This window comes from Yinghuangia soli (assembly GCF_021502675.1).
Lineage (GTDB): Bacteria > Actinomycetota > Actinomycetes > Streptomycetales > Streptomycetaceae > Yinghuangia > Yinghuangia soli.
In genome coordinates this window covers 1-54,312 of sequence record NZ_JAKFHA010000049.1, presented here as the reverse complement: position 1 = coordinate 54,312, position 54,312 = coordinate 1, and the positions used below count along the sequence as shown (strand labels likewise).

Genomic DNA, 54,312 nt, shown 5'->3' with positions numbered 1-54,312 from the left:
GGACACCGAGGACGGTGTGCTGCTCCGGCGGCTGGGCCCCGAACTCCCCGAGCAGGTCAAGCGCGGCCGGCACCGCTCCGCCGCCCTGCTGCGGCCGCGCGCGACGGTCTACCACTTCCCCGGTGAACAGCCCACGGCCCGCACCTGGCGGCTGACCGGCGAACATGTCGCCTGCCTGGTGGAAGGCGCCGGGCCGGCGGTGCGCGTCCTGGGCCTGCTGCGCCGCCTCGCGCCGCGGCACGCGTGGGCCTATTCGGACGGCATGCGCGGCCTTGCCGCCGCACTGCGCGACCGGCTCGGCGCCGACCCCGCCGCCTGGCGTCGACTGCAGCGCGAACTCCCTGGTTGGGCAGGCCTCTTGCCCGAACTCGTCGAACATGCCGCAGGCGCCCGCGGTGAGCCCGCCGGCACATCCGCCATACCGCGTCCGCCGCGCGCCGTCCGGCTGGAGATGCGCCAACTGCTGATGCTGCTGGACCCCGGCATGCTCGCCGCGCTGGCCCCGCATCTGCACCGCGGCACGTTGCTCGACCTGGCCCGGTTCGGCGCACCGCTATCCCCGGAAACCGTCGCGTGGCTGGTCGAGTTGGCCACTCCGGAGGAACGCCTCACCCTGGCCAAGGCCCGCTGGAGCCGCCCCGATGTGGCGGGTGCGCTGGCCGCATTGGACGACACGGCCATCAATGCGGCGCTGTACCTCAACCCGCATACCTCGGTCGCGGTCCGGGTGCGGATCATGGCAGCCGCCGACCGCGTACCGCTGGACCGCTCCGTGGTCGACCGCGTGCGCGGCGATGCCGGACGCTCGCAACGGCTGCCCGCCCTGTACTCGGGGGACCCCGCGTTGGTGCGTGCGGCATTGCTGCGGCGCACCTACACCGCGAGTTCGGTGCAGGAATGCCTGCGGGCCTGGGAGAAGGACGGGTACGTCGGCGTCGCCGCCCTGTACGAGCAGCCGATGGCCGCCTCCGAATACGCGCCGCCTCCGTTCCGGCTGCCCCGCTACCGCTCGCTGCTGCTGGCCGCGGTCGAGGGCATCTGGCGGCGGCACGGCACCGGCGAGGCGGCCCGGCTGGTGGCCGAATTGCCGACCATGGCGCAGCGCGACCGCGAGCACTTCGCCGACTTGTTCGCGGCTCCCGACGGCCGGGAGCGGCTGCGCGCCGAGATCGCCGCCAAGACCACCACGCGTGCCCTGCTCGGGCGGCTGCGCGGCCAAACCGTGTCGAAGCTCTGGCCGCTGCTCGAAGTGCCGTACGCGGACTGGGCGGCGGTGGCCCGCGCCGAGCGCACCGCGCCCCTCTCCCTGCCGGCCTGGGGCCTGCTCGCCCGGATTCCGGGATGCCCGCCGCGCGAGGCGCCCGAAGTCGTCGACGACCGCGGCCTGTCGGCCGGGCCCGGGTACTGGCCGGCCGGGCCGGAGATGCACGTACCGCGGGAGTGGACGCCGCAGGGCTACCAGGTGGCGGCCCCGGCGCGGCGCGGCTGCGCGATGCCGCCCGAGCACCTGCTGACCGGCATCGCCCCGGCTGCGCACGCCTTCAACACGTACGGCTGCCTGCTCGAACTGACGGGTGCCGACCGGACCATGCTGCGCTGCCACCGCCACCTCCAGGACCTGGTCGACCGGCACCTGGGCAGCTCGGCCGAGGCGCGGGTGGTGGCGATGCGGCTGCTGGCCGATTTCCCCGGGACCGCCGAGGAGTTGCTCGAGACCGCGGGGGCGATGGCGGCCGCGTCCGGCTGACGCCCCGGCGGTGCGCGTACGCCGCCGAGACTCTTGTATTGGTCAAGTATCTCGCCCTAGGGTGACGAGCCGTCAGCCCAGCAGCACCGCACCCGAGGGGACCGGCCCATGTCCGAGCGCGCGAAGGTCGTCGCGACCGTCGAAAACTACCTGGCCCAGCTCTCCGCCCAGGACCTCGAAGGCATCATGGCGGCCTACGGCCCCGAGCCCACGGTCAACGACCCGATCGGCAGCGAGCCGAAGGTCGGCCGCGAGGCCGTGCAGGCGTTCTACGCCTCGATCCTGCCGCTCAAGCCGCGCGGCACGCTGCTCGGCCCGGTGACCGTGGTCGGCAACGTCGCGGCGTTCCAGTTCAAGCTCGAACTGACCATCGGGGACAAGGAAGTCGCGGTCTGCGCAACCGAATGGTTCGTCCTCGACGGCGACTTGCTGATCGAGACGATGACCGCGGTGCCCGACATGGAGGCGACGGTCTGAGCGGACCGCCGCCGGCGGCCCGAAAGTGCGGGCGGCGACCGATGCGGTCGCCGCCGAGCGCCGTTTTGCCCTATTTGCCGAGGCATGCCGGGTAACAATTACGCCCGGGGCGTGAAGTCGTACAAACGAATCAATAACATCCGCGTGCATGAGCACTTCCCCTGACGCAGCTTCATCTCTGCCCACGCGCAACCAGCAGGGCCTGCCCACCCGCGTGCCCGCTGCCCGGGCGGGCGGACGCCACCGCAGACCGGAAGCCCCCGAGATCCCCCAAGGCGCCCCGCCGCTCGTCCTCGCGGTGCCGGGACCGGCGAACGACGCTCTGGACGCCCTGGTCCGCGAGGTCGCTCTCCTCGCCCGAGCCGACCGCCCCGGCCTGGACATCCGCCCCGCCCTGCTCGGCGACGGGGCGAGCGACCTGACGCCGGTGCTCGGCCCGGTCGGCGGCGCCGCGGCCGCCGCCGGCGAGGACGTGCCGGAGGACGGCGGGGAAGGCGCCGAGGACGCCGAGCCCGAGGCCGCACCGGCCGCGGAAGCGGTGCCCGAGGCCGTCCCCGAAGGCCCGACCCCGGTCGTCGTCCCGCTGCTCATCGGTCCGCACCCGGGCGTCGAGGCCCGCGTCCGGGCCACCGTCGAGGCGGCCGGCCGGCCGCTGCTGGTCACCGAGCCCCTGGGCCCGCACCCGCTGCTCGCCGAGGCGCTGCACGAACGCCTGTCCGAGGCCGGCCTGGCCCGCGCCGACCGGGCCCGGCTGTTCACCGTGGTCACCGCCGCGGACGGCATAGTGCTGGCCACCACGGGCGGCCCCGAGGCGCTGGCCGCCGCGGACATGACCGGCGTGCTGCTGGCCGCGCGCCTGGCCCTCCCGGTGGTCACCGCGGACCTCGACGTCCCCGGCAGCGTCACCCAGGCCGCGGACGCGCTGCGCCGGATGGGCGCCGAGCGCCTCGCGCTGGCCCCGTACGTGCTCGGCCCGGACCTCGACCCGGACCTGATCGCGACGGCCGCCGCGGCCGCCGACTGCACCGCCGCGGAGCCGCTGGGCGCGCACGGTGCGATCGCCCAACTGGTCCTCAGCGCCTACCTGGACGCGGCCGGCATCCGGGACTGAAGCGGTCCGCCCGGACCGGCCGCCCGCGCGGCAAGCGGATGTGGGGGAGGGGGGGGGGGGCCCCCCCCCCCCCCCCCCCCCCCGCCCCCCACACCCCCCCCCCCCCCCCCCCGGGCCGCCCCCCCCCCCCCCCGGGGCCCCCCGGGGGGCGGCCGCCCCGTGTGTGCGCGCCCCCCCCCCACGACACGCGACCGGTCCGGTCACGACAGCTCAGTGACCGAGCCCGCCGGGGCGGAAAATCCGGGCGCAGAGGTGCACACAGTCGGTCGCCAGGGCCGTCTCGACCTCGGTACGCAGCAGCGGGGCGCCGACCTGGCCCGGATCGCCGACCACGCGCATCGGCACAGTGCCGTCGCACTGCCCGGCCCCCATCTCGATGTCCGAGCCCAGGTGCAGCGGCTGTTCCGGAGGGCGACGCGCGTCAGGCGGTCGCCTGCGGCGTAGCGGCTTGGTCCCGGTCGGGGTACTGCGGGCCGAGGAAGACCACGATGCCCTTGCCGTCGGCGGACGGGGCGGTGGCCTGGATCCAGCCGGCCTTGCGGTAGAAGTCGACCGCGTGCGGCGCCTGCTGCGAGGTGAGCAGCCAGCACCGGCCGTCGGTGCGGTGCGCGGTGACCGCCGCCAGGAGCCTGGCAGCGAGACCGGAGCCCTGGGCCTGGGGGCGTACCGCCAGCTCGTCGATCTCGAAGGACCCGCACAGCAGCGCTTGCGTCCGGTCGGGACCGAGGCCCGCCGCGACCTGCGGGTAGCTGCGTTCGGTGGGGAAGGGGGTGGGGGTGGTCCACCCGGTCACGAAGCCGAGCACCTCGCCGGTGTCCTCGTGCAGCGCGACGGCCGCGGTGAAGCCCGGCAGTTTCACCTGGAACGTGAGGCTGTCGCTTACGTATGCGTCGGCGTGGTCAGGGGGCTCGTTCCACGGCGGCGCGCAGAACGCCTCCAGGTAGGCGGCCCGGATGCCGTCGGTGTGTTCGAGTACGGCCGTGTCGGCGTGGACGCGGATCGTCGCGCTCACGGTCACCTCCACAGGGTGGGTTCGAGGACGGAAGCGCACGTCGGTTGCGTGACCGCCGAACGCCTGCGCCGAGGTGCGCGGGTCTGCGCCTGGGCACCTCTTTCTAATTGATCGTGCGGCCGACGACGTGCAAAAACGTTCGTATCGGCAAGATGCGGTTCCGGACTGTCCAGTGCGCGCGGTGCGACGTGCAAGGATGCCGGGTATGTCGGGCCGCGCGCAGAGCTTCGGAGCCGTGGCGGAAGCCTATGAACGGTTCCGGCCGGGCTATCCCGCGGAGCTGTACGACCTGGTCGCGGCGTACGCAGACGGTCCGTTGCGAACCGCCCTCGAGATCGGCGCCGGGACCGGCAAGGCGACACGCCTGTTCGCGCAGCGCGGGATCACGGTCACCGCGACCGAACCCGACAGTGCCATGCTCGCCGAACTGCGCAAGCACGTACCGGCTGACGTCAGGACTGTGCAGGCCTCCTTCGAGGACCTGCGGACCGGCGAACGCTACGAACTTGTCTATGCAGCAGCGTCATTGCACTGGACGAAGCCGGAGGGCCGCTGGCCGCGCATGGCCGCGCTGCTCGAACCGGGCGGCGTGTTCGCCTCGTTCGGCGGACCGCTCCGCTTGGCCGACCGGGCGGTGCAGAAAGCCGTCGACGAGGCTCGCGCACCCTTCCTGGCGACCGACGACATCCCGTCGCCGGACGGGACGCCTCCGGACCGCGAGATGCAGTGGCCGGGGACGGAGCTGCAGGCGTCCGAGTGGTTCACCGACGTCCGGCAGGCGGTGATCGAGCGGCGCGTGACGATGAGCGCGCGCGACTACGTCGGTCACCTCTCCACGGTCTCGGCGTACCTCGTCCTGCCTCCCGCGGAGCGCGAGCGGGCATTCGAGAGCATCCTGCGGGTGCTGCCCGATGCGGTCGAGCTGGAGGCCGACCTCACCATCCACCTCGCACGCCGCCGCGCCGAGGCCTGACCGCGACGCTGGCGAACGCGTAACCTCTGGGTTACGCTTTTCATGTGGACGAGATAGCCGGAGCCATCGCCGACCCTGTACGCCGCGAGATCCTGGTGCTGCTGCGAGACGCGCGCCTGTCCGCGGGCGAGATCAGCGAGAGGTTCGCCATCAGCAGGCCGGCTGTGAGCCGCCACTTGCGCGTCCTGCGGGAAAGCGGCCTGGTACGCGACGAGCTCGTCGGCCGGCACCGCTACTACGTCCTGCAGCCGGAACGTTTCGCCGAGCTGAACACCTGGCTCGCGCAATTCGCCCAGGCGGAGATCTGGGAGCGCCGTTTCGACGCGCTGGAGACCGAGGTCCACCGCACCCGCCGCGACCGCCGCGCCGCGGCCGCCGACCAGGCAAACCGAGCGGCTCAACCACTCCAGCCGGACCTGGCAGACCAGCCGGACCGAGACGCGCACGAACCACACGGAGAGGCCCACAGCGCATGACCCGCACCCCTGCACCCACCCCCACCGGACGGCTCTTCGGCACCCCGGACGGCGTCGACCTCGTCCTCACCCGTACGTTCCGGGCCTCCGTCGAGGACGTCTGGGCGAGCGTTACCGAACCCGAGCGCACCGCCCGCTGGTACGGACGCTGGGAGGGCGAGGCCGGAGCCGGCCGTCTCATCAAGGTCCAGCTGGCCTTCGAGGAAGGCGCGCCGTGGGTCGACATGCACATCGACGCATGCGAGGCGCCGATCCGGCTCGCGCTCTCGGCGACCGACGCGTTCGGCAACTGGCACCTTGAGCTGCTGCTTGCCGTCAACGACGACGGCACCACCGAACTGGGCTTCGTGCACCACCTGGTGAACGCCGACGGAGTCGGCGACATCGGACCCGGCTGGGAGTACTACCTCGACAACCTCGTCGCCTCCCGCGACGGCACGCCCAAGCCGGAGTTCGACGACTACTACCCGGCGCAGAAGGCCTACTTCGAGGAGCAGGCCGCCGCGCTGTAGGGCGTACTTGAGCCACGGTCAGGGCTTGTGGATCAGCGGCTCGGGAGTCGCGTTCGGGAACGAGAAATGACCCGGACCTGCCGACAGCCGACGTGGCATGATGCCCGGTATGACAACGCGAAAGGGCGATGCCCCGTAGGCCGCCGAAGGTTGTTCGGGCCGGTCTGCGTCGGCGGCCCCGGCAACCACATGCTGCATTGTTCATCCAAGGTCTGTCCGGGCGTGCGTGCCGTGACATAGACCGCTTGGAACGCACCCGGGGCTACTTGTGGCCGGGGAGAACCGAACAGGCTCTGGGCATGTGGCAGCACTTTGTGTCCCTTCCGGACCGCCTTCTTTGGGTGGACTACGAGGGCGGCTGTGGCGTTTGGGAGTGCTGCGGCGAGCCGCGAGAGGCGCCCGACGTCTTGGAGGGCGTCATGCTGGCTCTGCCGAAACGCAGCTCGCGTGAACTCCGGCAGCTCGTCCGTAAGTCGGACGACCTCTACTGACTTCTGGGCCTTCGCCCACACGCCGCGGAAGCCGGCCTTGGCCTCCACCCCAGACTGGTGCGATCGACGCACGGTGTACCGGCCGGCGTCGCCCGAATCCGGTGGTGTGAAGACCGGCTGTCCGCGAGCATCCAGGCGTGCCCCAAGACGAGTCAGAGCGTCACCGAGCAGGCCGGACGGCGCCGCCGCGCGATGGCCGGAAGCACCGCCTTACGGGGGGCAGTTCTCCGAGGTCATCCCGCACCTGACCGTCGCCCACGGGCAGCCGCCCCACGTCTTCGACAAGGTGGAGGCAGAGCTGACCGGCCGGCTGCCGGTTACTGCGGCGGTCACGTCGGTGAGCCTGTTCGTGAGCGACGGTCGATCCTGGCGGCAGCACGCGGAGTTCCCGCTGCTCGGGGCCGGTCACTGAGGCGTACGTGCGGGGCCCGCGATGGCGCGGATGATGCCTGCGTCGTCGCCGAGGATCACGGTGTCCTGGAGGGGCAGCGCGGTGTTCAGGCCGAAGGCGTCGGGGCGGGACGACCACAGGGGTGTGTGGGTGGCGGCGTTCAGCGCGGTCAGGTTGTTGACGCCGCATGTATAGAGGACTCCGCGGTCGAGGGCGAGGCCATGTCCGGCGTCTTCGATGTCGGTGCGGGTGCGTATCGCGCCCGTGAGGGGGTCGACGACGAGGACGGCGCCGGATGCGTCGGTGGCGTGCAGCGTGTGGCCGTCGAGCAGGGGAGGGGCGCCGACGAAGCCGTCGGTCTTGGCATGCCAGAGGGTGCGGCCAGATGCAGTGTCTATTGCGCGGACGCCGAGGACTCCCACGGACTGGGACTTGGCCATGCCGATGAATGCCTGGGTGCCGGCGATCGTGGCCGCGGTGATCAGGCTGCCCTCCGTGTCCGCGGACCAGCGCCGGGCGCCGGTGGACGCGTCGAGGGCGTGCAGGCCGTCGGCGCAGCTGAGGTAGATGGTGCCGTCGGCGACGCGGGGTGGTTCGAGTAGGTGGCCGCCGAGCGGGGTGTGCCAGCGGTCTTCGCCGGTTGCTGCATCGACGGCGCGTACTTCGGTGGGACCCGAGCCTGCGACGACGAGTCCGTCGGCGTGACTTGCGTGGTGGAAGCCGCCGCCGGAGACGGCTGGCCGTCGCCAGCGCACCGCGCCGGTCTGCGCGTCGAGGGCCTGGAGGTCGCCGCCCGTGACGATGAGCGCGTCACCGACGATCACGGGCGTGCAGTCGGCGATGTCGTCCGTCTTGCGCTCCCACAGCACCCGTCCGTCGCCCGGATCGAGCGCGAAGACGGACGCGCCGCCGACGAAGAGCTTGCCGTGCGCGAACGCCGGGGTGACCGCGGCAGTTCCGTAACTCTCGAACGTCCAGCGGACCGTGCCTTGGGGCAGCGACTGCTGCGGACTCGGCTTCGCTCGTGCGGGTCCACCGTCGTTGCTGCAGCCGACCAGGACGGATCCTGCCGCGCCGAGTGCGCCGAGCAGTGCCTGCCGGCGACGTACGAGGGGAGAGGACATGGGCAGCGATCATGGCAGACGGGCTGAGCAGACGCGCTGAGCAGGTGTCAGGGGACGCGTGAAGCGGCCGGCTGGTGGCGACCTCGGTGGCGGAGGAGGACCGTCAGCGGTGGTGACGATGGGCGGTCGTGGCGGTGGAGGTGGCGTCTCGCGCCAAGGGGAGCGTGAGCACCACTACTGCCACCGCCACCGCCACCGCCACCGCCACCGCCACCGCCACCGCCACCGCCACCGCCACGGCCACGGCGGCGACCGCTTGCGCCCTCCCGCGCGTTGCGCGTGCGGGTCAGCGGATCCGGTCGTAGATCATCGCGATCTCGCCCAGTTCGCCGGTCTCCTGGCGGGCGAGCGTCCACTGCGTGCCCGGCAGACCGTCGTCGAAGAGCCGGTCGCCGCCGCCGGCGATCTCGGGGCACACCAGCAGGTACAGGCGGTCGAGTAGGTCGGCGGCGAGCAGCGCCTTGATGACGGTCGGGCTGGTGTTGGCGAGGATGTCGCCGTCGCCGCCGGCGGCCCGGAGTTCGGCGACGACGTCGGCGACCGGGGCGTTCCGTACGCGGGTGCGTTCCCACGGCGCTTCGGTCAGCGTGGTCGACAGGACGACCTTGTCCGTGTCGACGAGCCACTTTGCGTAGCCGCGGTCGCGGGGGTCGGCGTTCTCGTCGGCGGCGACCGTCGGCCAGTAGCCGAGGAATCCCTCGGCGTTGACCCGGCCGAGCAGCGCCGTGGTGGCGTTCTCCCAGATGCGGGTCATGTGGTCGCGCGCGACGTCGGTGGTCGCGTAGCGGACGATCGGGCCTATGTCGGCGGGTCCGCCGGGGCCGTTGTACCGGCCGTCCAGGGTGATGGCGATGTTGGCCGTCACCTTGCGGGCGGACGGCGTGCTCTGGGCGGTGCGCTGGGGCATGTTCACGACTGCGAGTCCTTTGCGTCGGTGTGCTGCGGCTGTGCCGCGGAAGGGGAGGTGGCAGAGCCGGCGAAGGCTGCGAGGGCGGTCGCCAGGTTGTCGAGGCTCTGTCCGAAGCCGATGTCGATGCCTGCGATGAAGTCCGCGGACTCGACGGTGCTGTCGGTGATCCGCCAGCGGACGTCGAGCCCCGTCGCGGCCGGCGTCCCCGCGGTGCCGGCGGGGCCGGGGAAGAGGTCGAAGTCGAGGTGGGCGGTGAACGCGATGCGGCCGTCGGGCAGGAGCGGGGACAGCCGGTACGACAGGTGCTCGCCGGGGCGTACGGCGACGACGACGCCCTCGGCCCGCCCGGCGGCCGCGTCGGATCCGTCGGTGTCCTCCGCGTCGCGGTACTCCTGGACGATCCGGCCGCCCGGCCGCGCCTCGAAGACGAGTTCGGAACTGCGCAGCGCCTCGGGTGTCCACCAGTCGGCGAGGAGCGGGGCCTCGGTCAGGTGGCGCCACACCGGTCCCGGTGCGGCGGGCAGGTCGCGGTGGAACCGGAAGGTCCGGCCGTCGGCCCAGCCGGGGCGGTCCGCGGCGCTGCGCTCGGCGTCGAGGTGGAGCCCGTACCGGTCGAACGTCGCGCGCGGTCCGCCGGGGACACCGGCAACTGCCGTGGCTCCGCCGGTCTGTGCGGAGTCGGCGAGCCGGAGGAGTTCCTCGGCCAGGGCGCGCAGGGGAGCGGACTCGAGCGCGTAGATGCGGCGTTGGCCGGTGCGCTGCGAGGTGACGACTCCGGCTCGTCCGAGTGCCTGCAGGTGCTTGGTGGTCTGCGGTTGGCGTGCTTCGGCGAGTTGGGCGAGGACGCCGACCGAGCGGGGGCGTTCGGCGAGCAGGCCGACGAGTCGCCAGCGGGCCGGGTCCGCGAGAGCGGCAAGGAGTGCGTCCATGCCTTTATATTCTCTGATCCGAATATTCGTGTCAAGGAATATGCCCAGGGCAGTCGGCTGAACGACGGACTCGGGGCATGCCGAGACGACGGCGCCTCGTGGGCGAGCTGCGTTCGCCCGCCGCCGCGGCGCGGGGGGGCCGCGGGGGCGCGGGCCCCCCCCCCGGCGCCGTCGTCTGTCCTGTCCGGCTATTCGCCGATCGCCGGCCGGTTCGGTTCGCCGGACGGCCCCGGCTTACGGTCGGGCGGCGATGGCCTCGACCTCGAAGAGCACATCGGGGGCGGCCAGGCTCGCCACGCCGAGCAGGGTCTGAGTGGGCGGGTTCGTGCCCCAGTGCTCCTGCACGGCCCCGGCGATCGGTCCGAGCTTGGTGACGTCGTGGTCCACGACGTACGTCCGCAGCTGGACGACGTGGCTCAGGTCGAGCCCGTGGGCGGCCAGCGCGGTCTCGATGTTGCGGAACGTCTGCTTGACCTGGTCGGCGAACTCGTCCGAGACGACCGCGCCATCCGGGCCGGATCCGTACTGGCCTGCCACCAGCACCAGTTCCGTCCCCGCGGGGATGGCGGCGGTGTGGCTGTAGCCGAACGGGACGGGGTTGTGCAGACCGGCCGGGTTGACGATGCTGTGTGCCATGAGGGTCGCCTCTCGCTTGCGGTGGGGCCTTGTTTCTTGATCAAAGCCTCGCAGCGAATACACGACACCCATGGTCATGTATTACGAGCGACCTTCGAGAGCCTTCGCGATGTGCGAAGCCGCGTCAGGGGGCCGTACGGCGGTTCGGGGGCGGGGCGTCGGTCAGCAGCTCGCGGGTCTCGGTGTCGTGGGGCTCGGTCGTGCCGTCTTCCGGCCCCGATGCGCCCACGGCGCGGTCCAAGGCCGGGGAGCCGTCCTCGCCGGCGATCCGGGATTCGTCCCGGTGGGCGGCCTGGGATTCGGCTGCGTCGGCGGGTGGGTAACCCGTGCCGGCCACGTCGTCGCTGCCTTCGTGGTCCTCGGGGATGCCGGGCGCGACGTGGGGGCCTCGCATGCCGATGACACGGTTCCGCGGTCGGGTCATGGGTGCACGCTCCTTCGGTCGGCTTCCGCGGTGCGGAGGGGAAGCGGACGGCCTCGTCCGACCCGGCACGCCGCTACCCGTGCGTGGCGCTGCCATGCCCCGATGCCCCGGGTATGCGCGGAGCCTGCTGGACACGTGTCGCATGCGCCGGCAAGGGCGTCTGTATGATCGAGGCGATTTGCTTGCCATAGTCATGTAATTGGCGCGGCCGTCCGCGGGCGCGCGCACCACAGCAACAGGGGGCAGCGCGATGACCGGACCGGGTGACGAGGGAGCCGCGGTGTTCGCCGCGGCCATCGAGAGGCTGCTGGCGGACGGAATCCCCGAGGTCGCGGACGTCCCGGCTGCGTCGCTGGACTTGGTCGAGGGCATCCGGAACCTCGTCGAGGCCGCGGTACGGACCGATGTGGACGCCGAAGTGCGTGCCGAAGCCGCGCAGTTGGTGAGCCAGGCCACGAAACTGCTGCAGGCCGCCACCAACGACGCCGTCGTACGCTTCGCCCGCACGCCGGGCGGCCGCATCGACCAGCTGACGCAGGCCGGTTCGGGGATGCTCAACCCGCAGGCGCCGCGCCTGGTCTTCCGGGACTCGCCCGACATGGCGACGAAGGCCTTCGCGGCCGACGCCGAACCGAAGTCCGTGGAGGTCGTCGCGGACTGCACCCTGTCCGCAGCGCACAGCGGCCCGCCCGGACGCGCCCACGGCGGAGTCGTGGCCACCCTCCTCGACCATGTGCTCGGCCTGGCCGCATCGGCCGCGGGCGTGCCGGGCTTCACCGCGGGGCTGGACGTCCGCTACCGGGCCGCCACGCCGTACGACGTGCCGCTCGAGGTGCGGGCCCGCTGGACGCACTGCGAGGGCCGCAAGAGCTTTGCCACCGGCGAGATCCTGGCCGGCGGCCGAGTCACCGCCGAGGCGACCGCGGTGTTCATCGCCCCGCCCGCGATGCGGACGCTGTGGAGCCAGGGCGGCGAGTCCGCGTCGGAGGACGGCGAAGCCGGCGTGGACGGTGCCGACGCCGCCGACACCGTACGGACGTGATCGGCGCGGCTTTCCGCAGGTGATCCGCTGCGGGAGCCCATGTGTCCGGGGCTGAGGGCCGCGTACCCGGGAGCCATCGGTGCAAGAGACATGTGCACAGCGCCCGGCCGCTGCGGAGTGCGGCGGCCGGGCGGCTGCGTGGTGAATCCGGGCAGCGGAATGAGATGCCGTTGCCGGTAGGGGAGTTGCCGGTCAGTTGCAGCCGGCGTGGATGACCCAGGCGTCGTCGATGTCCCATGCGCTGCCGAGGTTGGCGGTCGAGCGGGCGGGGACGCAGGCGTAGCTGTTGGATCCCCAGTCGTCGATCTCGATGGTGACGGACTCGCCCGAGCAGTTGCTGAAGTAGCCGGTGTTGCCGTGCTCGTAGTAGCCGCATGCGGCAGGCGCCGCAGCGGTGTTCGCGTTGGCCGTGCCGACGCCGAGGACGAGCATGCCGGCGACCGAGGTGGTCAGGACCGCGGCGGACAGCAGGCCGGTCGAGCCGAAGCGGCGGGCGGTGCGGATGCGCTGCGTGTTCACGGGTGCTCCTTGAGTCCGGACGCTGGAGCGGGGGCCCAGTGCCACCGTCGCCGTCCGATGTCTCAAGATTGCCGCGGGAAATCGGGGTGATCGTCCTGCGGAGCGGCGATATGCGGCCTGAATCCAACTATGTAGGTGGGGAGGGCGTCTCGTCCGGCTCCCTGGCCGGGGGCTCGTCCGTGCGGATTAGGCCAAGTGGGGGTGTGGCTGTGAACAAGGCATGCTTCAAAGGGAGTTCGACGGTATGGCGAGAGCGCGGCGCAGAGCCTCGGCCACAGCGTGCGGGGTCGCGTCCGGCAGGATCGCGGCGATGTGGGCGTCGGGGCGGATCAGCCACGCCTCGCCGGGGCGCGGGGTGAAGGCGGCCGCCAGAGCGCCGTCGACGTCGATCCGGTCGAGGCGGAGCGTGGTGAGCGGGACGGCGGAGACCTGGCGGGCGGCCGTGAACAGGCGTTCGGCCCAAGCGTCGTCGTAGCGCGGGTCGGCGGGGTCGGCGGAGTCGGCGCGGTCGGTGAGGCCGGGGGAGCCGGGGGAGCCGAGGGAGTCCAGTGGGCCGAGTGAGCCGGCCGAGTCGGCTGCGCCGGCATCACCGGCCAGCAAGAGGGTGAAGCCGTCCCGCAAGACCTCGCGCAGGTGCCGGGCGTCCGGCCTGCCGGCGATGCGGACCGGGGCGTCGGGGACGATCACGCCGGGGGCGGCGGCGCACTCCGCACCCTTGTCCGGGCGTCCGCGGAACGGGCGGTCGGGGTTCGGCGTGGTCAGCGGGGACCCGGCGTACCAGAAGGGCTCGGCGAGGCGCCCGGAGTCGACGTGTCTGCGGGCGAACTCCAGGTCGGTGGAAGCCTCGTCGAGGATGCGGAGGCGTTCTGCGCGGGCCTCGTCGTCCGGAGGTACGAGGAAGCGCATGGTCGCGCCGGTCACCTCGAGGTTCTCGCGGGCGGCCGCGTGCCGCTCGTCGTGGTACGAGGCGAGCAGCTCCGGCGGCGCCCAGCCGTGCGCCACGCAGGCGATCTTCCAAGCCGCGTTCTCGGCGTCCGGCACACCGGAGTTGAGGCCGCGGGCGCCGAACGGCGCAACCAGGTGCGCGCCGTCGCCCGCCAGCAGCACCCGGCCCACCGCCATGCGGTCCGCGAGCCGCGCGTGGAACCGGTACACCGTGCGCCACACGATCTCGTACGGGCGGTCCCCGATGATCTGCCGGATCCGCCGGTCCAGCCCGCCCGCCGTCTCCTCGGACTCCAGGTCGAAGGAGGGTGGGACCTGCCAGTCGATGCGGAACACCGAGTCCGGGCACGGGTGGATCAGCACCTGGCGCTCCGGATTCCACGGCGGGTCGAAGTAGAACCGGCGTTCGTGCTCCCAACCGGGCAGGTCGGCGCGGATGTCGCAGATCAGGAACCGGTCCTCGAACGACTCGCCCGGGAAGGCGACACCGAGAGCGTCGCGGACCGCACTGCCGCGGGCGCCGCAGCAGGCGACGGCGTACGACCCGCGCACCCGGGTCCCGCCGGCGCAGACCGCGGTGACGCCCGCGCCGTCCTGCACCAGATCGGCGACGTCGTGCCCCCAGCGCACGTCGATGCGCGGCCGGGCGGCGAGCGCCTCGTCGAGGATCTCCTCGGTCCGGCTCTGCGAGATGTTCACGAACGGCGGCAGCGGGGACCGCCCGCGCTCGGTGAACGTCCAGGCGAACAACTCCCTGTCGCGGTGGTACGTCCGGGCCGTGGTCCAGGTCAGCCCCTCGTCCGCGACCGCCCGGGCGCCGAGCGACGCCCACACGTCCAGGACGTCGCGCTGCTGGCAGATCGCCTTGGACCCGACCAGGTCGCGCGCCGGACGCCGGTCCAGGACCACCACGTCCAGGCCCCACCGGGCGAGCAGCAGCGCGGCCGTCTGGCCGACGGGGCCGGCGCCGACGACCAGGACGGGGGCGGGCGGTGTACGGGTCTCCATCGGCATGATTCCTCGCGGCGGTTTCCGAGGGGATATGTCGGCGCCCGGGTCAGCCCTGCAACTGCGCCCAGACCTCTTGGTCGCGCTCGGCGGTCCAGATGACCGGGCGCTCGATGCCGGACAGTTCGTCCCACAGCCGCGAGACGTCGAACGGCAGGCAGTGCTCGAAGATCGGCCAGCGCCCGTACTGCGGCGCCAGTTCGGCGTGCACCGCCTCGAACGCATCCTTGAGGGTCCCACCGCCCTGCTGGATCCGGCCTACGGACTCGATCATCACCTGCAGGAAGCGCCGGGTCTGCGCGATGGCCGCGTCGACCTCGTCGCGCCCGCGGGCCACCGCACCGCGTCCGCCGACGAGCGCCTCCGCGCCGAGCGCCGCGACCGCGTCCAGCGTGCCGGACGCCCAGTCGCGGTGGAACGCGTCGCCCGTGTACAGCGCGGCCTGTGCCTCGACCAGGTCGCCCGCGAACAGCACCTTCTGGCGCGGCAGCCACGCCACGATGTCGCCCTCGGTGTGCCCGCGCCCGCAGTACCGCAGCTCCAGGTCGCCGCGGTCGCCGCCCAGGTCGATGGTGAAGCGGTCGGAGAACGTCGCGGTGGGCTGCGTGAGGCCCGGGATCGACTCCGGCTCCTTGAACAGCCGGGGCATGCGCCCGAACTCGGACTCCCAGTCCTGCAGGCCGCGTTCGGCGATCAGGTGGCGGGTGTTGTCGTGCGCGACGATGACGTCCGCGTCGAACGCGCTCGCCCCCAGGACCCGCACCGCGTGGTAGTGCGACAGGACGAGATAGCGCACCGGCTTGTCGGTGTGCTCGCGCAGCATCGCCAGCCACTCGCGCGCCGCGACCGGGGTGGCGAGCGCCTCGAAGCAGACCACGAAGTCCTCGCCCTCGACCGCCCCGACGTTCGGGTCCCCTTCGGCGGTCAGCGCATACACGCCGTCCGCCAGGACCTCCAGCGTGCGCTGCTTCTCGCCCAGGTCCGCGGACGATGCGAACGGCTTCGCCATGCACTGCCTCCTCGACACGGCCGCCGATGCTTGTTCTATAATCGAACGGCATTCTCGGTATCGGAACTGCTGACCGGTCACCGTAGCCGCCGCCCGAGACATTGAGAAGGCTCCGCGCCCAACTGGGCGACCGGACGACGTGTCGGCGCGCCGCGCGTCGGACCCCGCCACGCCAGGAGAGAGCCGCCGCATGACCGCCGACGATCCCGCGAAGCCCGCCCCGCACTCGCAGACCCTCGACCGCGGCCTGCGCATCCTCGAGATCCTCGCCGAGGCCGAACGGCCCATGGGAATCGCCGAGTTGGCCGTGGCGCTCGGTGTGCACCGGTCGATCGCGTACCGGATCCTCCGCACCCTGGAGGACCACCGGCTGGTACGCCGCGGCCCGGACGGAGCCTGCGAACTCGGCGTCGGCCTCGCCACCCTCGCCCGCGGGGTGTCCCGCGACCTGCACTCCGCGGCACTGCCCGAACTCGCGGCCATCGCGAACGAGATAGGCGTGACCGCGTTCCTGGCCGTGCCCGACGGGGAGGAGTGCGTCACGCTCGCCGCCGTCGAGCCGCGGCACTCGGTGGCCGCCGTCGCGCAGCGCCCCGGCACCCGCCACGCCCTCGACCGCGGCGCCCCCGGCCTCGCCCTGCTCTCCGCGGGCCCGGCGAGGCCGGCCGAACGCCCCGATGTCACCGCCGCCCGCCGCCTCGGCTACGCCCGCTCCGACAGCGAGGTGCTGCCCGGCCTCGCGTCCCTCGCCGTCCCGGTCGTCAGCGGCACCCGCGGCACGGTCGGCGCCCTGGCCGTCGTGTTCGTGGGCGATGCTCCGGACGAGGAGAAGACCGCGCTGCGCCTGCAGCGCGCAGCCCGCGCGATCGCCGCGGAACTTCCGTAGGGGCTGCGGCGCGGGGCCGGAAACCGCCGCGCGCCACGGCCGGACGCCGTTCGTGTAGCTGCGCTAACCGACCGTGCTCCGTTCTCTACTTGATCACCTTCGAGTGCCGGGAGAGGCTGGATCTCGGCCGGCCACGACGGTGGCCGGCCTCTGCACGCGGGGCGCCGAGGGCGCCCCTGGAACCGGAGGAAGCCGTCATGGCACGAGAATTGGTCTACACGGGGTTCATGTCCCTGGACGGAGTTGTCGACTCGCCCGGCGGCAAGGCCGAGGGCCACCGCAGCGGCGGATGGGTCATGGAGACGCCGTTCGTGCCGGAGGCGTACGCGCTGAAGGGCGAGGAGCTGGAGGAGACCTCGGCGCTGATGTTCGGCCGCCGCAGCTACGACGCCTTCGCGCCGTTCTGGCCGGGCTCGGAGGACCACGCGGGCTACAAGGACCTGCCCAAGTACGTGCTCTCCACCTCGCTCACCGAGGCGGAGCTCGTCGAGGACTGGGGCCCGATCACCATCCTGCGCTCGACCGAGGACGTGGCGAAGCTCAAGGAGACCGAGGGCGGTGCCATCTTCATCCACGGCAGCGCCGAGCTGGCGCGCCGGCTCGCCGACGCGGACCTGATCGACCGGTACAACCTGCTGGTCTTCCCGGTCCTCCTCGGCGCCGGCAAGGGCCTCTTCAGCCGCGAAGACCAGGACAAGCGGACCCTGGCGCTGCGCGACTCCGCCACCTACTCCAACGGCGTCGCCAAGCTCGTCTACGACGTCGTCCGGTAGGGGCGGCACAGGCCAAGGCGGTGCGCGTCCGCATCCGGGCATGGCATGCGGGCGCCGCGGCGAGGGGACGCGCCGCGAACCGCCGCGGGGCCCGGCGCCGGCCGTCGGCGACCGGGCGGGGCGGGACGGTACGGAGCCGTCCCGCCTCCGGCGGCTTGTGGGCACCTCGGGACGCCCTGGGACGCCCTGGGAGGGTTTGGGACGTTCGCAGGACGTTGCGGGACGCTTCCGGGACGTCTCGCGCCGCTCAGCCGAGCGCCGCTTCCCAGCGCACCTCGCCGTCCTCCCACCGGTCGGTCGCCGCGAGGCCGGCCGCAGCCGCCACCGCTCCCGAAGCCTTGTGGTCCGGGTGGATGTGCGCGATGACCGTGTGCACCGGGACCTCGCGCAGCCAGCCGATCAGCCCTTGCGCGGCCTCCCGGGCGATGCCGTGCCCCTGCCACGGCGTCCCGACCACCCAGGAGATCTCCGCGGCGTACCCGCGCTCGTCCGCGGTCACCGTCGCCTGGACCGTACCGGCGAGCACACCCTCGTCGCGGATCTTCACCACCCAGTTGCACCAGGCCTGCCCGGGGTCGGGCGAGCCCGCGGACCAGCGCCGGTACCGCGCCCGCAGAGCTTCGAGCGTCTCCGGCTCACCGCCGATGAACGTGTGCAGCGCGGGGTCGCCCAGGACCGCAGCCATTTCGTCGGCATGCTCGACCTGAAGGGGAAGCAGCGTAAGACGATCGGTCTGGATCGCTGCCGGTCTGATGGTGATCACATTGACTCCTGTGTGGAACGTCCGACGAGTATGACGTCCGACGTTCCGCGTCAGCAGGCGGCTGCGACGAGGGCGGCCAGGTCCAGGGCGTCGCCGCCGACGTCGGCGAGCCAGGCGTCGTCGACGTACTCGAAGGTGCCGGCCGCGGTGTCCAGGAGGCCGATGCTGCCCGGGGCCACGGACTGGCCGGGGTTGACGGGCTCGGGCTCCCAGCGGCCGGCCTTGGGGCGGACCAGCTGCGCAAGCGCGTACGAGGTCGTCCGGCCGTACTGCCGCGGGCCGTTGGGGTGGTGGTAGTGGCCGCTGACGTGCAGCGGCGGCTGGAGGTGCTCGATGAGGCGGGTCAGCTTCGGGGAGCCCTGCACCTCGCCGCGCCGGTCCTTCGACATGCCGTACGGCCCGTCGTGGGTGACCAGGATGTCGGCGCTTCCGGGCGCGGCGGCCATCAGGCGCGCGTACGCGTCCTCGTCCAGGTCCATGTAGCCCTCGACCTCGACCAGTCCGAGGAACGCCACCTTGCGGCCGGCCACCTCCACGACGCTGCCGCAGGCCACGTGGCGGTACGCGCCGAGCGGGTCGATCGGCACGGTCGCGGGGTCCTCCGAGCCGGCCGGGGCGTCCGAGGCATCCGGCGCGTTCGCTGCGTCCGATGCGCCCGCGCCGCGCGCGGCGGCGTGCAGACCGGCCAGCCACTCGTGGTCCTCGTGGTTCCCGCTGACGAACAGCATCGGCGGGACGTGCCGCAGCGCCGCGCGGATCCCCGCGGCGAACGACGGTTCCGGGGCCAGCAGTTGCAGGAAGTCGCCCTGCGCCGGATGGTCCCGCGCGAAGCGGCGGGTCGGCTCGTCGTAGCGCTCCACCGACGGATACGCGCCCAGGTCCCCGACCTGGATCACCGCGTCCAGCCGGATACCCCGGCGCGCCTGCAGCATCACCACCGCACCGAATGCGTGCCGCACGCACCCGTGCACATCACCCACGAACGCGATCCTCATCGCGTACCGCCCTTTCTCGCGACCGGAGTCCATGGCGCGGCGCGGGCCGGGCGGTGCAACGAAGCGGTGTCAACCGCCGGTGCGTTCCGGTGGCTCACATCCCCTCGCTCCACCGCTCCCGCGGCCGCCTGCCACCGAGCATCGCACCCGCCGGGGCGCGGCGAAAGGCGGAGGCGGCCGTGTCGCGAGGGAAAGGCGCGCCACGCCCTACGTCAGTTGGCTCAGCGGGACGCGGACGACGGTGTACGGCAGGTTGGGGGACGCCACGTCCCACTGGAAGTTCACGGCGAGGATCGCGTCGCCGTCGAACGCTGCGGTGGACGGGCGGTCCAGCAGCGCGTGGGTCGCGCGGCGCTCGACCATGCCGGCCGCGTAACTCCCGCCCAGGTGCACGATGTTGACGGTGTCGCGGGTGCCGTCGATGCTGCTGACCGCGTAGAGCGTGCGGCCGCGGATGAGCAGGCCGTCGCCGTTCACATCGGCCCCGCCGAGGTCGATCCGGCGGATCTCACTGGTACGCCGGTCGATGCGGAGCAGGGCGCGGCTGTCCATGTGCGCGGCGATCAAGTACCGCTGGTCGGGAGTGACCACGATCCCGTTGAAGTGCACGTTCGTCCCGTCGACGACCGGCGACCCGGTGAAGTCCGCGAAGACGGGCAGCGGCGCCGCGGCGGGCGCGGCCGGGGCCGCGAGCCGGTCGGCCGTGATGCGGTAGATCTTGGGCTGCAGCGTGTCGGTGACGTACACATCGCCGTTCGCGGCGACGGCGACGTCGTTGAGCAGGCTCCCGGTACCGCTGCTGAAGGTGTGCAGAAGAGTGCCGCTGCGCGTGTCGTACACCCAGACCAGGCCCGTGAAGCCGCCCGCGATGATCAGGCGGCCGCGGGCGTCGACCTTCATGCCGAGAGCGCCCGTACGGCCGTCCGCACCGCCGGGCAGGAACACCTCGACCGCGCCGGACCGCAGGTCCCCGCGGTAGACCGTGCCGTCCGCGGCGCTGCCGGTGTAGAAGTACGGCCGGTACGGGTCGCGCGCGATCCCCTCCGGCGCGGCCTGCGCGCCCGGGATCGCCCACACCTGCGGACGATGCGCCGAAGCCGCGGCCGCGGACGGCGGTTCCGCGGCAGATGCGACCGGGACACCGGACGCGGCGAGCGAGGCGACGGCCGCGGTGACCGCGGCGGCGCGGGCGAAGGCGCGGGATGAACGCATGGTGAATGACCTTTCCAGGCACGGCGGACAGGCCGGGTGGCCATGTGCGCAACGCTGGCATCCGCGGCCGCGCCGAGGGAAAGGCCGAATGCGCATCGCCGTCATGCACGGGGTGCATCAGCAACCCGGACGCCCGGTGCGCGATACTCGCGGCCATGACGGGCAGGCACGGCGACAGCGGCGGATCCACCGGAAACGTGCTGCCGTTCCCGCAGGCCGCGGACGCCGTCGAGCTGCGCCACCTCCGGGCGTTCGCGGCCGTCGCCGGCGAACTGCACTTCGGCAGGGCGGCCGCACAGCTCTACGTATCGCAGCCCGCCCTCAGCCGCCAGATCAGCTCGCTCGAACGCCTCCTGGGCTGCGCCCTGTTCCGCCGCTCCACCCACCGCGTCGAACTCACCCCGGCCGGCGAGGCCCTGCTCGACCGCGCGCAGCGCATCATCGCCGACGTCGACGACGCCGTCACCGCGACCCGGGCCGTCGGCGGCGAACTCCACGCCCGCATCGCCCAGTATTGGGAACCGGTCGACGGCAGCCGCCTCGAAGTCCAGTCACTGCGCGACGCGTTGGAGGATCTGCACGCCCGGTTCCCGCCCCGCGCCGACGTCGCCATCGCACCCGTCAACGCCGGGGGAGTACCCGCACTGCGGCTGACCCCGCCTGCCGCCGGCCATGAGCCCACCGTGCTCTTCCTGCACGGCGGCGTGTACCGCAGCGGATCCGCGTTCGGCTACCGCCCGCTGGCCGGCGCCCTCGCCGCCGCGGCCGAACGCTCCGTACTGCTCCCGGACTACCGCCTCGCCCCCGAACACCCGTACCCGGCCGCCCTCGACGACGCCCTGCGCGCGTACCTCTGGCTCGTCGACCGCGGCACCGATCCGCAGCGCATCACCGTCGCCGGCGACTCCTCCGGCGCGCACCTGGCCCTCTCGCTCCTGCTCGCCCTCCGGCAGCGCGGCCTGCCCGCCCCGGGCCGCGCGGCCCTGCTCTGCCCCGGCCTCGACCTCGCAGGCCGCTTCCGCACCGAACCGGACGACGCCGCCGAACCCGGCGACCCGATCGGGGCGCTGCTCTGCCGCCGCTTCGTCGAGGAGTACCTCTGCGGCCACCCGGCGGACGACCCGCTGGTCAGCCCCCTCACCGCCGACCTGACCGGACTCCCGCCACTCCTCGTCCAGGCAGCCACCGGCGACCCGTACCGCCCCGACGCCCACCGCCTCGCCGACCGCGCCCGCGACCACGGCGTGGACGTGCGCTTCGAGCTGTACCCGGTGGACCACCACACGTTCCAGATCTTCTGGACCTTCCTCCCCGAAGCAGCCGAAGCCCTCGACCGCGCAGGCCGGTTCATCCGCGAGGAGCGCGAGCGCCGACCGCTGCCACCCCGGTGACCGCAGCTTCGGTGCCGTGCCGAACCGGTCACGCCACCCAGACAGGACCCGATGCGGAGGGGGTCCCGCCGGCTCGGGACACCAGGGTCACGGCCGCCGCGCCGGTCTTGAACAGCGGCTGCTGCGAGACGGGGTCGCACTGCGTCGGGGTGGCCTCGTTGGCGGCGCTCCCGGTGCCGGGCGCGTCGGGGCCGCAGGCCGCTTCGGTGTCCCAGTAGCCGTAGTGGAAGGGCACGAACACGGTGTCGTCGCGCAACGCGGCCAGGCGCAGCGGCGCCTGCACGCTGCCGCGGGCGGTGCGGACCTCGACCAGGTCGCCTTCCGCGAGGTCCAGAGCGGCCGCGGTGGCGGGGGAGAGTTCGGCCCAGACCCGCGGTGCGGCGTCGTTCAGGGCCGGCACGCGGCCGGTCTTGGTGCGCGTGTGGAACTGGTAGAGGCCGCGGCCGGTGGTGAGGTGGAGCGGGTACTCGGCGTCGGTCGGCTCGTCCGGAGGGACGTACGGGGCCGGCTTGATCATCGCCTTGCCGTGCGGGTTCAGGCGCAGGTAGTCGTCCCGGTCGAGCGGATCCCCGGTAATGAGGTCCTTGCCGTACGTCTCGCACTGATCCGGTGCGGCCCATACGGCTCCGTCGGCGTACAAGCGCTCGGTGCCGGCGGGGTGTTCCGCGTTGCACGGCCACTGGATCCCGCCGTTGCGCAGCCGCTCGTACGTGATCGCCGTGTAGTCGCAGGGGCGGCCCGCGCTGCAGTCCTGCCAGGCGGCGAACGCGGACTCGGCGTCGGTCCAGGGCACGAGCGGGCCGCCGTCCCGGTCGCGGAAGTCCATGCGCCGCGCGTAGTCGAGGAAGATGTCCAGGTCGCTGCGGGCGATGCCGGGCGGATCGACGGCCTTGCCGCTGATGTGCACGGTGCGGTCGGCGTTGGTGAACGTCCCGGTCTTCTCGCCCCAGGTCGCGGCCGGCAGCACGGCGTCGGCGAAGTGCGCGGTCTCGGTGCGGAAAAGGTCCTGGACGACGGTGAACAGGCCGCGGTCGGAAAGGGTTTCGCGGACGCGGCCGAGGTGCGGGAGGGACACGGCAGGGTTCGTGCCGATGATCCACAGCATGCGGATGCGGCCTTGCCGGGCCCGTTCGAAGATCTCCATGGCCGGGGTCGGCGCGGCATCGTGCGGGATGGCCTCGGGGTCGACGTTCCACACCCGCGCGAGGTCGGCCACGTGCGCCGGGTCGGCCCAGTTGCGGAAGCCCGGCAGGTCGCCGTTCGCGCCGCACTCGCGGGTGTTCTGGGCGGTGGGCTGGCCGTTCATCTGCAGGACGCCGCATCCGGGCCGGCCGAGCATGCCGCGGATCAGGTGCAGGTTGTTCACCTGCACGGCCGCAGCGGTGGCCTGGTGGGACTGGTAGATGCCCTGGAGCACGGTGGACACCAGGCGCGGTGCGCTGCCGAGCAGTTCGGCGGCCTCCTCGATGCGGGCCTGCGGCACGTCGCAGATGTCCGCGGCCCACTTCGGGGTGCAGGCGGAGACCTGCTCGGCGAGCCGTTCGAAGCCGACGGTATGGGCCGCGATCCAGTCCGGGGCGGTGTGTCCGGCGCGGATCACCTCGTGCAGAAGCGCGTTGAGCAGGGCGACGTTCGTGCCGGGCCGCGCGGCCAGGTGCACGGTCGCGGCGCGGGCCACCCGGGTGGGACGCGGGTCCACGCACAGCAGCTCCGGCGGGGAGGTCCCGGCCAGCCGGTCCAGGATCCGCATCCACAGCACCGGCTGCGTCTCGGCCGCGTTGTGCCCGAAGAGCGCGACGGCATCGGTGTGGTCGATGTCGTCGTACGAGCCCGGCTGACCGTCGGACCCGAACGACTCCTTGAGCGCCTCGGCAGCGGTCGCCGTGCACAGCCGGGTGTTGCCGTCCAGGTGCGGAGTGCCGATCCCGGCGCGGGCGATGACCGCGAGCGTGTACGACTCCTCCAGGAACAACTGGCCGCTGGTGTGGAACCCGATCGCCTCCGGGCCGGGGCCGGCGAGCAGCTCGCGGGTGCGGTCGGCGATGACCTCCAACGCGGTGTCCCAGTCGCACGGCACCAAGTGGCCGTCGCGCCGGACCAGGGGAGTGGCCAGCCGGTCGGGGGCGGCTCCGGCCTGCCAGCCGAACAGGTCCTTGGGGCCGAGCCGGCCGCGGTTCACCCGGTCGCCCGCGCGCCCGCGGACGCCGGCGATCCGGCCGCCGGCCACGGCGATGTCCATCGCGTCCCCGTTGGAGTGCAGGAGCGATGCGGACGGGACCCAGCGCTCCACGTCCTCAGGGCGTACGCCGGGGGCCAGCTCGGTGTCGACGCGTTCCGGCCAGGGCGTGCCGCGCTCGTACGGTGTGCGGCGGCCCCAGGGATCGGCGATCCGCTCCGGTGTCGGCTCTCGCATCGGGGGCCTCCTCCAGCAGTGCCGCTGTGCGTCGTACGCGGCTCGCGCGGCGGCTACCCGGTCGGCCGCGGTCCACGCGGCCGCGCTGCGGATCGCTCGTCGGGAAGTCCGTGGCAACTGAATTGGTCGATCCTGAGCGGATCTGTCCGAATCCAGCCCGGCGTTGTCCGGTGCCGTTGTTCTTGGGCGGGTAGCGGCTGGATGCCTCACTTTCGGAGGCGACGCCGACCCCGCGTCGAGGGGCATAGGGATGGAGGACGTTATGGCCACCGCGGAGATCCGGGCGATCGTGGAGTCGGCCGCCCGGCACGCGGACATCGACAAGGCCCTGGCCGAGGTGCAGCGCAAGGTCGCGGTGGACGGCGGCGGTGCCCGTGTGGGTGAGGCCGTCGGCGACTTGGCGGCGGTACTGCGTGCCGACGCCGACCACGAATGCCGGCGCATCTATCCGGCCGTCCGGCGGAACGTCACCGGTGGCTGCCAACTCGTGGCGCATGGCCTGCGGGCACACAGTTACCTCTCCCGCTGCCTGGACGAACTGGCCGCCTGCCCGCCCCACGCGCCGCAGTACGGCACGCTCCTCGGCAACCTGCGTGTGGCGTTCCGCGACCACCGCAGCGACCACGAGGAGCGCCTCTTCGTCCGGCTGCGCGGTGCTTGCCGCGGCGAACGGCGCCGGTCGCCGAGCGGGCAGGCCGGCATCCCCGCACCGCGCGCCGCGTAGTCCGGCACGCGCGCCGCGTCGTTTCGGCGGCGGCGCGCAGGGCAGCCGCCGATCATGAAGCTGCTCTGCCTGCCGGGCACGTACCGGCCCCAAGGTGACACCTGGCTGCTGGTCGCCGCCTATCTCGAAGGCGGATTCGGCGACGCACGACGGGTGTTGGACGTCGGTACCGGGACCGGCGCAGTGGCGCTGGCCGCGGCCCGGACCGGGGGCACCGGTCGCCGGGTCACCGCCGTGGACATCTCGCGCCGCGCGGTGTGGTCGGCCCGGGTCAACGGGCTCCGGCGCCGCCTCCGCCTCCGGGTACGCCGCGGCGACCTGCTGGAGCCGGTGGCCGCCGAGCGGTTCGACCTCGTCCTGGCCAACCCGCCCTATGTCCCGGCGACCAGCCCTGAAGCACCGCACCGCGGTCCCGAGCGGTCATGGGACGCGGGCCGCGACGGGCGCCTGCTGCTCGACCGCTTGTGCCGGGGCGTACCCGGCATCCTCCGGCCGGGCGGCACCGTCCTGATCGTGCACTCCTCTCTGTGCGGGGTGCCCCGGACGCTGCGCCTGCTGCGTACGGCCGGCCTGCGCGCCCGGGTCGTCGCCCGGCGGACCCAGCCCTTCGGGCCGGTGCTGACCGCCCGAGCGCCCTACATGGAATCCTGCGGGATCATCGAACCTGGTTGCCGGGAAGAGGAGTTGGTGGTCATCCGTGGCGACCTGGCAGCAGCCTGAACACGACGGCGAGGACCGTCCCCCGACGCCCCGGAGCGCGGCATGCCCGCGCGGGATCACCGTCGTCCCCAACGGCCCCGTCCTGATCGAAGGCCCGGTCGAAGTCGCCATGCCGGACGGGACGACCGCACGCTCGGAACGCGTCGTCGTCGCCGTCTGCACCTGCCTGCGCAGCAGGCGCCTGCCCTGGTGCGACACCAGCCACCGCGCCCGCCCGCGGCGCACCTCAGCGCGCGGCGAGTGAGGCGAGCGGACCACCGCGCAGCGACGAACGGCCTGCCGCCCACGCCTCGCGCACGTGTGCGCCGAACCGGTCGTCCAGCAGCGTGGACACCCGGATGCCGAACGCGATGTCGGCGGCCGCTCCGGGCTCGTCCTCCAGGAGTCCGCCCAGCACCTCGCGGCGCATCAGCTGCTCGTGGACGGCGTCCGCTTCGACATGCTCGGTGAAGAACACGGTGCACGCAGGATCGTCGATGCCGAGCAGCGCCAACGCATCCGCGAGCCGCGCCGCGCCCGGCGACGAGCCGGCCTCCAGCGCCGCGAAATGCCCGGCAGCCATACCCCGCAGCCGCCGGTGCCAGCCGAACAGCGACATCGCGTTCACCACCGCCAGCATCGGCGCCGGGACCCGGTCCAGGTAGGCGTTGCAGCCGTCGTCGAGCCCGAGCCCGCGCATGAGATCCGCGTACAAGCGCGCATGGACGCGCTCCGCCCGCCCCGCGCCGAACTCGTCGAACTCCACCGCCACGACGGCCGCCTTCGCCCGCCCGGCCAGCCGCGGGATCAGCAGCGCCTGCGGGTCGGCCTCCTTCAGCTGGAAGACCGACCGGTGCACGACGTACTCGCGGAACCGCTCCACGTCGGGACGCTCCACCAGCAGCGCCGACGGGCCCTTCGGACCGCCGCGCGCAGGATGCAGGACCGCGTCCATGGCCAGGTCGACACTGCCCGGATCGCCGACGGCCGTGCGCAGCGCGGCGAGGAACGCCTCCTCCAGCCGAGCGCGCAGCGCCAGCAACTGCGGATCCCACTCCCAGCCGGCATCAACGCCGGGGAGGTCCCGGTAGTGCAGCTCATAGCAAAGGTAGAGCGCCAGTTGCGCGTCTTCGCCCCACGGATCCGGTGCCTGCCCGATCGGCGGTACGCCGCTCCCGGGCGCCTGCCGCAGCACGTCCAGCACCGCCTTCGACACCGGCCCGCGCGCTGTCGGCAACGCGGGCGGCCGATGCGGTCCGGTCGGCGCATCTCCGTCCGTCACGGCCGTGCGCGCTCCGCGGGTCATCCTCACCACATCCTCTGATCGGGTCACCGACACCTGGTCGTCCCGGCGCCGGGTCGCCTCGCGGCTACCCGGCGGCCGACGCGTCACGCACCGGCCGGCCCCGCCCGCGGTCGATCCCCCCGCGCGGGAACGTGTCATCCCGGCACATCAGGGCAGCGGCACAGCATGATTCCTCTTCTTCTCGTCCTTCTGTTGGTGCTGATCCTGTTCGGCGCCGGGTTCGCCCTCGAGGCTCTGTGGTGGATAGCCGTCATCCTGCTCGTCGTCTGGATCCTCGGATTCTTCTTCCGGGGCGCCGGGGCGGGCGGATCCCGAGGCCGCTGGTACCGCTGGTAGTGGCACCCCGGTCTCAGGCGACGAACATGTCCTCCGACGTTCCTGCCCCCGACATCCCTGTCCCCGATGCTGTACCCGACCGGCGCCCCGCTTCGGCGGGGCGCCTCGGCTTGGCCACCGGCCACCGCGACCGGATGAACCGCATCCAGGAATTCGCGCGCGTCGCCCGGACCGCGCTGGACCCGGCGCAACTCGACGCGATCACCGAACGACTGCTCGCGCGGCTGCGCACCCTGCACCCGGTGAGCTCCTCGTACGGCCGCTTCCGGTACTGCATCGTCGAGCTCAACCAGCCCATGGCCGATGCCATCGCCGACGAACTGCTCGGCCCCGCGCGCAGGCACACCGACGCCGAACTGCCGCGCCGTGCGGCCCGCCGCGGGCTGCGGCGCGCCGTCGACACCTTCACGCCCGGCTCGGGGGAGGGCTTCCGCGGCTACGCCGCATCCGTGATCGCCGCCGAGGCGCACCGCCTCACGAACGGCAGCTGACGGGCCGGCCGGGCCCGGCCCGTCCCTCAGCTGCCGGCTGCCGTGGCGACGTCCTCGAAGGTGGGGAGCAGGGGGCCCACTTGGGCCAGGTCGATGACGCGGAGCGTCTGCTCGGGGGCGGCGGCCAGGCGCAGCATGCCGCCGGATTCCCGGAGTTCGCGGGCGGTATGGAGAAGGACGCGCAGACCGCTCGAATCGAGGAAACCCGCGGTGCTCATGTCGACGACGATGTGCCGCGCGCCGTCGCCGGCCACGGCGTCCAGCTTGGCGCCGAACTCCTCGGCCGAATAGAAGTCGATGTCGCCGTCGGCGGCGACCACCGTCCAGTCGGCGTCCACGGCATCGCCGGGAGTGCCGCCGGGGTCCTTCGGAGCCGTCATCGGTGTCCCTCCGCGTTCGGCACGCCGAGCAGCGGCGTCGCCATGTCAACCAAGCCTAGGGCGGACGCCCGCGAACGGCACCGTGGCCTGCACCGTTTTGCCGCCGCCGTGCGACAGCACCCGGACCCCGCCGGTCAGCCGCTTGACGATCATCAGCCCGTAGCCGGGCGCCCGCACTCCGCGGTCCAGCGGCTGCCGGTCGCCGCCGTCCCGGACCGTGATCTCGGCGCCGGACGGCGTGCAGCGCAGCGTGAGGCGGCACGGGCCCGGCGCGTGCCGGCAGGCGTTCGCCACCAGCTCGCCGACCACCATGAGCGTGTCGACGGACGCCTTGGGCGCGCCGCCGGGGGCTGCGCCGGCTGCGGGCGGGCGGTCCGGCACGTGCGGGGCGTCCGTCGCGAGGAACTGCTCCGCGGCGAGCCTGGCTGCGCGTACCGAGCCGGGCGACCCGTCCAGGTGCACCACCAGGGTGCCCCCGCGGACCACTTCGACCCGCACGGCCGGTTCGGGCTCTTCCCCTGATGTCATGCGGCGGCTCCCACCACTGCGGCTCCCGACATTGCCTCCCCCTCCGGTCACCCCGCCGACCGCCGTGCATTGCTGCGGTCCGTCTTTCATTCTGCTTTCTGCATTTTCGCCTTCAGCATGGCGTGTGCGCCCGCCGAAGTCGCGCCGGGCCGCGGCAGGGACCGCAGCAGCCCCGCCGTGGCGTAATACTGCCCCGGCATTCGTGCGGCTACCCGGACGACGCCGGTTGTCACGCAGGCAATCGTGCCCGATCCGATGCCTGAGCACGCCGCGTACGGGTAGCGGCGGACCGAAGCGCACCATCCGGGCGCTGCAATCCCCGGCACCGCCCGGTGGCGCGGACCACGGAAGGACCCGACCGTGAACGACTTCCCGTACGACTTCGGCCACGTCCGCAACGCGTTCGACGCCGCCGACACCGACCACGACGGCCATCTCTACACCAGAGAACTGCTCGCCGTCCTCGACCGGCTCGGCCGCCCCGCAACGGCAGGCTGCGGGGCGGAGCTGATGCGCACGTACGACGCCGACGCTTCCGGGACCATCGACTTCGACGAGTTCGTCGCCCTGCTGAGCGGCGTTCCCGGGGCCCGCATGCCGCACGGGGGCGAGCACTCCGCGGGCACCCACCGCCGTGATGCCGTTTGACGCCGTGCCGGGCGTCCTCACCGTCGGCGTCGAGGAGGAGTTCTTCCTCGTCGACCGGACGACCCGCAGGACCGTCCCGCGGGCACCCGACGTACTCGCCTGGGGACAGGACGTACTCGACGACCGCCTGCAGGGGGAGTTTCTCCGCACCCAGGTCGAGACCGTGAGCGAACCGGCCGGCAGCCTCCCCGCCTTGCTGCGCGACCTGGCGGCCCTGCACCGCGGTGCCGCCGCCGCGGCGGCGTCCGCCGACTGCCGGCTCGTCGCGAGCGGTACGCCCGTCCTGCGCAGCATGCGTTCCCCCGCCCTGACCCGCGGACCCCGCTACCGCGGCATCGCCGACCGCGTCGCGGGCATCGTCGGAGCCCTGGGCGACGGCCTGTGCGGCTGCCACGTGCACCTGGGCATAGGCGACCGCGAAGAGGCGGTACGCGTCGCCGCGCACCTGCGCCCGTGGCTGCCGACCATCCAGGCGCTCACGGCGAACTCGCCCTTCTGGCAGGGCGAGGACACCGGCTACGCGGCCTGGCGGCTGCTCCAGTGGGGCAAGTGGCCCACGGTCGAGCCCACCCCGGCCTTCCCCGACGCCGCCGCCTACGACGCGGCGCTCGACAGCCTGGTCGACTCCGGGACGCTCCTGGACCGCCGCATGGTCTATTGGTACGCCCGCCTCTCCGAGCGCTATCCGACGCTGGAGATCCGCATCGCCGACTCCAACGCCGACCTCGGCACCACGCTGCTCGCCGCCGCCCTCCTGCGCGGCCTGTGCGGCTGCCTGCTGGACGACGTACGGGCCGGCCGGGACGCTCCGGACGTGCCGGACCACCTGCTGCGCGCGGCGCACTGGAGGGCGGCCCGCGACGGCCTGGCCGGCACCGGGATCGACCTCGCGACCGGACACCTGGTCCCGGCCCGCAGACTCGCCCGCGCGCTCCTGCTGCGCGCCCGGCCCGGGCTGCAGGCCGCCGGGGACTTCGCCACGGCGGCGAAGCTGCTCGGCAACGTCCTGCGCCGCGGCGACGCAGCCCAGCAGCAGCGTGCGGCCTACCGCAGGCGCGGGCGGCTGCCGGACGTCGTCGACATGCTGGCCGACCGGACCGAGGCCGCGGCTTCGGCCGGCGACGCCCGGCTCGGACCTCCACTCGGACCGGTGCTCGGACCGCTGCTCGGCGGCGACGCCGCGTCGCCGCCCGCGGATCCCCCGGATGGCCGACGCGCCTGACGACCGGGCCGTATCCCACCGGACACCCGCCGAGCCGCGGCATCCCGGGTTCTCCGCGCGACCGGACCGGCCGGTATACGCCCGCAGAGGCCCGGGAGCAGCCCCGGGCGGTTGCGCCGGACCAGGCGCAGAGGGACGCTCGGGAGCGGGGGTGCGGCTGGACCATGCCAGCGTCCCCTGCCGTCGAGGAGGACCCCATGCCCGACACCGCACCCGAAGGGCGGCCCGAACCCGGGAGTGCCGCCGCCGAGGGCGCAGCACAGGGCACATCGCACGCTCCGGGCGCGGGGACGCCGGCAGATACGGGGACAGCGGCCGCGGGAGCACCGGCGGCCGCGGCGCCCGCCGAGCCCGACCTGCGCCGCCTGCTCGCCGGCCTCACCGCGGTCCGCGACGGTGACTTCGGCACCCGCCTGCCGGCCGACGCGGAAGGCCTGCTCGGCGAGATCGGCACGGTCTTCAACGGCATGGTCGACCAGCTGTCGCTGTTCACCTCCGAGGTCACCCGCGTGGCCCGCGAGGTCGGCAGCGAAGGGCGCCTGGGCGGCCAGGCGTACCTGCCCGGCGTGGCCGGCGTGTGGCGCGAGCTGACCGAGTCGGTCAACTTCATGGCCGGCAACCTCACCGGCCAGGTGCGGTCCATCGCCCAGGTCGCGACCGCGGTCGCGCAGGGCGACCTCTCGCAGAAGATCCGGGTCGAGGCGCGCGGCGAGATCCTGGAGCTCAAGGAGACCATCAACGCCATGGTCGACCGGCTTTCCTCGTTCGCGGACGAGGTGACCCGGGTGGCGCGCGAGGTCGGCACCGAGGGCATGCTCGGCGGCCAGGCCCGCGTCCCCAACGTGGCCGGCACGTGGAAAGACCTCACGGACAACGTCAACTCCATGGCGAACAACCTCACCGGCCAGGTCCGCAACATCGCCCTCGTCACCACCGCCGTCGCCAACGGCGACCTGTCGAAGAAGATCGACGTCGACGCCCGCGGCGAGATCCTCGAACTCAAGACCACCATCAACACGATGGTCGACCAGCTGTCCTCGTTCGCCGCCGAGGTCACCCGCGTCGCCCGCGAGGTCGGCCGGGAAGGGCGCCTCGGCGGCCAGGCCGAGGTGGAGGGCGTCGAAGGCACCTGGAAGCGGCTCACCGAGAACGTCAACGAACTGGCCGGGAATCTGACCCGCCAGGTCCGCGCGATCGCGGAAGTCACCAGCGCGGTCGCCGAGGGCGACCTGACGCGTTCGATCACGGTGGACGCGTCCGGCGAGGTCGCGGACCTCAAGGACAACATCAACACCATGGTCGGGTCGCTCCGCGAGACCACCCGGGCCAACCAGGAGCAGGACTGGCTCAAGTCGAACCTCGCCCGCATCTCCGGCCTCATGCAGGGCCACCGCGACCTGCCCGTCGTCGCGGCCCTGGTGATGGACGAACTGGCGCCGCTGGTCTCGGCCCAGTACGGCACCTTCTACCTCGTGGAGGAGTCCCCGGACGGCGCCGAGCTCGTGCTGATCGGCTCGTACGGCTATCCGCTCGACGGCGGACGCCCCGACCGCATCCCGCTCAGCCGTACTCTCGTCGGCCAGGCCGCGCGGAGCCGCAGCACGATCACCGTGGACGACCTGCCGCCCGACTACGTCACGGTGTCCTCAGGGCTGGGGCAGGCGGCGCCGGCCAGCCTGATCGTGCTGCCGATCACCGTGGAGGACCGCGTCCTCGGCGTCATCGAACTGGCCTCGCTCACCGCATTCCGCGGTATCCACCGGACCTTCCTCGGCCAGGTCATGGAGATCGTCGGGGCCGGCGTCAACACCATCGTCGCGAGTGCGCGCACCGGCGAACTGCTGGGCGAATCGCAGCGCCTGGCCACGGAGTTGCAGGCCCAGCAGGAGGAACTGCGGCGCTCCAACAGCGAACTCGCCGAGAAGGCCGCGCTGCTGGCCACCCAGAACCGCGACATCGAAGCGAAGAACCAGGAGATCGAGGAAGCCCGGCAGGAGCTGGAGGACCGCGCCCGGCAGCTCACCCTCGCCTCGACGTACAAATCGGAGTTCCTGGCCAACATGAGCCACGAACTCCGCACCCCGCTCAACAGCCTGCTGATCCTCGCGCAACTGCTCGCCCAGAACCCGAACCGGAACCTGAGCGCCAAGCAGGTCGAGTACGCGAGCATCATCCACTCGGCGGGATCCGACCTGCTCCAGCTCATCAACGACATCCTCGACCTGTCGAAGGTCGAGGCGGGCAAGATGGACGTCCACCCCGAACCCGTCGCCCTGCAGGGCCTTTTGGACTACGTGCAGGCGACGTTCCAGCCGATGACCGCGGTGAAGGGCCTGGGCTTCTCGGTCGAGACCGCGCCTGGCACGCCGGACGAACTGGTCACCGACGAGGCACGGCTGCGGCAGGTGCTGCGCAATCTGCTGTCCAACGCGGTCAAGTTCACCGAGCGGGGCCGCGTCGAACTGCGCATCGAACCGGCGGATCCGGGCCAGGTGCCGGCAGCGGCCGCGGCGTACGGGCGTTCGGTGGCCTTCCGGGTACACGACACCGGCGTGGGCATCGCGCAGCACCAACTCGCCAACATTTTCGGCGCGTTCCAGCAGGCCGACGGCACCACCAGCCGCAAGTTCGGCGGCACCGGGCTGGGGCTTTCCATCTCCCGGCAGATCGTCGACCTGCTCGGCGGTGCCATCACCGTCGACAGCACGCCGGGCGCGGGCAGCACGTTCACCCTGTACCTGCCGGTCGAGCGGCGGGATCTGGGGGACGGGCCGGCCGGCCCCGGTCCCGGGGCAGGCGCCGCGGCGACGACCGCGCTCCCGGAAGCCGTCGCGCCGGACGGGGGACTGGGCGAGGGGCTGGGCGGGGGACTGGGTGGGGGACTGGGCGGAGCCGCGGACGGAGCGCCGCTCGGAGCGCCTGACGGGGTGCCGCACGGAGCCGCGGACGCGGCCCCGGGTGTCGAGCCCGGGCCGGTGTCCGGTGCCGACGAGCGCCTCCGCGGACGTACCGTCCTGGTCGCCGACGACGACGCCCGCAACCTCTACGCGCTCAGCGGCATCCTGGAACTGCACGGGATCACCGTCATCCCGGCCGGCGACGGCCGCCGGGCCCTCGAGGCGCTCGACGAGCACCCGGAGATCGACCTGGTCGTGATGGACGTGATGATGCCCGAACTCGACGGATACGCCGCCACCGAGGAGATCCGGCGCGACCCGCGCCACGCCCACCTGCCGATCATCGCGGTGACCGCGAAGGCCATGCCGGGCGACCGCGAGAAGAGCCTGGCGGCGGGCGCGAGCGACCACGTCACCAAGCCGGTCGACACCGAGGAACTGATCGCATGTGTGCGGCGCTGGTTCCCGGAGTAGCCCCGGCCGCCCGCTTGCGCCGGGCACGGGCCGGGAGGACCGGATGAGGGGCACCGGCGACGGACCCGCGCGCGAGGAGGCCGCCGCCGCGCGTGAGGAGGGCTCTGCGGTGGGTGCGGAAAGCGGCGCCGGGCCCGACGCTCCGGTTCGGAGCTCGCCTCCCCAGGGCGGGGGCTCCGGCGGGTCGGACACCGCTGCTGACACCACCCCGGAGGCGACCGACCCGGGTGCCGCCTCCGCGGCCCGCCTGGCCTCCGCGGTCGTCCGGCTGCGCGGCGAACTTGCCGCCGCTCGCGCGCTGGACGCCGACCGAGCACTCCTCGACACCGCCCGCGGCGTCCTGGTCGGGCAGGGCCGCTGCTCCGCCGCCGAGGCTGCGCGGCTCCTCGCGGATCTCGCCGACCGAGCAGGGGTCGATGTCGTCGGCTTGGCCGCCGACATCGTCGCGGGTGCTGCGGAGGGCGCCGTGCCGACGGGTGGCGAAGGCTCTGGCGTCGCGACTCCGCCGTCCGCAGACTTTGACGCAGCGATGCCACCTGCCGCAGCGTCAGGCCATGGTGATCCGGTCGGCACCCCTGCAGCACCGGTTCCCGCCGTGGAGGAGAGCAGCCGTCCGGCACAGGGCGGCGACGGCGTTGGCGCGGACGTCGCGCACACCCTCGGCACGGGGGCGCCCCGCAAGGCGACCGCAGCTCCCGGCACTTCGGCACGCACTCCTGCGGAGGCCGTCCCTGCCGCGGGGGAGGATAGCCGTCCGGCAACGGGCGGCGACGGCGCTGGCACCGACGTCACGGAAACTCTCGGCACGGGGGTGTCCCGCAAGGCGACCGCGGCCCCCGGCACTTCGGCCGGCGATCCCGTGCAGGCCGTCCCTGCTGCGGGGGAGAGCGGCCCGCCCGCACTGGGTGAAGACGAGCTTGGCGCGGACGTCCGGCAAAACCTCGGTACGGGGGCTGCCCGCAAGGCGACCGCAGCGCCTGGAAATTCGTCGGCAGGCGCCACAGCGGCACCGTTTCGGGCAGCGGAGGAGGGCGGGCTGCCGGCATCCGGCGGCGACCCCCAGCCGGGCGGCGATGTCACTGCTGCGGCTCTCCCGCAAACCCCCGGTGCGGGCGCGTCCCATGCCACCGCCGCCGCCGGGACCTCCGCGGCGCCGGTTCCCGGGGCGGGGGAGAGCGGCGTGCTGGCGTCTCGAAGCGACCCGCAGACGGCCGTCGACGCCATTGCCGCGGACGTCCTGCCCACCCTCGGTGCCGCGGCCGTTGCCTTGTGGAGCCTCGCCGCCGACGGCTCGCTCCGGCTCCGCGGCCACGCCGGGTTCACCGAAAGTGCCGCAGCCGGCTGGCGGTACGTGCCGCCGGGCGTCGCCACCCCGGCCGGCCGGGCCGTGGCCGGACGTGCGACCGTGTGGCTGCCCCGGCTGGCCGGCGGCGCAGGATGGGCCGAAACGGGCGCACCCGCCGGACCGTACGCGACTCCGTACGCCGCCCTGGCCTCCATCGGCGCAGCCGAGGTCGCCGGCGCCCGGGTGGCCGTGCCCGCGGTCGCCGGAGGCCGGGTACGCGGCGTCCTGGAGATCGCCTGGGCGCATCCCGTCGCGCCCGGTCCGGAGTCCGTGCACCGCCGCCTGGAGTCGCTGGCGGCGCTGTGCGCCCGGACGCTCACCGACCCACCGGGCGCCGACGACCCGATCAGCGCCGCGCACACGCCAGGCAACGCGGCGCGCACGCCGCGCAGCGCCGAGGGCACCCCGGACGGCACCGCCGAGACCGTTGCCCTCGCCGACAGCCTGCCCGACCCGGCCTGGGTCCTTGTCCCGCTGCACGCCCCGGACGGCCGACTCGCCGACTTCCGGGTCCACCACGCCAACGACCGCTACGCCGCCGCAGGTTCACCGCCCGCGCGCGCCGTGCTCGGCACCCGTCTGAGCGCCCACTACCCCGAATCCGCCGCGGCCGAGGGGCTGTCCGCCCGGATCGAACACGTCTACGCCACCGGCCGCCCGTCCCATGCCGAAGGCCTGCCACTTGCCGCGCTGGTGCCCGGCGCCCCGCCCGGCGCCGCCATGGACCTGTCCGCGACCCGGCACGGCGACTGCGTGCTCGTGCGCTGGCGCGTCCGCGCCCCCGAGAACACCGCCGCCGACCTGCTCCGCGACACGCAACGGCTCGGCCGCATCGGCGCGTTCCACGAGGATGCCGTGACCGGCGCCGTCACCTGGACGGACGGGCTCCACGAACTCCACGGCCTGCCGCCCGGCGCAGGGCCGTTCCGACTTGCCGACCTGCCGGCGCGCGCCCACCCGGACGACGCCGACACCCTTGCCCGGTTCCTGCGTACCGTGCTGGCCCAGCACCGCCCGGCCGCCACGGTGTTCCGGCTCGCGGCGGACCCGGAGACCGTCCGCCACGTGCGCGTCGTGGCCGAGCCCGTGGCCGGCGAGGACGGCCGTCCGATCGGCGTCCGCGGCATCCAGCAGGACGTCTCCGCGCAGTACTGGACCGAGGTCGCGCTGGACGCCACCCGCGACCGCCTCGCCGTCTCCGAACGCGAGACCGTCGAGAGCAACCGCCTCGCCCGGCAGCTCCAGCGCGCCATCATGCCGCCCGACCAGGAACCCCTCGACTCCGCCGACCTCGATGTGGCAGCCCGCTACCGCCCGGCGGAATCCGACACGGCCGTCGGCGGCGACTGGTACGACGCGGTGATCATGCCGACGTCCCGGATCCTGCTGTGCGTGGGCGACGTGGCCGGGCACGGGATCGACGCCGCGACCTGCATGCTCATCCTCCGCCACGCGCTGCGCGGCCTCGCGGTCACCGGCGAGCCGCCCGGGCGGCTGCTCGGCTGGCTGAACACCGCGGCCCACCACCTCGCCGAGCACACCACCGCGAGCGCGGTGTGCGCGCTGTACGACCCGCAGACGCGCGTCCTGCGCTGGGCCGCCGCCGGACACCCGCCGCCGGTGCTCCTGCGCGACGGCGAGGCGGCCGTGCTGGTCCCGCCCCGCGGCATCCTGCTGGGCGCCCTCGACGACGCGTCCTACGAGGACGCAGAACTGACCCTGCGCCCTGGCGACACGCTGCTCCTGTACACCGACGGCCTGGTCGAACGCCGTGACCGCAGCGTGGTCGAGGCCGTCGCCGAACTGCTCGTGCAGGCCCGCGGCCGCGACGGCAGCGTCGGCGAGCTCCTCGACCACCTGCTCGCGCACAGCCGCGCGGACACCGACGACGACACGTGCGTGGTCGCGGTCCGGGTCCGCTGACGCCCCGCGCCGACTCGGCCCCGCCGCGCCGAATGCCCTGGCCGCATCTGGGCAGCGGCCCGTCATGGGTGGTCCCGGGATCGAGACGGAACGCAAGTTCGAAGGCGGCGCGGCCGGCCCGCGGCTCGACACGCGGGCGCTGCCGGGCGTCGGCCAGGTCGTGCCGGCCGCGGACGAGGAACTCGACGCGGTCTACTACGACACGCACGACCTGCGCCTTCTCGCCCACGGCACGACGCTGCGGCGGCGCCGCGGCGGCCACGACGCCGGCTGGCACCTCAAGCGCCCGCTGGACGGCGACCGGCGCGAGGAGACCGCCTGGCCGGACACCGGGGACGACGTGCTGCCCGAGGCCCTCGCGGTCCGCGTTATTGCCGTCGCGCGCGGTGCGGCCGTCATCCCGGTGCTGCGCCTGCGCACCCGCCGCGAACGCGAGCACCTGCTCGACCGGAAGGGCGCCCGGCTCGCCGAGGTCGCACACGACCACGTCGCCGCCGAGCTCCTGCGCCGCCCGGGGTACATCACCGCGTGGTCCGAACTCGAAGTCGAAGTCGAAGTCGAACCGCCGAAGAACGGCAAGAACAGCAAGAACAGCAAGAACAGCAAGAACGGCAAGAACGGCAAGAACGGGAAGTCGAGCAAGAGCGGCAAGGCGGCCGAGAACAACGAAGCCGCCGAGGCCGCCGCCCTGCTCGACGCCGTCGAGACGCAGCTGTCCGATGCCGGCTGGCACCGCTCCGACGCGCCCTCCAAGGCGGCCCGTGCCTTTGCCGACACCGGAGCCGCCCCGGCAAGCGCCACCCCCTCGCGCGCCGCCCGGCCCGGCAGCATCGGCCACGCCGTGCACGCCCGCATCGCCACGCAGCGCGACGCCCTGCTCGCCGCCGACCCCGGCGTCCGGCTGGACGACCCGGAAGGCGTGCACGACATGCGCGTCGCGGCCCGCCGCCTGCGCAGCCTGCTCCGCTCGTACCGGCGCTGCTTCGACCGCAGGGTCACCGACCCGATCGCCGACGAACTGCGCGACCTGGGCCGCTCCCTGGGCGAGGCGCGCGACCACCAGGTCCTGGCGGCGCGGGTCCTCTCCACGGCCACCGAACTGTGCGAGGCCGACGAGTCCACGTGCTTCGAACTCGCCGACGCCGCTTCGCGCATCGACGCCGCCGAGAGCACCGCGTACCAGCAGAAACGCCTGTCGGCCGTCGAAGACCTGAACCGCAAGCGCTATTTCCGGCTCCTCGACCGCCTCGAACTCCTCGTGTCCTCGCCACCGTTCCGTCCCGGACGTGCCGACCGCAAGGCACCCCGCGAGCTGCGCAAGGTCGTCCGCAAGGAACAGCGCCGCCTCGCCCGCCGCGCCGCGCGCATCGACTCCGCGACCGACCCAGGCGACCGCGACACCGCCTTGCACGCGACCCGCAAAGCCGCCAAACGCGCCCGCTACGCCGCCGAAGTCGCCATCCCGATCAGCGGCCACACGGGAGCGAACGCCGCCCGGTTCGCCAAGCGCACCAAAGCCGTCCAGCGCCTGCTCGGCGAGCACCAGGACTCGGTCGTCGCCCGCGACATGCTCCGCACCCGGGCCGCCGATGCCCACGCCGAGGGCGCCGACACCTTCGCCTACGGTCTCCTCTACGCCGCAGAACAGCGCGCCGCCGAGCGGGCCGAGGAGAAGCTCCCGAAGGTACGGGCCAAGGCCGAACAGCGTCGTCTCGCCCGGATCTGAAGCCGCGTTCTCCGACGAGGGCTCAATCCGCGATGGCGTACCCTGCGCCCGGAATGGTGGCGATCGCCTCGGGCGCCCCGAGCTTGCGGCGCAGGCGGCCGATGGTGACCGGGACGGTCTTCGTGAACGGATCGGCGTTCTCGTCCCACACCTGCTCCAGGAGCTGCTCGGTGCCCAGCGGCACCGGCGCGGCGCGCATGAGGGCCTCCAGCACCGAGAACTCCTTGGGCGAGAGCCGCACCGGGCAGCCGTGCCGGGTCGCCGTGCGCATGACCGGATCGAGTTCGATGTCCGCCCGCTTCAGGATGCGGGGCCGGGCCGTCGGTTTCCGGCGGGCCAGGGCCTGGACGCGCAGGACCAGTTCGGGGAAGTGGAACGGCTTGGCGAGGTAGTCGTCCGCACCGATGCGCAGCCCCGACACGCGTTCGCCGGGCGCGCCCGATGCGGTCAGCATGATCACCATGGCCGGGTCCTCGGCGCCGGTGATCTGCCGGCACAGGACGTCGCCGTGCAGTCCGGGCAGGTCGCGGTCCAGCACGACGACGTCGTAGGCGTGCATGTCCACTTTTTCGGACGCCGATGTCCCGTCGTACGCCACGTCGACGGCCATGCCCTGGTCCCGCAGTCCCTCGGCGATGTCGTCGGCGAGACGCCGGACGTCCTCGACGACCAGGATCCTCACAGTTCCACCTCCACGCGCAGTCCGCCTTGCGGCCGGGCCGAGGCGCGCCAGACACCGCCGTGCGCGGCGGCGATCGCGGCGACGATGGACAGGCCGAGCCCGGTGCCCGGGCGCGACGTACGGTCCGCGCCGAGCCGCTGGAACGGCCGGCCCAGGAGTCCCACCGCCTCGGGGTCGAGCCGTTCCCCGCTGTTCTCCACCACCAGGCGGACGCGCGGGCCGTGCGTCCGCGCGGTGATGCCGAGCCGGCCGTCCGGCTCGTTGTGGCAGACCGCATTGTCGACGAGGTTCTCGACCAGGCCCGCGAGCAGCATGGGATTCCCGCTGACGTACGCGTCGTCGCCGCGGAGCTCGACGGAGAGGCCTTGTGCGGCGATGGCGGTGCCGCGGGCGTCGATCGCCGCCGCGGCCAGCGCGGCCAGCGAGACGCGCTCGATCCCCGCCAAGCCGTCGCTCTGGGCGCGGGCGAGGAGCAGGAGCCCGGCCAGCAGCCGGTCGGCGGTGTCGAGGCCTTCGCGGAGCTTGCCGGCGAGCACAGTGACTTCCCGGGGAACCGGCGCGGGCTTGCCTTCGGCGACGTCCACCGAGGTCCGCATCATGGCCAGCGGCGTGCGCAGCTCATGCGAGGCGTTGGCCACGAAGCCCCGCTGCGCATCGAACGCGGCCTGCAGGCGCGCGAGCAACTGGTCGATGGTGTCGCCGAGTTCCGAAAGCTCGTCGCGGGGACCGGGGAGGGCAAGGCGCTCGTGGAGATTCCGCGCCGAGATCAGCCGGGTCTTCGACGTCATGGTCCGCAGCGGGCGCAGCACGCGGTCGGCCACGATCCAGCCGATCGCAGTCGAGATCACCGCCATCACCGCCAGGCCGGCCGCCGCCTCGACGAAGAACACCCGGAGCGTCTCCCCGGTCGGGGTGACGGTCGCGTTCACCGGGAGGAGTTCGACGGCGTCCACGACGGCGGACCGGGTGCCGGGCGGCATCGGCGGCTGCGGCGGATCGACCGGTTTCATCGTGACCAGAAGCGGCTGACGGAAGAACAGGAACGCCATGAGCGCCATGAGAACCGTCCCCGAAGCCAGGGACAGGGCCGCGTAGACCAAGGTCAGACGCGTCCGGATCGACCATCTCCGCCAGTGTTCCGAGACCCGCATCCGCACAGTATGCGGGGGCCGGGGTTAACAGCCGGACAACAGTGTCCGTAGCCGTGCTGTTGCCGGTCGGCCCGTAGAACTCGGAGGACCGAGCAGTGGATTCCTCGCGAGAGAAGAGTGTGATGTTGCGCCGCAGACGTCCGACCGCCCTGGCCGCCGCCATCGGCCTGGGTTTCACCCTCGCGGGCTCCGGCATCGCCGCTGCCCGCACCGCGACGCCCGGCCCCGGGAGTTCCCCCGCCGCCGCGGCCGTCGCATGGCAGGCCTGCCCGCAGTACTCCGACGAGACCCTCGGCTTCCTGGGCATCCGACCCGACGACCAGGCCCGGTTCCGCGAGCTCTGGGCGCGCACGGAATGCGGGACCGTCAGTGTGCCGCTGGACCACCGGCAGCCGGGCGGCGAGCGGATCTCCGTCGCGCTGACCCGGCTCAAGGCCAAGGACCGGGCGAACCGGCTCGGCGTGCTCGCGATGAACCCCGGAGGCCCGGGCGCCGGCGGCTACCTGATGCCGATCACGACCATCGTCGACAACCAGGCCGCCGCCCGGCTCAACGACAAGTACGACCTGATCGGCTTCGATCCGCGCGGCGTCGGCTACAGCACCTCGCACAGCTGTCCGGGCGACCCCGGCGGCGGAGCCGGGGAAGCGGGCACCGGCCCGCTCACCCGAGCGGAATTCGCCGCGCGGTACGCAGGCACCGCCGCGGACAACGCCGCCTGCTCCGCCTCGAACGCGCGCTTCCTGGCCCGGCTGACCACGGCCGACGCTGCTCGCGACCTCGACCTGGTCCGCAAAGCGCTGCGCGAACCGGTGATGAACTTCGTCGGCGTCTCCTGGGGGACCCAGCTCGGCGCGGTGTACCGCAGCATGTTCCCCGCCAGGACCGGTCGGATGTGGCTGGACAGCGTGGTCTCCCCGCGTGCCCACGACCTTGCGTACCGCTTCGGTTTCACCGCCGGGATCGTGGAACGGAACTTCGGCCTTTTCGCGCAATGGCTCGCCGACCGGAACAGCACCTACGGCCTCGGCGGCACGGCACAGGAGGTCGCAGCCGAGGTCCTGGCGATGCGGCGCCGCGCGGACGCGGACCCCTGGCGGTTCACCGATATCGCGACCCCGCTCGACGGCCTCCTGGTCGCGTTCCTCGCCTCGGCCGTCGACCTGGAGTACGAACAGGCCGCGCAGGTCCTGCACGACCTGCGGACCGCGGTCGACGGCGGCCCGGCCCCCGCATCGGTCAAGCAGGTCGCGGGCGGCCTCGGCGAAGGCCCGCCGCCACCTCCCGAAGGCGCACCCGAACCGTTCAACGCCACCGCGCAATTGGCGTACCTGTGCAACGAGGACACCAGCACGCGCGCACTCGAGCCGCTCTGGGACGAGTACCGCGACCACCTCCGCGACCACCCCGTCACCGGGGCCTGGACGGTACAGCGCCCCATGTGCGCCGGCTGGACCCTGCCTCCCCAGCGCTTCGAACTCGGACGCGGCGGGTCGCCGGTCCTGTCCGGGCACGTGAACGAGTATCTGACGCCGTATCCGTGGACCGGGCAGATGCGCGAACGCATCGGCGGAACCGTCTTCACGGTCAAGGACTTCGCCCACGGATCCGTGCTCTACGCCCCGGACTGCACAAGCCACTTGGTCGCGTACTTCGAAACCGGCGAACCGGGCGGCCTGTCCTGCGAAGGACTCAAGCCCCGCTCCGGGAAGACGGGTGCGCTCGCCTTCGGGCGGTGACGGGCCCGCACCGGTGAACGGAGGCGGTCAGCGACGCCGCCGCCACAGCACGGTGGCGGCGGCCAGCACCATTACTGCCGCCATCGTGCCGTGGTGGCGGGACGCCCAGGCCTGGACGCTGTGCGCCTGGGCGTGGTCGTCGAAGCGGCCGTGCGCTCCGTGGTCGCGGTACTCGTCCACGGGCCGCCACAGATTGCCGAGTGCGCTGCCATCGGCAGCCCGCGGCTCATCGGTCTGCTGCGCGGCGTAGCCGGTGCGGGCCAAGTACCGGTCCAAAATCCCGGGCGCCACCGCGTTGGCGATCAACGTCGCCGCGGTGCTGGCCCCGACCCAGTACTCCCGGCGCCCGGGGTGGTCCGCCGCGTGGACGATCGCCCGCGCGGCCACCTCCGGCTGGTGGATCGGCGGCACCGGCCGGGCGCCGCGCGGCAGCCTGGATCGGACCCAGTCGAACTGCGGGGTGTTGACGGCCGGCAGGTGCACCATGGTGGTCCGTACATTCGTGCCCGAGTGCAGCAACTCGCAGCGCAGCGCCTCGTGCCAGCCCTGCAGCGCGTGTTTCGCGCCGCTGTACGCGGTCTGCAGCGGGATGCCCCGGTAGGCGATTGCCGAGCCTACGTGGACCAGGGTGCCGTGGTCGGCCGGGACCATGCGGCGCAAGGCCGCCTGCGCCCCGTACACGTAGCCGAGGTAGGTCACTTCCGTCACGCGCTTGAACTCCACGGCCGTGACCTGCGTGAACGGCGCGAACACCCCGACGAACGCGTTGTTGACCCATACGTCGATCCGTCCGAAGGTGGCCACGGCCGCCACGGCCACTGCCTCCATTGCGGCCGGATCCGCGACATCGGCCTGTACGGCGATCGCGTCCGCACCCGCGGACATGGCCTCGGCCAGCGCCGCATCCAGACCGGCTCGCCCGCGGGCCACCAGCACCAGGCGGTCGCCGCGCGCCGCGAAACGGCGCACCACGGCTCGCCCGACGCCACCGGTCGCCCCGGTGACCACGACAGTCTGCGGGTGGTGGCGCGTGGTCGTCATAACGAGCGGCTGTCCGCTGCCAGGAGCGGCAAACACCTGTCCGGTCCCCGGCCGCCCGGGTTTGCGGGCTGCGGGAGCGGACAGCGGCCGGGCACGGGACGGCATGTCCCGGAAGGGAGGCCACGATGGCCACCACGCCTGTGCACATACCGGCTGCCCTCCGCCGCACCCCCGTATGGTTCCGCGGCCGGACGGCCCTGGTCACGGGCGGTTCCCGCGGCCTCGGGCTGCTGATCGCCCGCGAACTCGCCGCAGCCGGCGCCCGGGTGGCGATCTGCGCCCGCGACAAGGCCGAACTCGGCCGGGCGGCCGATCAGATCGAGAACGCGACCGGCCACCGGCCCGCGGTCTTCGTCTGCGACCTGGGCGAACCCGACCGCGTCGACGAACTCGTCGCCGACCTGGGCGAGCACTTCGGCGACCTCGATGCCCTGGTCAACAACGCCGGGATCATCTCGGTCGCGCCTTTGGAAGCACTGACGCCCGAGCAGTTCCAGTCCGCGATGGACGTGATGTTCCTGGGCCCGATGCGGCTCACCCTCGCCCTGCTGCCCGGACTGCGGGCCCGGGACCAGGCCCGGATCGCCAACGTGACCTCGCTCGGCGGCCGCATCGCCGCCCCGCACCTCCTGCCTTACGCATGCGCCAAGTTCGCCGCCGTCGGATTCTCCGAGGGCTTGCGCGCCGAGACCGCCGGGACCGGCATCGCCGTCACCACCGTGGTCCCCGGCCTCATGCGCACCGGCTCGCACCGCGCCGCCCGCTTCGGCGGCCGCGCCGAACGCGAGTACGCCTGGTTCGCCGCCGCCGCGTCGATGCCGCTGCTCTCCATGGACGCCGAACGCGCCGCCCGGGCCATCGTCCGGGCCGCCGCCCGCGGCCGCGCGGAACTCGTCCTCACACCCGCCGCGAAAGCCGCCGTCCTGGCCCATGGCGTCGCCCCCGCGACGACCGGACGCTTCATGGCCTTGGCCGCCCGGGCCCTGCCCGACGCACCGCCCGAGGCGCCCGCGGGTGAAGACCTCCCGGGCATCGTCGCCCGGGCCGGCGGGACCGCCGCCTGGGTGCGCAAGGCAACTGTCCTCGGCGAACGCGCCGCCCGCCGGTTCAATGAGCCCCGGGCCACCTGACCGCAGAAACGCCGGCCGAGATTCCGACAGCACTGAAGGAGCAGCCATGAAAGCCGTGACCTGGCAAGGTCGCAAGGACGTCCGGGTGGAGAGCGTGCCCGACCCGGTGATCCGGGAGCAGACCGACGTGATCGTCCGCGTGACCTCCACCGGCATCTGCGGATCGGACCTGCATCTGTACGAGGTGCTCGGGCCCTTCCTCACCGCGGGCGACATCCTCGGCCACGAGGCGATGGGCGTCGTCGAGGAGGTCGGCGCGGAGGTGAGGACCCTGAAGGCGGGCGACCGCGTCGTCGTCCCCTTCAACGTCTCGTGCGGCACCTGCTTCATGTGCGGCCAAGGCCTGCACTCCCAGTGCGAGACCACCCAGAACCGCGAACAGGGCACCGGAGGCTCGCTGTTCGGCTATACCCGGCTGTACGGATCGGTCCCCGGCGGCCAGGCCGAGCTGCTCCGCGTACCGTTCGGCGACCACCTCCCCATCAAGGTGCCGGACGGCCCGCCGGACGACCGCTTCGTCTACCTGTCCGACGTGCTGCCCACCGCGTGGCAGGCCGTCGCGTACGCCGACGTCCCCAAAGGCGGCACCCTCGCGGTCCTCGGACTCGGGCCCATCGGCGACATGGCCGTACGCATCGCCGCGCACCGCGGAGACATCCGCGTCATCGCGGTGGACCGCGTCCAGGAGCGCCTTCGGCGCGCGGAGGCACGCGGCGCGCAGGCGCTGGACCTGCGCGATCATGACGACATCGCGGCGGCCGTACGCGAGGCGACCTCCGGGCGCGGCCCGGACGCGGTCGTCGACGCGGTCGGCATGGAGGCCCACGGGGCACCGGTCGCCAAGGCCGCGCAGCAGGTGACCGGCTTCCTGCCCGACCGGCTTGCCGAGAAGCTCATGCGCAAGGCGGGCGTCGACCGGCTGAGTGCGCTGTACGCGGGCATCGACATGGTGCGCCGCGGCGGGACGCTCTCGGTGGTCGGTGTCTACGGCGGCATGGCCGACCCGCTGCCGATGCTCACCCTCTTCGACAAGCAGATCCAGCTCCGCATGGGGCAGGCCAACGTCCGCCGCTGGGTCGACGACATGCTGCCCCTGCTCACCGACGACGACCCGCTGGGCACCGAGGAGTTCGCCACTCACCGGGTGCCGCTCGGGCAGGCGCCGGAGGCGTACGAGATGTTCCGCGACAAGCGCGACGGCTGCGTCAAGGTGCTGCTGCAGCCGTGACCGTCCGAGGACTGGCCGAGAAATGCGGCGGCATCGACAACGTCCGCAGCATCGTCGAAGGCTGACGGCCCGGCACGGCTCACTACTGCAAGCGGGTACTTCCGTCCGACGCGCCCGTCCCGCGCGGGCCGGTCCGCAGGTCGGTATGCCTACGCTGACCGCTCTATGGAACGCCCCAGCGGCAGGAGCGCGCACGTGCCGAAGCCGACCCTGTGCGTGCGGACCGCGGTCCTGACCGCGGCCCTGCTGGCGGTCGCCGGCTGCGCCTCCCTGTCCGAACGGCAGGGCGACGCCGCTGCCGCCGCGGTCGGCTTCCGCCGAGCCCTCCACGACGGGGACACCGCTGCGGCGTGCGAAGGGTTGGCGCCCGCCACGCGCGAGGAAGTCGCGCAGGCCGGCAAAGCCGAGTGTGCGCAGGCACTCGGCGAGCAGGAACTACCCGCCGCAGGCGGCTCCGCCAGTCGGACGAATGTGCAGGGAAACCAGGCCCGGGTCGTCTTCGCCGACGACACCGTCTTCCTCGCCCGGTTCCCCGGCGGCTGGCGTGTGGTCGCGGCCGGCTGCCAGGAGCAGCCGCACGAACGGCCGTACCGGTGCGACATCAAGGGCCGGTGACAGACGTGCGTACGCTGTTCGTCCTCTGCCTGCTGCTCATCGCGTCAGGCCTGGCCTACTTCACCGCGCTCGGGCTGATGCAGCGATGACCGCCGCGCGCCGGACGGGCGGATTCCTGCGCGACAATGCCCTCGGGCTGGCCTTCCTCGCGGCATTCCTTGTCACCCTCGTCGGCCAGGCGCTGGCCGGGTGCGCGGAGTTCAACGACCAGCTCGCGGTCGGCGGCTTCGCCGAGATCTCGGTCGCGGAGTACGTGACCTCCTCCGACTTCGCGGTCGACGTCACCGAGAACTGGCAGTCCGAGTACCTGCAGTTCTTCCTCTACATCACCGCGACGATCTGGCTGCTGCAGCGCGGTTCCCCCGAGTCGAAGAAGCTCGGCACGGCAGGCCGGGGGACCGACGAGGAACAGCGGATGGGACCGCACGCGACGCCGGAATCGCCCGCGTGGGCCGGAGCCCGCGGGTGGCGGCAGAGCCTCTACTCCCGCTCCCTCGGCCTGGTGATGGGCACGATCTTCGTCCTGTGCTGGCTGGCCCAGTCGGTCACCGGCACCGCCGCGTTCAACGAGCAGCGGCTCCGCGACCTCCAGGCGCCGGTCGGCTGGGCCCAGTACGTCGCCTCGGCCGACTTCTGGAACCGCACACTGCAGAACTGGCAGTCCGAGCTCCTGGCGATCGCCTCGATGGTGATCCTGTCGATCTACCTGCGCCAGCGCGGCTCCCCGGAGTCGAAGCCGGTCGGCGCCCCGCACTCCGCCACCGGCGTCGAAGCGGGCTGACCCGGCCCGGGCACTGGCCGGACCGCCGTTTCCGTCCGGGGAACAGGGGCAGCCGCTGAGATGACCGTGGATTCGGCATCAGCGCCGGCTCAGGGAGGCCCTCATGTTCAAGGCGATAGGCGACGTCCTGCGCAAGATCGGCAGTGCCATCGCAACGGTTGTGACCCTGCCGTTCCGGGCCCTTGCCCGGTTGTTCGGCGGGGCATCGGAATCGGCGCGAGGCCGGCACTGACCCGCGCGTGCCCGCGGCACCCGCACCACGATGGAGAGGCGCCATGACCCCCACGACCGGACACACCGACATACCCGCCCAGGAGCAGCCGTACCCCGGCGTGACGGAGGCTATGGAGCCCCGTCCCAGGGATGCCATGGCCGACTACACCGGCAGCGGCCTGCTGGCGGGCCGCCGCGCGCTGATCACCGGCGGCGACTCCGGGATCGGGCGCGCGGTCGCGGTGGCCTTCGCCAAGGAAGGCGCGGACGTCGCGATCGGCTATCTCTCCGAAGCCGAGGACGAGGACGCCGCGCACACCGCCCGCCTGGTCGAGGCCGAAGGACGCCGCTGCATCGTGCACCGCGCCGACCTGTCGTCCGAGGAGCCCTGCCGCACACTGGTGGCCGCCGCGGCCGAAGGGCTGAGCGGGCTCGACCTGCTGGTCAACAACTGCGCGTACCAGGAGCCGGTCGAGGACTTCGCCGACCTGGACTCCGAGACGTGGGAGCACACCTTCCGGGTCAACGTGCACAGCTACTTCTGGACCACCAAGGCCGCCCTGCCGCACCTGCGGAAAGGCTCGGCGATCATCAACACGTCCTCGATCAACGGGCTCCGCGGCAACGCGACGCTCATCGACTACTCGGCGAGCAAGGGCGCGGTGCTGGCCCTGACGTACGCCCTGTCCCAGGCGCTGCGCGAACGCGGCATCCGGGTCAACTGCGTGGCCCCGGGGCCGGTGTGGACACCGCTGATCCCGGCCACCTTCCCGGCCGAGCGCGTCGCGTCCTTCGGCGAGCAGGCGCCTATGGGGCGCGCCGCCGAACCCGACGAGATCGCCCCGTCCTACGTGTTCTTCGCCGCGGAGCGGCTGTCCAGCTACTACACCGGCGAAGTCCTCACCCCCATCGGCGGCGAGACCCTCCCCGGGTGACCGGCGGTCAGCCCGGAACTTCGGAAGCTGTCGGAAGGAGCAAGCGATGAACACCGCGAAGATCGCGTACCGGCCCGTCGGCCTGCTCGTCGGCGCGCTGGCCGGCATGGCCGCGGGCGCCCTGTTCAAGCAGACCTGGAAGGCCCTCGGCCACGACGACGACGCCCCCGACGCCATGGACGAGAACCGCCAGTGGCAGGAGATCCTCCTGGCCGCCGCGATTCAAGGCGCTATCTTCGCGGTCGTGAAGGCCGCGACCGACCGGGGCGGCGCCACCGCGGTACGCCGGATGTCCGGCACCTGGCCGGGCTGAGCCGCCTGCCCGGTACCCGACGTACTCGGACCGGATGTGAAACAGGAGGCCCGGGCACAGCAACTGCTGCGCCCGGGCCTCCTGTTGTCTTGATGTCACCTTGCCTTGATGTCACCTCTACGCGCGGCCGGAGCCGGCGGATCCGCGGCGGCCGCCGGATCGATCAACGGCCGTTGCGGGCCCGCCACACCACCAGCACGGTGACCAGCGCCACGACCGCCGCCGTCTGGACACGCCGGTCCCGCATCGCGCCCGAGGCCCGGCGCGCCGTGTCGACGACCGGATCAGGGGTGTTCTCGCGCACGGTGCCCGCAAGATCGGACGCGGTGGCGGCGACCTGGTGGCCGGCCCGCGAGGCCGCGTCGGCGACCGAGTCGGGGGTCTTGCCGCGGACCGCGTGGGCGGCCTGCTCCGCGGTGCCCTTGACGGCCGCGGCCGCGTGCGAAGTCGTCTCGCGCACCTGCTGCTTGGCACCCGCGGCAGCGCCCTTGGCGCGCGCCTTCACATCCGCCTTGGCGGCGAGCGCCTCGACAGTGGCGCCGAGCTGTTCGCGGGTTCCCTCGATGCGCTCGCGCAACTCCTCGGGACTGGGGGCGTGTTCGTGGTGGGACTTGTCAGCGCTCATCGGTGTGCCCTTTCCTTGATTTCGGCCACATCGGCCTTCGTACTGTCGATGGCGCGCTCCGGAATCGGCGGCAGCGCCTTGTCGATGTCCCGTTTGCCGGCGAGGGCCAGGGCCGCGGTGGCGGCGAGCAGGACCGCTGTGGTGATCAGGGCGGCCGCCCATACCGGCAGGGCCAGCGCCAGCGCGGCGATCACCGTCGCGACGAGAGCTTGCACGGTGATGAAGCCGAGGGCCGCGGCGCCGCCGACGAGCCCTCCGCCGGCTCCGAGGCGCTTGCCCTTGCGGGCCATCTCGGCCTCGGCGAGCCGCATTTCATCGCGGACCAGCTGCGAGAGCTGCGCGGACGCATCGCTCACCAGCCGGCCGATGGGGGCGTCCGCGGGGACATCGGGCGGCTGCGTCGGCCGCGGGGGAGCGGTCCGGGGGACGTCTCGTGCGGGGTCGGCCATGGGGCGTCTCCTGCCATATGGGGGGTGGCTGGGGCTGACGGGTGCGGGCGCGGTCACTCGGGCGGGGCGCTCAGGGGCATTGCCTCCAGCGCCCGGGCCACGCCCACCAGATTCGCGGCCATCGCACGCCCGGTCTTGTGCGCCCATTCGTGCCCGCGCTGCTCTTCGAGGTAGTCGGGCCCCGGGCCGGGGCCGAGGTGCCAGTACGTCCACGCCTGGCCCGGCGTCGTGAAGCCGATGTCCCCGAGCGCGCCGGTGATCTCGCTGACGACGTGGTGGGCGCCGTCCTCGTTGCCGGTCACCACGACGCCGACGACGCGGTTGTACGCGACCGGCACGCCGTCGTCGTCGGTCTCGCCGAGCATGGCGTCCAACCGCTCCAGCACGCGCTGCGCGACGGACGACGGGCGGCCCAGCCAGGTCGGCGACGCGATCACCAGGATGCGGGAGTCCAGAACCTGTTCGCGTATCGCCGGCCAGGCGTCTCCCGAGCCCATGTCGGCCGAGACGCCCGGTTTGATGTCGAAGTCCACCGCGCGGACGGTCGAGACGTCGACGTCCCGCTCCCGCATCGCGTCGGCGACCACGGCCGCGAGGGCTTCCGTGTTCGAGTCCTCCGGGGGCGGCTTCAGGGTGCAATTGACGATCAAGGCTCGCATGCCGCGCCGCTACCCGGGGGCGCCGACCGCATGCGTACCTCAGACCAGCTCGGCGCGGTCCCCCGGGCAGACCCGCGCGCCGAGGTTGCGCTCCATCATGCGCAGCGCGGCCTGCGCCAGATCCGCATGGATGTGCGCGACCGCGTCCTCGGCGACGGTCACCGCAAGGTGGCGCACGTGCGCGTCGACCGCCGAGTAGAGCACGCATTGCTCGGTGACCTGCCCGCACAGCACCACGTGGCCCACCCCCCGCTGGTCCAGCAGGTAGTCCAGCGGCGTCCGGAAGAAGGCGGAGTGGCGGGTCTTCAGCACGAACAGCGCGTCCTCGTCCGGGGCGACCGGGCGCACCAGGTCGCCGTACGGCCCGTCCACGGCCGTCCGCACCACCTCGGCGCGGTCGGACCGCCACAGCCCGAAGTTGTCGTTGACGTAGATGACATCGATGCCTTCTTCACGCGCCCTGCCGATCAGGGCGCCGACGGCCGGAAGCACGTGCCGCACCGAGGGCACGAGCAGCTCCGCATCGTCGTGCCCATACGTGTTGATCATGTCGATGACGAGGACGGCAGTTTTCACGGACGCGCCTGACTCCGAGCCGAATGCCCCGCCCGATACGGGACATCCGCGCCGGTACCCGGCCGACGGGGAACGCAAGCGCCCCCGCGGCGTCTCTCAGCAGTCGTCCGCCGGGCCCGCGTCGCCGTCATGCATTGGGTTCGGCGGCGCTGATGTCGGCCAGAGCCGACGTCGGATCCTTCTCCCTCGCCAGGTCGCCGAGCGAGACGATGCCGACGAGGCGTTCGCCGTCGACCACCGGAAGGCGCCGCAGGGCATGCGTGCGCATCACGTGGACGGCATGGTCGACGGCGTCGTCGGGGGCGACCGTGACCATGCTGCGGCTGGCGATGCTGCCGACCGCGGTCTGCTCCAGGTCCTGCTGCTTGGCCATGGCACGGACCACCAGGTCGCGGTCGGTGACCACGCCGTACAGCTTTTCACCGTCGGTGACGAGGACATCGCCGATGTCGTCATCGCGCATGCACCTGGCCGCGTCGCCGATGGAGGCCTTGGCGTCCATCGTGACGGGGGTCTCGGTCATGACTTCGCGGATTGTGAGGGTCATCGTGGCCTCTCCAAGGGTCGGGCCCCGCGGCGGCACAAAGGGCAGAACCGGCGCGGCCGGCGGGGGCGGCGGCCGCTCCGGCACCGGGCGGCTGCCCGTGCCCGGGCGTCCTACACATGTCCGGGACGTCCTGTGCGCAGGGCCCGGACGCGCCGCGCACATGGCCCTCCGGATGCGCGGCGGACGCCCGGGCCGCGGTGCTCGGTGCGGCGGTCCTGCTTTTCCTCGGACGACCTGGGTAGCGGCTGGAAAACACCCCGACCCGGTGAAAGCTAGGGAGAAGGAAGATGAGCACACACCCGCCCGCGTCGGCATCCACGCAACTGCGCATGGCGTTCGTCCTGTGCGCTTCGGACACCGGCCCCCGGACCGCAATGGTGGTCGTCGAGGCCGCCGCCACGCGTTACCCGCGACTCCTGGACCAGGCCTACGAGTCGGGCTTCCTGCTATCGGTGGGCGATCCGCCGGACACGAGCGCGGAAGTCCGGGTGCGGGACGGGTGCTTCGAGGCGCTGTGCATGGCCGGCGACCGGTTCGTGTGGCGGCCGGAAACGCCTACGCCGCTCACCGAAGGCTGGCTGACCGCATCCGGCGAGAGCGGCCGGGCGGTGGTGGAGATCGTCCCCCCGGGCACCTGGCCCGAGGATGCGGACGAGGGGACGGAGCAGGAATGCGCCCGGGTGTTCAACGCCCGGCTCGAGGCCGCGGCGCAGGCCGCGACGATCCTGCACGGCGCAGTACCGATCGGAGAAGCATGAGCACCCCGGCGCGCGAGCGCACGACGCGACGAGTCGACACGCCCGGTTCTTGGACGGCGGAAAAGCCGAAAACCTACGATAGGCGGATGGACGAGAACGGCCCCCGCCTGCGCAGTTCCTGGACGTTCCTGACCCAGCATGCGCGCGTGCTGGGTGCGGTCGCTGCCGAGCCGGAGATCCGGGTCCGGGAGATCGCGGCGCGGTGCGAAGTGACCGAGCGGGCCGTGCAGTCGATCCTTCTGGACCTGGAGCAGGCCGGATACATCACCCGCACCCGCAACGGCCGCCGGACGGTCTACTACGTCGTCCCGGGTACGCGGCTGCGGCACCGGGGCGAGGCGGGCAAGCCGGTCGAGGACCTGCTTGCGCTGCTCTACACGAAGGCCGCCGAACCGGGACCGGACGACGAGATGCCCGCCGGCTGGGGCCGGACGCCCGCCCAGCAGGACGATCCCGACCGGCGCGATTGATCCGGTCGAACCGACTGTCCCGGCGGATCCGGGTGATCCGGGGAGTCCGCCGGGACGGTCGGTTCCGGGTCGGGCGGGCAAAACTCGCGAGCCTGAATGGCCGCCACTTTCGTTACTTTTTGTCCCCATTTGGCAGGGGTGCCGAGCTCAATTTCGGCATGCCCGCGGCGCGTTCGCTGAACAAAAATTCCCGAACTTTGTTTCAGGAATTTGGTGTCGGGTATCTGTCTCCGCGACCCGGAGCTGTGGCTCTGTTCGCCCCTGCTGGAAGGAGACGAACCGTGACACCCACCCTCGTCGCACCCCGTCGAGCGATAGCCGAAGCAACCCGCAACGCTGCCGTGCCGTCCCAGCCCGCACCTTCCGATGAACGCATCTGGGAATGGGATCCGGACCGATTGCGCAGCCTGGCGACGCCCGCCGCGCGCGCCGCCACCGCGGAACTGCTGGTCGTCCTCCAGGAAGCCGAGGAGGGCACGGAGCTCTACAGCCGGGTGCGCAGCGCGATCGTGAGCGCCAATTTCCGCCTGGTCCTGTACGAGGCGCGGCGCTACCGCAACCGGGACACCTACGAAGACGTCGTCCAGACCGGCATGGTGGGCCTGATCAAGGCGATCAACGCCTATGACCCGGCGTACGGCGGCGACTTCGCGAGGTTCGCGCTGCCCACCGTCCGCGGCGAGATCAAGCGCTTCTTCCGCGACACCTCCTGGGCCGTGCACGTCCCCCGCAGCCAGCAGGAGAACTACCTCAAGGTCACCCGCGCCGCCGACGAACTCCAGCAGCAGCTCGGACGCGAGGCCACCGAGGACGAGATCGCCGCGCACACCGGCCTGACGAAGGACGAGGTCGACAACGGGCGCGACGCCGACCGCGCGTACACCGTCGGCTCGCTCGACGCCCCGCCCTCCGGCGGCACCGATGCCCGCCCGCTCGCGGACATCATCGGCTACACCGAAGCCGGCCTGGAACTCGTCGACTTGCGCGAGTCCGTCAAGCCGCTGATCGCCGGACTCGACGAGCGCGACCGCACGATACTGCGCCTGCGGTTCTGGGAGGACCTCACCCAGAGCCAGATCGGCGAACGCCTCGGCATCTCCCAGATGCACGTCTCCCGGCTCATCACGCGCATCCTTGCGCAACTGCGCGACGGAGTCGAAGCGCAGCAGCGGGTCGCGAGGGTGGCCTGAGCCTGCCGCGATCGCGCGACGCCCTGCGGCCGGATCGTTCAGGACGCGGTGCCAGAACCGGTGCCTGCGCCGCGCGGCGGTGCGGTGACCAGTTCGACCACGCATGTCGCGAACCGCGCGTACGCCTTGCTGTCGGGGTCCACGGACTCCATCCGGCGCATCAACTGGTCGACGAGATCGTGCACTTCGCCGTCGTCGAACACCCGCCGCGCGGCTCGGGCCAGCGCGCTCGCGCGCTCGGTGCCGCGGATATCCGCAAGGTACGAATCCGAGGTCTTCATGGTGTCCGCCTCCACCCCACCGCTACCCGGATCCGCCCGGATCATGGGCGTCGTGCCGCGG

57 protein-coding genes and 1 pseudogene (1 of these 58 only partly in view) are annotated in these 54,312 nt (G+C 72.9%); 32 read left to right on the top strand and 26 right to left on the bottom strand.

The genetic code is table 11. The features are described from left to right. The 3 genes from LZ495_RS40495 to LZ495_RS40485 all read left to right on the top strand — a co-directional run. Positions 1-1,747, top strand: the 3' portion of a protein-coding gene (locus LZ495_RS40495) for a hypothetical protein (protein ID WP_235058239.1). Its footprint begins 38 nt before the window's first position; only the last 1,747 of its 1,785 coding nucleotides appear in the window; its start codon lies beyond the left edge, outside the window; its stop codon occupies positions 1,745-1,747. Positions 1,748-1,855: 108 nt separating this feature from the next. Next, the gene (locus LZ495_RS40490; protein WP_235058238.1) at positions 1,856-2,224 is read left to right on the top strand and encodes a nuclear transport factor 2 family protein; all 369 of its coding nucleotides are present in this window, start codon (positions 1,856-1,858) and stop codon (positions 2,222-2,224) included. A gap of 148 nt (positions 2,225-2,372) precedes the next feature. Then, complete coding sequence (locus LZ495_RS40485) at positions 2,373-3,335, top strand: sirohydrochlorin chelatase (protein ID WP_235058237.1); 963 nt, start codon at positions 2,373-2,375, stop codon at positions 3,333-3,335. Between the two features lie 210 nt (positions 3,336-3,545). Here the strand turns inward: LZ495_RS40485 and LZ495_RS40480 are convergent, their stop codons facing one another. Then, positions 3,546-3,707 carry a hypothetical protein gene (locus tag LZ495_RS40480; protein WP_235058236.1) on the bottom strand — a complete coding sequence of 54 codons (162 nt, stop codon included), beginning with the start codon at positions 3,705-3,707 and terminating at the stop codon, positions 3,546-3,548. A 49-nt stretch (positions 3,708-3,756) separates the two neighbouring features. Further along, entirely contained in the window at positions 3,757-4,347 is a 591-nt protein-coding gene (locus tag LZ495_RS40475; protein WP_235058235.1) for a GNAT family N-acetyltransferase, read from the bottom strand. Between the two features lie 235 nt (positions 4,348-4,582). Between LZ495_RS40475 and LZ495_RS40470 the strand changes: the two genes are divergently transcribed. Genes LZ495_RS40470 through LZ495_RS40460 form a run of 3 tightly spaced genes read left to right on the top strand, consistent with a single transcriptional unit; the run spans position 4,583 to position 6,308 of the window. Beyond that, on the top strand, positions 4,583-5,320 hold the full coding sequence (locus LZ495_RS40470; RefSeq protein ID WP_235058234.1) for a class I SAM-dependent methyltransferase: 738 nt from the start codon (positions 4,583-4,585) through the stop codon (positions 5,318-5,320). A 44-nt stretch (positions 5,321-5,364) separates the two neighbouring features. Continuing rightward, a complete protein-coding gene (locus LZ495_RS40465; RefSeq protein WP_235058233.1) occupies positions 5,365-5,796 on the top strand; it encodes a metalloregulator ArsR/SmtB family transcription factor in 432 nt (143 codons plus the stop codon). Further along, the gene (locus LZ495_RS40460) at positions 5,793-6,308 is read left to right on the top strand and encodes an SRPBCC family protein (RefSeq protein WP_235058232.1); all 516 of its coding nucleotides are present in this window, start codon (positions 5,793-5,795) and stop codon (positions 6,306-6,308) included. The genes LZ495_RS40465 and LZ495_RS40460 overlap by 4 nt, the downstream gene beginning before the upstream one ends. An 896-nt stretch (positions 6,309-7,204) precedes the next feature. On the opposite strand, the gene LZ495_RS40455 is transcribed toward LZ495_RS40460, so the two are convergent. The 5 genes from LZ495_RS40455 to LZ495_RS40435 form a co-directional block, all read right to left on the bottom strand. After that, complete coding sequence (locus LZ495_RS40455) at positions 7,205-8,314, bottom strand: outer membrane protein assembly factor BamB family protein (RefSeq protein ID WP_235058231.1); 1,110 nt, start codon at positions 8,312-8,314, stop codon at positions 7,205-7,207. Positions 8,315-8,600: 286 nt separating this feature from the next. Next, positions 8,601-9,221 (bottom strand): dihydrofolate reductase family protein, encoded by a 621-nt coding sequence (locus tag LZ495_RS40450; RefSeq protein WP_235058251.1) that lies wholly within the window; start codon positions 9,219-9,221, stop codon positions 8,601-8,603. 2 nt (positions 9,222-9,223) lie between these two features. Next, on the bottom strand, positions 9,224-10,153 hold the full coding sequence (locus LZ495_RS40445) for a metalloregulator ArsR/SmtB family transcription factor (protein WP_235058230.1): 930 nt from the start codon (positions 10,151-10,153) through the stop codon (positions 9,224-9,226). A 234-nt stretch (positions 10,154-10,387) separates the two neighbouring features. Next, entirely contained in the window at positions 10,388-10,789 is a 402-nt protein-coding gene (locus LZ495_RS40440) for a RidA family protein (protein ID WP_235058229.1), read from the bottom strand. A gap of 124 nt (positions 10,790-10,913) precedes the next feature. Then, entirely contained in the window at positions 10,914-11,213 is a 300-nt protein-coding gene (locus tag LZ495_RS40435) for a hypothetical protein (protein ID WP_235058228.1), read from the bottom strand. Between the two features lie 250 nt (positions 11,214-11,463). Here LZ495_RS40435 and LZ495_RS40430 point away from each other — a divergent pair, with 250 nt between their 5' ends. Beyond that, positions 11,464-12,255, top strand: coding sequence for a PaaI family thioesterase (locus tag LZ495_RS40430; RefSeq protein ID WP_235058227.1), 792 nt, complete (start codon positions 11,464-11,466; stop codon positions 12,253-12,255). 192 nt (positions 12,256-12,447) lie between these two features. Here the strand turns inward: LZ495_RS40430 and LZ495_RS40425 are convergent, their stop codons facing one another. The 3 genes from LZ495_RS40425 to LZ495_RS40415 all read right to left on the bottom strand — a co-directional run bounded on the left by LZ495_RS40425 (position 12,448) and on the right by LZ495_RS40415 (position 15,736). Beyond that, on the bottom strand, positions 12,448-12,774 hold the full coding sequence (locus LZ495_RS40425; RefSeq protein WP_235058226.1) for a DUF6355 family natural product biosynthesis protein: 327 nt from the start codon (positions 12,772-12,774) through the stop codon (positions 12,448-12,450). 225 nt (positions 12,775-12,999) lie between these two features. Beyond that, positions 13,000-14,727, bottom strand: a complete 1,728-nt coding sequence (locus LZ495_RS40420; RefSeq protein ID WP_235058225.1) for an FAD-dependent monooxygenase — start codon at positions 14,725-14,727, stop codon at positions 13,000-13,002. Between the two features lie 49 nt (positions 14,728-14,776). Further along, positions 14,777-15,736 carry an MBL fold metallo-hydrolase gene (locus tag LZ495_RS40415; protein ID WP_235058224.1) on the bottom strand — a complete coding sequence of 320 codons (960 nt, stop codon included), beginning with the start codon at positions 15,734-15,736 and terminating at the stop codon, positions 14,777-14,779. Between the two features lie 190 nt (positions 15,737-15,926). Here LZ495_RS40415 and LZ495_RS40410 point away from each other — a divergent pair, with 190 nt between their 5' ends. Next, positions 15,927-16,622 (top strand): IclR family transcriptional regulator, encoded by a 696-nt coding sequence (locus LZ495_RS40410; protein WP_235058223.1) that lies wholly within the window; start codon positions 15,927-15,929, stop codon positions 16,620-16,622. A 197-nt stretch (positions 16,623-16,819) separates the two neighbouring features. Next, positions 16,820-17,395: a dihydrofolate reductase family protein gene (locus LZ495_RS40405; protein ID WP_235058222.1), complete on the top strand. Its 576-nt coding sequence runs from the start codon at positions 16,820-16,822 to the stop codon at positions 17,393-17,395. A gap of 247 nt (positions 17,396-17,642) precedes the next feature. Here LZ495_RS40405 and LZ495_RS40400 read toward each other — a convergent pair whose 3' ends face one another. The 3 genes from LZ495_RS40400 to LZ495_RS40390 all read right to left on the bottom strand — a co-directional run bounded on the left by LZ495_RS40400 (position 17,643) and on the right by LZ495_RS40390 (position 20,365). Beyond that, positions 17,643-18,158, bottom strand: a complete 516-nt coding sequence (locus LZ495_RS40400; RefSeq protein WP_235058221.1) for a GNAT family N-acetyltransferase — start codon at positions 18,156-18,158, stop codon at positions 17,643-17,645. A gap of 50 nt (positions 18,159-18,208) precedes the next feature. Next, complete coding sequence (locus tag LZ495_RS40395) at positions 18,209-19,153, bottom strand: metallophosphoesterase family protein (RefSeq protein ID WP_268823981.1); 945 nt, start codon at positions 19,151-19,153, stop codon at positions 18,209-18,211. 207 nt (positions 19,154-19,360) lie between these two features. Then, complete coding sequence (locus LZ495_RS40390; RefSeq protein ID WP_235058219.1) at positions 19,361-20,365, bottom strand: SMP-30/gluconolactonase/LRE family protein; 1,005 nt, start codon at positions 20,363-20,365, stop codon at positions 19,361-19,363. Between the two features lie 155 nt (positions 20,366-20,520). Between LZ495_RS40390 and LZ495_RS40380 the strand changes: the two genes are divergently transcribed. After that, positions 20,521-21,756: an alpha/beta hydrolase fold domain-containing protein gene (locus tag LZ495_RS40380; protein ID WP_284701877.1), complete on the top strand. Its 1,236-nt coding sequence runs from the start codon at positions 20,521-20,523 to the stop codon at positions 21,754-21,756. Between the two features lie 28 nt (positions 21,757-21,784). On the opposite strand, the gene LZ495_RS40375 is transcribed toward LZ495_RS40380, so the two are convergent. Next, entirely contained in the window at positions 21,785-24,169 is a 2,385-nt protein-coding gene (locus LZ495_RS40375) for a molybdopterin oxidoreductase family protein (protein ID WP_235058218.1), read from the bottom strand. 250 nt (positions 24,170-24,419) lie between these two features. Between LZ495_RS40375 and LZ495_RS40370 the strand changes: the two genes are divergently transcribed. From LZ495_RS40370 to LZ495_RS40360, 3 genes are read left to right on the top strand one after another with little or no spacing between them, the layout of a single operon-like run. After that, positions 24,420-24,893: a hypothetical protein gene (locus LZ495_RS40370; protein WP_235058217.1), complete on the top strand. Its 474-nt coding sequence runs from the start codon at positions 24,420-24,422 to the stop codon at positions 24,891-24,893. A gap of 54 nt (positions 24,894-24,947) precedes the next feature. Beyond that, a complete protein-coding gene (locus LZ495_RS40365) occupies positions 24,948-25,613 on the top strand; it encodes a HemK2/MTQ2 family protein methyltransferase (RefSeq protein ID WP_235058216.1) in 666 nt (221 codons plus the stop codon). Continuing rightward, positions 25,591-25,857, top strand: coding sequence for a CDGSH iron-sulfur domain-containing protein (locus LZ495_RS40360; protein WP_372498714.1), 267 nt, complete (start codon positions 25,591-25,593; stop codon positions 25,855-25,857). Before LZ495_RS40365 ends, LZ495_RS40360 begins: the two co-directional genes overlap by 23 nt. On the opposite strand, the gene LZ495_RS40355 is transcribed toward LZ495_RS40360, so the two are convergent. Next, positions 25,840-26,808 (bottom strand): iron-containing redox enzyme family protein, encoded by a 969-nt coding sequence (locus tag LZ495_RS40355; protein ID WP_235058215.1) that lies wholly within the window; start codon positions 26,806-26,808, stop codon positions 25,840-25,842. The genes LZ495_RS40360 and LZ495_RS40355 overlap by 18 nt on opposite strands. Before the next feature lie 255 nt (positions 26,809-27,063). Here LZ495_RS40355 and LZ495_RS40350 point away from each other — a divergent pair, with 255 nt between their 5' ends. Together LZ495_RS40350 and LZ495_RS40345 are read left to right on the top strand one after the other, a co-directional pair. Continuing rightward, positions 27,064-27,234 (top strand): DUF5670 family protein, encoded by a 171-nt coding sequence (locus tag LZ495_RS40350; protein WP_235058214.1) that lies wholly within the window; start codon positions 27,064-27,066, stop codon positions 27,232-27,234. Positions 27,235-27,260: 26 nt separating this feature from the next. After that, on the top strand, positions 27,261-27,725 hold the full coding sequence (locus tag LZ495_RS40345) for a hypothetical protein (RefSeq protein WP_235058213.1): 465 nt from the start codon (positions 27,261-27,263) through the stop codon (positions 27,723-27,725). 26 nt (positions 27,726-27,751) lie between these two features. On the opposite strand, the gene LZ495_RS40340 is transcribed toward LZ495_RS40345, so the two are convergent. Then, the gene (locus LZ495_RS40340; RefSeq protein WP_235058212.1) at positions 27,752-28,105 is read right to left on the bottom strand and encodes an STAS domain-containing protein; all 354 of its coding nucleotides are present in this window, start codon (positions 28,103-28,105) and stop codon (positions 27,752-27,754) included. A gap of 45 nt (positions 28,106-28,150) precedes the next feature. Further along, positions 28,151-28,633 (bottom strand): ATP-binding protein, encoded by a 483-nt coding sequence (locus LZ495_RS40335; protein ID WP_235058211.1) that lies wholly within the window; start codon positions 28,631-28,633, stop codon positions 28,151-28,153. Positions 28,634-28,993: 360 nt separating this feature from the next. Here LZ495_RS40335 and LZ495_RS40330 point away from each other — a divergent pair, with 360 nt between their 5' ends. The 6 genes and pseudogenes from LZ495_RS40330 to LZ495_RS40310 all read left to right on the top strand — a co-directional run bounded on the left by LZ495_RS40330 (position 28,994) and on the right by LZ495_RS40310 (position 38,868). Continuing rightward, on the top strand, positions 28,994-29,281 hold the full coding sequence (locus LZ495_RS40330) for an EF-hand domain-containing protein (RefSeq protein WP_235058210.1): 288 nt from the start codon (positions 28,994-28,996) through the stop codon (positions 29,279-29,281). Further along, a complete protein-coding gene (locus LZ495_RS40325) occupies positions 29,271-30,503 on the top strand; it encodes a carboxylate-amine ligase (RefSeq protein WP_235058209.1) in 1,233 nt (410 codons plus the stop codon). Before LZ495_RS40330 ends, LZ495_RS40325 begins: the two co-directional genes overlap by 11 nt. Before the next feature lie 197 nt (positions 30,504-30,700). Beyond that, positions 30,701-33,874 carry a HAMP domain-containing protein gene (locus LZ495_RS40320; RefSeq protein WP_235058208.1) on the top strand — a complete coding sequence of 1,058 codons (3,174 nt, stop codon included), beginning with the start codon at positions 30,701-30,703 and terminating at the stop codon, positions 33,872-33,874. Positions 33,875-33,917: 43 nt separating this feature from the next. Then, a pseudogene (locus LZ495_RS45415) lies at positions 33,918-34,307 on the top strand (ANTAR domain-containing protein); the annotation flags it as partial. Positions 34,308-35,054: 747 nt separating this feature from the next. Beyond that, a complete protein-coding gene (locus LZ495_RS40315) occupies positions 35,055-37,142 on the top strand; it encodes a SpoIIE family protein phosphatase (RefSeq protein ID WP_235058207.1) in 2,088 nt (695 codons plus the stop codon). Between the two features lie 64 nt (positions 37,143-37,206). Continuing rightward, a complete protein-coding gene (locus tag LZ495_RS40310) occupies positions 37,207-38,868 on the top strand; it encodes a CYTH and CHAD domain-containing protein (RefSeq protein WP_235058206.1) in 1,662 nt (553 codons plus the stop codon). 22 nt (positions 38,869-38,890) lie between these two features. Here LZ495_RS40310 and LZ495_RS40305 read toward each other — a convergent pair whose 3' ends face one another. Next, positions 38,891-39,550, bottom strand: coding sequence for a response regulator transcription factor (locus LZ495_RS40305; protein WP_235058205.1), 660 nt, complete (start codon positions 39,548-39,550; stop codon positions 38,891-38,893). Then, the gene (locus LZ495_RS40300) at positions 39,547-40,701 is read right to left on the bottom strand and encodes a sensor histidine kinase (RefSeq protein ID WP_235058204.1); all 1,155 of its coding nucleotides are present in this window, start codon (positions 40,699-40,701) and stop codon (positions 39,547-39,549) included. Before LZ495_RS40300 ends, LZ495_RS40305 begins: the two co-directional genes overlap by 4 nt. A gap of 122 nt (positions 40,702-40,823) precedes the next feature. On the opposite strand from LZ495_RS40300, the gene LZ495_RS40295 reads away from it, so the two are divergent. Next, on the top strand, positions 40,824-42,440 hold the full coding sequence (locus LZ495_RS40295; RefSeq protein ID WP_235058203.1) for an alpha/beta fold hydrolase: 1,617 nt from the start codon (positions 40,824-40,826) through the stop codon (positions 42,438-42,440). Positions 42,441-42,467: 27 nt separating this feature from the next. Here the strand turns inward: LZ495_RS40295 and LZ495_RS40290 are convergent, their stop codons facing one another. Continuing rightward, positions 42,468-43,481, bottom strand: coding sequence for an SDR family oxidoreductase (locus tag LZ495_RS40290; protein ID WP_235058202.1), 1,014 nt, complete (start codon positions 43,479-43,481; stop codon positions 42,468-42,470). 125 nt (positions 43,482-43,606) lie between these two features. Between LZ495_RS40290 and LZ495_RS40285 the strand changes: the two genes are divergently transcribed. The 7 genes from LZ495_RS40285 to LZ495_RS40260 all read left to right on the top strand — a co-directional run bounded on the left by LZ495_RS40285 (position 43,607) and on the right by LZ495_RS40260 (position 48,696). Continuing rightward, a complete protein-coding gene (locus tag LZ495_RS40285; RefSeq protein ID WP_235058201.1) occupies positions 43,607-44,611 on the top strand; it encodes an SDR family NAD(P)-dependent oxidoreductase in 1,005 nt (334 codons plus the stop codon). Between the two features lie 46 nt (positions 44,612-44,657). After that, positions 44,658-45,839 carry a zinc-dependent alcohol dehydrogenase gene (locus LZ495_RS40280; RefSeq protein ID WP_235058200.1) on the top strand — a complete coding sequence of 394 codons (1,182 nt, stop codon included), beginning with the start codon at positions 44,658-44,660 and terminating at the stop codon, positions 45,837-45,839. A gap of 195 nt (positions 45,840-46,034) precedes the next feature. After that, positions 46,035-46,454 carry a hypothetical protein gene (locus LZ495_RS40275; protein WP_235058199.1) on the top strand — a complete coding sequence of 140 codons (420 nt, stop codon included), beginning with the start codon at positions 46,035-46,037 and terminating at the stop codon, positions 46,452-46,454. A gap of 85 nt (positions 46,455-46,539) precedes the next feature. Beyond that, positions 46,540-47,235 (top strand): DUF6766 family protein, encoded by a 696-nt coding sequence (locus LZ495_RS40270; RefSeq protein WP_235058198.1) that lies wholly within the window; start codon positions 46,540-46,542, stop codon positions 47,233-47,235. A 103-nt stretch (positions 47,236-47,338) separates the two neighbouring features. Then, on the top strand, positions 47,339-47,467 hold the full coding sequence (locus LZ495_RS44485) for an LPFR motif small protein (protein WP_268823979.1): 129 nt from the start codon (positions 47,339-47,341) through the stop codon (positions 47,465-47,467). Between the two features lie 43 nt (positions 47,468-47,510). After that, positions 47,511-48,383 (top strand): SDR family oxidoreductase, encoded by an 873-nt coding sequence (locus LZ495_RS40265; RefSeq protein ID WP_235058197.1) that lies wholly within the window; start codon positions 47,511-47,513, stop codon positions 48,381-48,383. A 46-nt stretch (positions 48,384-48,429) separates the two neighbouring features. Further along, on the top strand, positions 48,430-48,696 hold the full coding sequence (locus tag LZ495_RS40260; RefSeq protein WP_235058196.1) for a DUF4235 domain-containing protein: 267 nt from the start codon (positions 48,430-48,432) through the stop codon (positions 48,694-48,696). A gap of 163 nt (positions 48,697-48,859) precedes the next feature. Here the strand turns inward: LZ495_RS40260 and LZ495_RS40255 are convergent, their stop codons facing one another. The 5 genes from LZ495_RS40255 to LZ495_RS40235 form a co-directional block, all read right to left on the bottom strand. Beyond that, positions 48,860-49,321: a DUF3618 domain-containing protein gene (locus LZ495_RS40255; RefSeq protein ID WP_235058195.1), complete on the bottom strand. Its 462-nt coding sequence runs from the start codon at positions 49,319-49,321 to the stop codon at positions 48,860-48,862. Next, entirely contained in the window at positions 49,318-49,770 is a 453-nt protein-coding gene (locus tag LZ495_RS40250; RefSeq protein ID WP_235058194.1) for a phage holin family protein, read from the bottom strand. The genes LZ495_RS40255 and LZ495_RS40250 overlap by 4 nt, the downstream gene beginning before the upstream one ends. A gap of 53 nt (positions 49,771-49,823) precedes the next feature. Continuing rightward, positions 49,824-50,429 (bottom strand): flavodoxin family protein, encoded by a 606-nt coding sequence (locus tag LZ495_RS40245; RefSeq protein WP_235058193.1) that lies wholly within the window; start codon positions 50,427-50,429, stop codon positions 49,824-49,826. Between the two features lie 39 nt (positions 50,430-50,468). Next, positions 50,469-51,005 (bottom strand): cysteine hydrolase family protein, encoded by a 537-nt coding sequence (locus tag LZ495_RS40240; RefSeq protein WP_308268843.1) that lies wholly within the window; start codon positions 51,003-51,005, stop codon positions 50,469-50,471. Between the two features lie 127 nt (positions 51,006-51,132). Further along, positions 51,133-51,528, bottom strand: coding sequence for a CBS domain-containing protein (locus LZ495_RS40235; RefSeq protein WP_372498713.1), 396 nt, complete (start codon positions 51,526-51,528; stop codon positions 51,133-51,135). 311 nt (positions 51,529-51,839) lie between these two features. Here LZ495_RS40235 and LZ495_RS40230 point away from each other — a divergent pair, with 311 nt between their 5' ends. The 3 genes from LZ495_RS40230 to LZ495_RS40220 all read left to right on the top strand — a co-directional run bounded on the left by LZ495_RS40230 (position 51,840) and on the right by LZ495_RS40220 (position 53,970). Continuing rightward, entirely contained in the window at positions 51,840-52,310 is a 471-nt protein-coding gene (locus LZ495_RS40230; RefSeq protein WP_235058191.1) for a hypothetical protein, read from the top strand. Between the two features lie 86 nt (positions 52,311-52,396). Beyond that, on the top strand, positions 52,397-52,780 hold the full coding sequence (locus LZ495_RS40225; protein ID WP_235058190.1) for a MarR family transcriptional regulator: 384 nt from the start codon (positions 52,397-52,399) through the stop codon (positions 52,778-52,780). A gap of 281 nt (positions 52,781-53,061) precedes the next feature. Further along, a complete protein-coding gene (locus LZ495_RS40220) occupies positions 53,062-53,970 on the top strand; it encodes a SigB/SigF/SigG family RNA polymerase sigma factor (protein ID WP_235058189.1) in 909 nt (302 codons plus the stop codon). Positions 53,971-54,008: 38 nt separating this feature from the next. On the opposite strand, the gene LZ495_RS40215 is transcribed toward LZ495_RS40220, so the two are convergent. Beyond that, positions 54,009-54,312: hypothetical protein (locus LZ495_RS40215; protein WP_235058188.1), on the bottom strand; the 304-nt coding region annotated here is incomplete at its 5' end.

What these genes read in the sequence shown, in the direction of transcription:
- LZ495_RS40250 (WP_235058194.1), bottom strand. Translation starts at nt 49,770, where the DNA reads ATGGCCGACCCCGCACGAGACGTCCCCCGGACCGCTCCCCCGCGGCCG.
- LZ495_RS40270 (WP_235058198.1), top strand. Translation starts at nt 46,540, where the DNA reads ATGACCGCCGCGCGCCGGACGGGCGGATTCCTGCGCGACAATGCCCTC.
- LZ495_RS40255 (WP_235058195.1), bottom strand. Translation starts at nt 49,321, where the DNA reads ATGAGCGCTGACAAGTCCCACCACGAACACGCCCCCAGTCCCGAGGAG.
- LZ495_RS40405 (WP_235058222.1), top strand. Translation starts at nt 16,820, where the DNA reads ATGGCACGAGAATTGGTCTACACGGGGTTCATGTCCCTGGACGGAGTT.
- LZ495_RS40295 (WP_235058203.1), top strand. Translation starts at nt 40,824, where the DNA reads ATGTTGCGCCGCAGACGTCCGACCGCCCTGGCCGCCGCCATCGGCCTG.
- LZ495_RS40310 (WP_235058206.1), top strand. Translation starts at nt 37,207, where the DNA reads ATGGGTGGTCCCGGGATCGAGACGGAACGCAAGTTCGAAGGCGGCGCG.
- LZ495_RS40370 (WP_235058217.1), top strand. Translation starts at nt 24,420, where the DNA reads ATGGAGGACGTTATGGCCACCGCGGAGATCCGGGCGATCGTGGAGTCG.
- LZ495_RS40410 (WP_235058223.1), top strand. Translation starts at nt 15,927, where the DNA reads ATGACCGCCGACGATCCCGCGAAGCCCGCCCCGCACTCGCAGACCCTC.
- LZ495_RS40490 (WP_235058238.1), top strand. Translation starts at nt 1,856, where the DNA reads ATGTCCGAGCGCGCGAAGGTCGTCGCGACCGTCGAAAACTACCTGGCC.
- LZ495_RS40455 (WP_235058231.1), bottom strand. Translation starts at nt 8,314, where the DNA reads ATGTCCTCTCCCCTCGTACGTCGCCGGCAGGCACTGCTCGGCGCACTC.
- LZ495_RS40245 (WP_235058193.1), bottom strand. Translation starts at nt 50,429, where the DNA reads ATGCGAGCCTTGATCGTCAATTGCACCCTGAAGCCGCCCCCGGAGGAC.
- LZ495_RS40300 (WP_235058204.1), bottom strand. Translation starts at nt 40,701, where the DNA reads ATGCGGGTCTCGGAACACTGGCGGAGATGGTCGATCCGGACGCGTCTG.
- LZ495_RS40450 (WP_235058251.1), bottom strand. Translation starts at nt 9,221, where the DNA reads ATGCCCCAGCGCACCGCCCAGAGCACGCCGTCCGCCCGCAAGGTGACG.
- LZ495_RS40335 (WP_235058211.1), bottom strand. Translation starts at nt 28,633, where the DNA reads ATGACATCAGGGGAAGAGCCCGAACCGGCCGTGCGGGTCGAAGTGGTC.
- LZ495_RS40460 (WP_235058232.1), top strand. Translation starts at nt 5,793, where the DNA reads ATGACCCGCACCCCTGCACCCACCCCCACCGGACGGCTCTTCGGCACC.
- LZ495_RS40345 (WP_235058213.1), top strand. Translation starts at nt 27,261, where the DNA reads ATGTCCTCCGACGTTCCTGCCCCCGACATCCCTGTCCCCGATGCTGTA.
- LZ495_RS40320 (WP_235058208.1), top strand. Translation starts at nt 30,701, where the DNA reads ATGCCCGACACCGCACCCGAAGGGCGGCCCGAACCCGGGAGTGCCGCC.
- LZ495_RS40435 (WP_235058228.1), bottom strand. Translation starts at nt 11,213, where the DNA reads ATGACCCGACCGCGGAACCGTGTCATCGGCATGCGAGGCCCCCACGTC.
- LZ495_RS40285 (WP_235058201.1), top strand. Translation starts at nt 43,607, where the DNA reads ATGGCCACCACGCCTGTGCACATACCGGCTGCCCTCCGCCGCACCCCC.
- LZ495_RS40265 (WP_235058197.1), top strand. Translation starts at nt 47,511, where the DNA reads ATGACCCCCACGACCGGACACACCGACATACCCGCCCAGGAGCAGCCG.
- LZ495_RS40375 (WP_235058218.1), bottom strand. Translation starts at nt 24,169, where the DNA reads ATGCGAGAGCCGACACCGGAGCGGATCGCCGATCCCTGGGGCCGCCGC.
- LZ495_RS40420 (WP_235058225.1), bottom strand. Translation starts at nt 14,727, where the DNA reads ATGGAGACCCGTACACCGCCCGCCCCCGTCCTGGTCGTCGGCGCCGGC.
- LZ495_RS40415 (WP_235058224.1), bottom strand. Translation starts at nt 15,736, where the DNA reads ATGGCGAAGCCGTTCGCATCGTCCGCGGACCTGGGCGAGAAGCAGCGC.
- LZ495_RS40290 (WP_235058202.1), bottom strand. Translation starts at nt 43,481, where the DNA reads ATGACGACCACGCGCCACCACCCGCAGACTGTCGTGGTCACCGGGGCG.
- LZ495_RS40485 (WP_235058237.1), top strand. Translation starts at nt 2,373, where the DNA reads ATGAGCACTTCCCCTGACGCAGCTTCATCTCTGCCCACGCGCAACCAG.
- LZ495_RS40350 (WP_235058214.1), top strand. Translation starts at nt 27,064, where the DNA reads ATGATTCCTCTTCTTCTCGTCCTTCTGTTGGTGCTGATCCTGTTCGGC.
- LZ495_RS44485 (WP_268823979.1), top strand. Translation starts at nt 47,339, where the DNA reads ATGTTCAAGGCGATAGGCGACGTCCTGCGCAAGATCGGCAGTGCCATC.
- LZ495_RS40325 (WP_235058209.1), top strand. Translation starts at nt 29,271, where the DNA reads ATGCCGTTTGACGCCGTGCCGGGCGTCCTCACCGTCGGCGTCGAGGAG.
- LZ495_RS40440 (WP_235058229.1), bottom strand. Translation starts at nt 10,789, where the DNA reads ATGGCACACAGCATCGTCAACCCGGCCGGTCTGCACAACCCCGTCCCG.
- LZ495_RS40390 (WP_235058219.1), bottom strand. Translation starts at nt 20,365, where the DNA reads ATGCGTTCATCCCGCGCCTTCGCCCGCGCCGCCGCGGTCACCGCGGCC.
- LZ495_RS40230 (WP_235058191.1), top strand. Translation starts at nt 51,840, where the DNA reads ATGAGCACACACCCGCCCGCGTCGGCATCCACGCAACTGCGCATGGCG.
- LZ495_RS40280 (WP_235058200.1), top strand. Translation starts at nt 44,658, where the DNA reads ATGAAAGCCGTGACCTGGCAAGGTCGCAAGGACGTCCGGGTGGAGAGC.
- LZ495_RS40430 (WP_235058227.1), top strand. Translation starts at nt 11,464, where the DNA reads ATGACCGGACCGGGTGACGAGGGAGCCGCGGTGTTCGCCGCGGCCATC.
- LZ495_RS40235 (WP_372498713.1), bottom strand. Translation starts at nt 51,528, where the DNA reads ATGACCGAGACCCCCGTCACGATGGACGCCAAGGCCTCCATCGGCGAC.
- LZ495_RS40225 (WP_235058190.1), top strand. Translation starts at nt 52,397, where the DNA reads ATGGACGAGAACGGCCCCCGCCTGCGCAGTTCCTGGACGTTCCTGACC.
- LZ495_RS40365 (WP_235058216.1), top strand. Translation starts at nt 24,948, where the DNA reads ATGAAGCTGCTCTGCCTGCCGGGCACGTACCGGCCCCAAGGTGACACC.
- LZ495_RS40260 (WP_235058196.1), top strand. Translation starts at nt 48,430, where the DNA reads ATGAACACCGCGAAGATCGCGTACCGGCCCGTCGGCCTGCTCGTCGGC.
- LZ495_RS40395 (WP_268823981.1), bottom strand. Translation starts at nt 19,153, where the DNA reads ATGAGGATCGCGTTCGTGGGTGATGTGCACGGGTGCGTGCGGCACGCA.
- LZ495_RS40445 (WP_235058230.1), bottom strand. Translation starts at nt 10,153, where the DNA reads ATGGACGCACTCCTTGCCGCTCTCGCGGACCCGGCCCGCTGGCGACTC.
- LZ495_RS40380 (WP_284701877.1), top strand. Translation starts at nt 20,521, where the DNA reads ATGACGGGCAGGCACGGCGACAGCGGCGGATCCACCGGAAACGTGCTG.
- LZ495_RS40480 (WP_235058236.1), bottom strand. Translation starts at nt 3,707, where the DNA reads ATGGGGGCCGGGCAGTGCGACGGCACTGTGCCGATGCGCGTGGTCGGC.
- LZ495_RS40340 (WP_235058212.1), bottom strand. Translation starts at nt 28,105, where the DNA reads ATGACGGCTCCGAAGGACCCCGGCGGCACTCCCGGCGATGCCGTGGAC.